General features: G+C 35.3%; 54 protein-coding genes, 3 pseudogenes and 1 riboswitch. Of the genes and pseudogenes, 24 read left to right on the top strand and 33 right to left on the bottom strand.

The annotated features are described in order from the left end of the window. Positions 1-998 precede the first annotated feature (998 nt). From prfH to A9G35_RS08945, 15 genes are all read right to left on the bottom strand, one after another. Positions 999-1628 carry a peptide chain release factor H gene (prfH, locus tag A9G35_RS08875; protein WP_065636542.1) on the bottom strand — a complete coding sequence of 210 codons (630 nt, stop codon included), beginning with the start codon at positions 1626-1628 and terminating at the stop codon, positions 999-1001. Continuing rightward, a complete protein-coding gene (locus A9G35_RS08880) occupies positions 1628-2716 on the bottom strand; it encodes an RNA ligase RtcB family protein (RefSeq protein WP_065636543.1) in 1089 nt (362 codons plus the stop codon). Before A9G35_RS08880 ends, prfH begins: the two co-directional genes overlap by 1 nt. Before the next feature lie 906 nt (positions 2717-3622). After that, positions 3623-4417, bottom strand: a complete 795-nt coding sequence (gene thiD, locus A9G35_RS08885) for a bifunctional hydroxymethylpyrimidine kinase/phosphomethylpyrimidine kinase (protein ID WP_065636544.1) — start codon at positions 4415-4417, stop codon at positions 3623-3625. An 11-nt stretch (positions 4418-4428) separates the two neighbouring features. Next, positions 4429-5070: a thiamine phosphate synthase gene (gene thiE / locus A9G35_RS08890; protein ID WP_065636545.1), complete on the bottom strand. Its 642-nt coding sequence runs from the start codon at positions 5068-5070 to the stop codon at positions 4429-4431. An 8-nt stretch (positions 5071-5078) separates the two neighbouring features. Beyond that, positions 5079-5867, bottom strand: a complete 789-nt coding sequence (gene thiM / locus A9G35_RS08895; RefSeq protein ID WP_065636546.1) for a hydroxyethylthiazole kinase — start codon at positions 5865-5867, stop codon at positions 5079-5081. Between the two features lie 69 nt (positions 5868-5936). After that, positions 5937-6038, bottom strand: a riboswitch (TPP riboswitch). 38 nt (positions 6039-6076) lie between these two features. Beyond that, entirely contained in the window at positions 6077-7438 is a 1362-nt protein-coding gene (trkA, locus tag A9G35_RS08900) for a Trk system potassium transporter TrkA (RefSeq protein ID WP_065636547.1), read from the bottom strand. A gap of 107 nt (positions 7439-7545) precedes the next feature. Next, positions 7546-8541: a tryptophan--tRNA ligase gene (gene trpS, locus A9G35_RS08905; RefSeq protein WP_065636548.1), complete on the bottom strand. Its 996-nt coding sequence runs from the start codon at positions 8539-8541 to the stop codon at positions 7546-7548. A 23-nt stretch (positions 8542-8564) separates the two neighbouring features. After that, positions 8565-9260: a phosphoglycolate phosphatase gene (locus A9G35_RS08910; protein WP_065636549.1), complete on the bottom strand. Its 696-nt coding sequence runs from the start codon at positions 9258-9260 to the stop codon at positions 8565-8567. Beyond that, a complete protein-coding gene (gene rpe, locus A9G35_RS08915) occupies positions 9253-9930 on the bottom strand; it encodes a ribulose-phosphate 3-epimerase (RefSeq protein ID WP_065636550.1) in 678 nt (225 codons plus the stop codon). The genes A9G35_RS08910 and rpe overlap by 8 nt, the downstream gene beginning before the upstream one ends. A 37-nt stretch (positions 9931-9967) precedes the next feature. Beyond that, a complete protein-coding gene (locus tag A9G35_RS08920) occupies positions 9968-10789 on the bottom strand; it encodes a Dam family site-specific DNA-(adenine-N6)-methyltransferase (protein WP_065636551.1) in 822 nt (273 codons plus the stop codon). Between the two features lie 49 nt (positions 10790-10838). Further along, positions 10839-11654: an SPOR domain-containing protein gene (locus A9G35_RS08925; protein WP_065636552.1), complete on the bottom strand. Its 816-nt coding sequence runs from the start codon at positions 11652-11654 to the stop codon at positions 10839-10841. 67 nt (positions 11655-11721) lie between these two features. Then, positions 11722-12243 carry a shikimate kinase AroK gene (gene aroK / locus A9G35_RS08930; protein WP_065636553.1) on the bottom strand — a complete coding sequence of 174 codons (522 nt, stop codon included), beginning with the start codon at positions 12241-12243 and terminating at the stop codon, positions 11722-11724. A 186-nt stretch (positions 12244-12429) separates the two neighbouring features. Beyond that, a complete protein-coding gene (gene gutQ / locus A9G35_RS08935; protein ID WP_065636554.1) occupies positions 12430-13392 on the bottom strand; it encodes an arabinose-5-phosphate isomerase GutQ in 963 nt (320 codons plus the stop codon). A gap of 160 nt (positions 13393-13552) precedes the next feature. After that, positions 13553-14176: a LysE family transporter gene (locus tag A9G35_RS08940; RefSeq protein WP_065636555.1), complete on the bottom strand. Its 624-nt coding sequence runs from the start codon at positions 14174-14176 to the stop codon at positions 13553-13555. A 9-nt stretch (positions 14177-14185) separates the two neighbouring features. Next, complete coding sequence (locus A9G35_RS08945) at positions 14186-15628, bottom strand: LTA synthase family protein (protein ID WP_065636556.1); 1443 nt, start codon at positions 15626-15628, stop codon at positions 14186-14188. Positions 15629-15844: 216 nt separating this feature from the next. On the opposite strand from A9G35_RS08945, the gene A9G35_RS08950 reads away from it, so the two are divergent. The 11 genes from A9G35_RS08950 (at position 15845) to A9G35_RS09000 (ending at position 25308) form a co-directional block, all read left to right on the top strand. Beyond that, positions 15845-16477: a nitroreductase family protein gene (locus tag A9G35_RS08950; protein WP_065636557.1), complete on the top strand. Its 633-nt coding sequence runs from the start codon at positions 15845-15847 to the stop codon at positions 16475-16477. Between the two features lie 16 nt (positions 16478-16493). Continuing rightward, entirely contained in the window at positions 16494-17696 is a 1203-nt protein-coding gene (locus tag A9G35_RS08955) for an FTR1 family iron permease (RefSeq protein ID WP_065636558.1), read from the top strand. Positions 17697-17766: 70 nt separating this feature from the next. After that, positions 17767-18330, top strand: a complete 564-nt coding sequence (locus A9G35_RS08960) for an iron transporter (protein ID WP_065636559.1) — start codon at positions 17767-17769, stop codon at positions 18328-18330. A 99-nt stretch (positions 18331-18429) separates the two neighbouring features. Beyond that, positions 18430-19296 (top strand): hypothetical protein, encoded by an 867-nt coding sequence (locus A9G35_RS08965; RefSeq protein WP_065636560.1) that lies wholly within the window; start codon positions 18430-18432, stop codon positions 19294-19296. Between the two features lie 60 nt (positions 19297-19356). Beyond that, complete coding sequence (locus A9G35_RS08970; RefSeq protein WP_255306018.1) at positions 19357-19680, top strand: Fe-S-containing protein; 324 nt, start codon at positions 19357-19359, stop codon at positions 19678-19680. A gap of 23 nt (positions 19681-19703) precedes the next feature. Beyond that, positions 19704-20990: an ABC transporter permease gene (locus tag A9G35_RS08975; RefSeq protein ID WP_065636562.1), complete on the top strand. Its 1287-nt coding sequence runs from the start codon at positions 19704-19706 to the stop codon at positions 20988-20990. Positions 20991-21006: 16 nt separating this feature from the next. Further along, positions 21007-22149: an ABC transporter permease gene (locus tag A9G35_RS08980; protein ID WP_065636563.1), complete on the top strand. Its 1143-nt coding sequence runs from the start codon at positions 21007-21009 to the stop codon at positions 22147-22149. Between the two features lie 10 nt (positions 22150-22159). Continuing rightward, positions 22160-22819 carry an ABC transporter ATP-binding protein gene (locus A9G35_RS08985; RefSeq protein WP_065636564.1) on the top strand — a complete coding sequence of 220 codons (660 nt, stop codon included), beginning with the start codon at positions 22160-22162 and terminating at the stop codon, positions 22817-22819. A 20-nt stretch (positions 22820-22839) separates the two neighbouring features. Next, positions 22840-23346 carry a DUF4418 family protein gene (locus tag A9G35_RS08990; protein ID WP_065636565.1) on the top strand — a complete coding sequence of 169 codons (507 nt, stop codon included), beginning with the start codon at positions 22840-22842 and terminating at the stop codon, positions 23344-23346. Between the two features lie 85 nt (positions 23347-23431). Continuing rightward, positions 23432-24643: an ABC transporter permease gene (locus A9G35_RS08995; RefSeq protein WP_065636566.1), complete on the top strand. Its 1212-nt coding sequence runs from the start codon at positions 23432-23434 to the stop codon at positions 24641-24643. Next, the gene (locus A9G35_RS09000) at positions 24643-25308 is read left to right on the top strand and encodes an ABC transporter ATP-binding protein (protein WP_065636567.1); all 666 of its coding nucleotides are present in this window, start codon (positions 24643-24645) and stop codon (positions 25306-25308) included. Before A9G35_RS08995 ends, A9G35_RS09000 begins: the two co-directional genes overlap by 1 nt. A 24-nt stretch (positions 25309-25332) precedes the next feature. Here A9G35_RS09000 and A9G35_RS09005 read toward each other — a convergent pair whose 3' ends face one another. The 3 genes from A9G35_RS09005 to A9G35_RS09010 are packed head-to-tail and all read right to left on the bottom strand — an operon-like array spanning position 25333 to position 26321. Next, positions 25333-25914 (bottom strand): Maf family protein, encoded by a 582-nt coding sequence (locus A9G35_RS09005; RefSeq protein ID WP_065561311.1) that lies wholly within the window; start codon positions 25912-25914, stop codon positions 25333-25335. 1 nt (position 25915) lies between these two features. Beyond that, entirely contained in the window at positions 25916-26038 is a 123-nt protein-coding gene (locus tag A9G35_RS13940; RefSeq protein ID WP_255306016.1) for a hypothetical protein, read from the bottom strand. A 4-nt stretch (positions 26039-26042) separates the two neighbouring features. Continuing rightward, a complete protein-coding gene (locus A9G35_RS09010) occupies positions 26043-26321 on the bottom strand; it encodes a GNAT family N-acetyltransferase (RefSeq protein WP_218057248.1) in 279 nt (92 codons plus the stop codon). A gap of 133 nt (positions 26322-26454) precedes the next feature. Between A9G35_RS09010 and A9G35_RS09015 the strand changes: the two genes are divergently transcribed. Next, the gene (locus A9G35_RS09015) at positions 26455-26883 is read left to right on the top strand and encodes a universal stress protein (protein ID WP_065636568.1); all 429 of its coding nucleotides are present in this window, start codon (positions 26455-26457) and stop codon (positions 26881-26883) included. Between the two features lie 205 nt (positions 26884-27088). On the opposite strand, the gene A9G35_RS09020 is transcribed toward A9G35_RS09015, so the two are convergent. From A9G35_RS09020 to A9G35_RS09030, 3 genes are all read right to left on the bottom strand, one after another. Beyond that, on the bottom strand, positions 27089-27640 hold the full coding sequence (locus tag A9G35_RS09020; protein ID WP_065636569.1) for an MltR family transcriptional regulator: 552 nt from the start codon (positions 27638-27640) through the stop codon (positions 27089-27091). 6 nt (positions 27641-27646) lie between these two features. After that, the gene (locus A9G35_RS09025) at positions 27647-28810 is read right to left on the bottom strand and encodes a mannitol-1-phosphate 5-dehydrogenase (RefSeq protein ID WP_065636570.1); all 1164 of its coding nucleotides are present in this window, start codon (positions 28808-28810) and stop codon (positions 27647-27649) included. Between the two features lie 78 nt (positions 28811-28888). Then, the gene (locus tag A9G35_RS09030) at positions 28889-30766 is read right to left on the bottom strand and encodes a PTS mannitol transporter subunit IICBA (RefSeq protein WP_065636571.1); all 1878 of its coding nucleotides are present in this window, start codon (positions 30764-30766) and stop codon (positions 28889-28891) included. Positions 30767-31172: 406 nt separating this feature from the next. On the opposite strand from A9G35_RS09030, the gene rlmKL reads away from it, so the two are divergent. Continuing rightward, positions 31173-33293 (top strand): bifunctional 23S rRNA (guanine(2069)-N(7))-methyltransferase RlmK/23S rRNA (guanine(2445)-N(2))-methyltransferase RlmL, encoded by a 2121-nt coding sequence (rlmKL, locus tag A9G35_RS09035; protein ID WP_065636593.1) that lies wholly within the window; start codon positions 31173-31175, stop codon positions 33291-33293. 163 nt (positions 33294-33456) lie between these two features. Here the strand turns inward: rlmKL and A9G35_RS09040 are convergent. From A9G35_RS09040 to A9G35_RS09060, 4 genes and pseudogenes are all read right to left on the bottom strand, one after another. Next, positions 33457-34538 (bottom strand): annotated as a pseudogene (locus A9G35_RS09040) (IS3 family transposase). 112 nt (positions 34539-34650) lie between these two features. Further along, positions 34651-34929, bottom strand: a complete 279-nt coding sequence (locus tag A9G35_RS09050) for a SidA/IucD/PvdA family monooxygenase (RefSeq protein WP_065636572.1) — start codon at positions 34927-34929, stop codon at positions 34651-34653. Next, positions 34929-35480: pseudogene (locus A9G35_RS09055) on the bottom strand (SidA/IucD/PvdA family monooxygenase). Before A9G35_RS09055 ends, A9G35_RS09050 begins: the two are co-directional and overlap by 1 nt. 3 nt (positions 35481-35483) lie before the next feature. Next, positions 35484-35945 carry a GNAT family N-acetyltransferase gene (locus tag A9G35_RS09060; RefSeq protein WP_065568756.1) on the bottom strand — a complete coding sequence of 154 codons (462 nt, stop codon included), beginning with the start codon at positions 35943-35945 and terminating at the stop codon, positions 35484-35486. Positions 35946-36297: 352 nt separating this feature from the next. Here A9G35_RS09060 and A9G35_RS09065 point away from each other — a divergent pair, with 352 nt between their 5' ends. From A9G35_RS09065 to A9G35_RS09075, 3 genes and pseudogenes are all read left to right on the top strand, one after another. Next, positions 36298-36597 (top strand): transposase, encoded by a 300-nt coding sequence (locus tag A9G35_RS09065; protein ID WP_065585449.1) that lies wholly within the window; start codon positions 36298-36300, stop codon positions 36595-36597. Between the two features lie 68 nt (positions 36598-36665). Continuing rightward, a pseudogene (locus A9G35_RS09070) lies at positions 36666-37439 on the top strand (IS3 family transposase); the annotation flags it as partial. A gap of 24 nt (positions 37440-37463) precedes the next feature. Then, on the top strand, positions 37464-38354 hold the full coding sequence (locus tag A9G35_RS09075; RefSeq protein ID WP_065636574.1) for a hypothetical protein: 891 nt from the start codon (positions 37464-37466) through the stop codon (positions 38352-38354). 618 nt (positions 38355-38972) lie between these two features. On the opposite strand, the gene mobA is transcribed toward A9G35_RS09075, so the two are convergent. Beyond that, positions 38973-39560, bottom strand: coding sequence for a molybdenum cofactor guanylyltransferase MobA (gene mobA, locus A9G35_RS09080; RefSeq protein ID WP_065636575.1), 588 nt, complete (start codon positions 39558-39560; stop codon positions 38973-38975). 145 nt (positions 39561-39705) lie between these two features. Here mobA and A9G35_RS09085 point away from each other — a divergent pair, with 145 nt between their 5' ends. After that, on the top strand, positions 39706-39975 hold the full coding sequence (locus tag A9G35_RS09085; protein ID WP_065636595.1) for a YihD family protein: 270 nt from the start codon (positions 39706-39708) through the stop codon (positions 39973-39975). A 14-nt stretch (positions 39976-39989) separates the two neighbouring features. Next, positions 39990-40715: a DsbA family protein gene (locus A9G35_RS09090; protein ID WP_081300186.1), complete on the top strand. Its 726-nt coding sequence runs from the start codon at positions 39990-39992 to the stop codon at positions 40713-40715. A 111-nt stretch (positions 40716-40826) separates the two neighbouring features. Here the strand turns inward: A9G35_RS09090 and A9G35_RS09095 are convergent, their stop codons facing one another. Both A9G35_RS09095 and A9G35_RS09100 read right to left on the bottom strand, forming a co-directional pair. Then, complete coding sequence (locus tag A9G35_RS09095) at positions 40827-42794, bottom strand: MacB family efflux pump subunit (protein ID WP_065636576.1); 1968 nt, start codon at positions 42792-42794, stop codon at positions 40827-40829. A 1-nt stretch (position 42795) separates the two neighbouring features. Then, positions 42796-43986: an efflux RND transporter periplasmic adaptor subunit gene (locus A9G35_RS09100; protein ID WP_065636577.1), complete on the bottom strand. Its 1191-nt coding sequence runs from the start codon at positions 43984-43986 to the stop codon at positions 42796-42798. Positions 43987-44254: 268 nt separating this feature from the next. Here A9G35_RS09100 and A9G35_RS09105 point away from each other — a divergent pair, with 268 nt between their 5' ends. Beyond that, entirely contained in the window at positions 44255-44509 is a 255-nt protein-coding gene (locus A9G35_RS09105) for a YfhL family 4Fe-4S dicluster ferredoxin (protein WP_065636578.1), read from the top strand. Between the two features lies 1 nt (position 44510). Here A9G35_RS09105 and ispH read toward each other — a convergent pair whose 3' ends face one another. The 5 genes from ispH to folE form a co-directional block, all read right to left on the bottom strand. Continuing rightward, positions 44511-45458 carry a 4-hydroxy-3-methylbut-2-enyl diphosphate reductase gene (ispH, locus tag A9G35_RS09110; protein ID WP_065636579.1) on the bottom strand — a complete coding sequence of 316 codons (948 nt, stop codon included), beginning with the start codon at positions 45456-45458 and terminating at the stop codon, positions 44511-44513. Position 45459: 1 nt separating this feature from the next. After that, complete coding sequence (gene lspA, locus A9G35_RS09115) at positions 45460-45933, bottom strand: signal peptidase II (protein ID WP_065636580.1); 474 nt, start codon at positions 45931-45933, stop codon at positions 45460-45462. Positions 45934-46039: 106 nt separating this feature from the next. Continuing rightward, positions 46040-48847 (bottom strand): isoleucine--tRNA ligase, encoded by a 2808-nt coding sequence (gene ileS, locus A9G35_RS09120; RefSeq protein WP_065636581.1) that lies wholly within the window; start codon positions 48845-48847, stop codon positions 46040-46042. Positions 48848-48884: 37 nt separating this feature from the next. Next, positions 48885-49823 carry a bifunctional riboflavin kinase/FAD synthetase gene (gene ribF / locus A9G35_RS09125; RefSeq protein WP_065636582.1) on the bottom strand — a complete coding sequence of 313 codons (939 nt, stop codon included), beginning with the start codon at positions 49821-49823 and terminating at the stop codon, positions 48885-48887. 122 nt (positions 49824-49945) lie between these two features. After that, a complete protein-coding gene (folE, locus tag A9G35_RS09130) occupies positions 49946-50605 on the bottom strand; it encodes a GTP cyclohydrolase I FolE (RefSeq protein ID WP_065636583.1) in 660 nt (219 codons plus the stop codon). 205 nt (positions 50606-50810) lie between these two features. On the opposite strand from folE, the gene polA reads away from it, so the two are divergent. From polA to A9G35_RS09155, 5 genes are all read left to right on the top strand, one after another. Next, the gene (gene polA, locus A9G35_RS09135; protein WP_218057249.1) at positions 50811-53585 is read left to right on the top strand and encodes a DNA polymerase I; all 2775 of its coding nucleotides are present in this window, start codon (positions 50811-50813) and stop codon (positions 53583-53585) included. Positions 53586-53866: 281 nt separating this feature from the next. Further along, positions 53867-55297: a glutamate--tRNA ligase gene (gene gltX / locus A9G35_RS09140; RefSeq protein ID WP_065636584.1), complete on the top strand. Its 1431-nt coding sequence runs from the start codon at positions 53867-53869 to the stop codon at positions 55295-55297. Positions 55298-55351: 54 nt separating this feature from the next. Continuing rightward, entirely contained in the window at positions 55352-56965 is a 1614-nt protein-coding gene (locus A9G35_RS09145; protein ID WP_065636585.1) for an intermembrane phospholipid transport protein YdbH family protein, read from the top strand. Between the two features lie 11 nt (positions 56966-56976). Further along, a complete protein-coding gene (locus A9G35_RS09150; RefSeq protein ID WP_034911268.1) occupies positions 56977-57162 on the top strand; it encodes a YnbE family lipoprotein in 186 nt (61 codons plus the stop codon). 105 nt (positions 57163-57267) lie between these two features. Beyond that, the gene (locus A9G35_RS09155; protein ID WP_065636586.1) at positions 57268-57612 is read left to right on the top strand and encodes a YdbL family protein; all 345 of its coding nucleotides are present in this window, start codon (positions 57268-57270) and stop codon (positions 57610-57612) included. Positions 57613-57671 lie beyond the last annotated feature (59 nt).

The following is a 57671-nucleotide window of genomic DNA, read 5'->3' on the forward strand; positions in this document are numbered from 1 at the left end:
GAATTTAAAACGGTATAGACTCCTGAATATTTTTTACAAAATAACTGGCAAAATAAACCAATAAATCGCCCCCACTTAATGTGAGGCTGCCGCTTTTTATTGCTTGGCTAGCTTTTTATAACTTAAGTCTGATTTTTTTAGGATTTTTTACATAAACGTAGTACACTCCTGAAAGTTTTTGACAAAAATGGGGGATTTGTCTGTTTTCTTGATAGCGTAAAAAAACTGAAATATTGACCTTACGGTGTTGTTGGCACTTTTTACTTTTTTATTTAAATCAATTTGTTATGAATTTAAAACGGTATAGACTCCTGAATATTTTTTACAAAATAACTGGCAAAATAAACCAATAAATCGCCCCCACTTAATGTGAGGCTGCCGCTTTTTATTGCTTGGCTAGCTTTTTATAACTTAAAGATTAAAAACTAAATTTTAGTGTCAATGCCAGAGCCAAGTCGTTCAGTTCAAAACGCCAAATTAAACGTGGTAACCTGTGTTATGGATTTAAAACGGTATAGACTCCTGAATATTTTTTACAAAATAACCGGTAAAATAAACCAATAATGGCCAAGCTTAATGTGGGGCAGCTGCTTTTTATTGCTTGGCTAGTTTTTTATAACTTAAGTCTGATTTTTTTAGATTTTTTACATAAACGCAGTGCGTTCCTGAAAGTTTTTGACAAAAATGGGGGATTTGTCTGTTTTTTAGATAAAATATTTGTTTAGACAAGCTGTGTGATAGCATCGTATTAATCAAAAATTCACCAAACCGGCCTGTCCACAAACGAATGGGAAAGCCGAAAGAGTGATACGAACTTTGAATTGCGATGTGGCATAATCAGCATATATTTATCGATTCAATAGATAGAAAACAAAAGCTTAAACGCTTTATTAATTTTTATAATATCGTTAAACCACATAAAATGATTTTTGGAAAAACGCCTTATGAGTTTTTAGAGGATTATTTTAATCATGAAGTGTAAACAACCCGACGTTTTCCTAAAAATAATTATTATTTTTTTCATAAAATCCTTCACCATAAAACACCAAACTACTGTTACCTCTTGGTACAGAATAATGAAATTGTTGGCGTTCGGCTTTATGTTGTTGATGTGTATTTGCTTCGTATTGGGCAAGCTTATGGGCTAGTAATAATTTAGCTAACCGCTTATTGGCATGTTGGCTTCGTTCTGTTTGCACTTTAACACTAATACCTGTTGCTATATGGGTTGCTCTTACTGCCGATTCGGTTTTATTGACATGTTGACCACCTGCACCTGATGACTTCGTAGTCGTAAATTCAATGTTACTATCTATTATTTGCAAAGGATTTTCTAGACAAGTAACACCGATAAACCAATTCTTACGTTTATGCGTTTGTCGATACGGACTTTGGCAGATCCATTGTATGGTTCCAAGCCAACGTTGAATTAACGGTTCACTTTGTAAACCGTCAACCGAAATAAGCACAGATCGAAAAGTATTGGGCTTTTCGCCCAATACGCTTTCAACTATTTCGGTAGTTACCGATAATTTACTTGCTTCACTTAAAAATTGAGTTACCGCTTTGGCAACCGCTAAACTGCACTCAGCAGGTCCTCGGGCAGATGAAAAAAAGAGTAATGCCATTAATGACCTCCTTGTGTTTTATAATTTAATATTGGAGTAAGCTGTGCGATCACTTTAACAATATTGACCTGTTGCATCGACTCAATCACACTATCGATTGATTTATAAGCTTGTGGTGCTTCCTCAAAAATTAAGCTACTATCTTCACAAATTACGCGACTACCCAGTTTAGTTCGCTTCAATTCTTGCATAGAATACCGCTTATCTAATTTTCCCTTACAGTCAGCTCGCCGCCATTTACGCCCAGCACCATGAGCCAATGACATTAATAAATTTTCACACTTTATTGGTTGGACTAAATAGCTATAATCCCCGCGTGATCCTGGGACTATCACTAGTTCATCTGTCGCTGAAGAGGCTCCTTTACGGTGTAACCAATAATCTTTTTGGGCTAATGTTACTTTTTCTAGAAAATTATGGCAGACATTTAGCACTTCATTACCTTGAGTATTAAGGTTTGTCATTAATCTTTCAGCAACCACTTGGCGATTTAATTTTGCAAATGCTACGGCATTATCATGTTTAGCTAGATAGTTTAATGCCTCAGGGCTATTATCAGGTAAACCTTGATAGCCAAAACGTGATAACTGGTTTTGTAAAATTTGATGTCCTAATCCTCTTGATCCACTATGCACCAATAAAAATAATTTTTTAGCATTAAGTTGATAATGATTAAATAACTGTTCATCAAAAATTTTACTAACCTTTTGTAATTCAGCAAAATGGTTACCACCGCCGATTGTACCTAGATTATATTTGTGCCGTATATCTGGTTGATCAATATTACCGATCTGCCGTTCTAGTTTATCAATGCTTAATTTAGCTATATTGATTTCTGTTTGCCAAAAACCCATACCACAACCAATATCACTACCAATTAAGGCTGGGTAAATGGTTTCACAACTTAAATAAACAGCTCCAATAGGGTAGCCTTTTCCTGGATGAAGATCTGGCATACCGACGACTTTAATCATATTCGGTAAATTTGCAGTTGACAGTAATTGTTCAATAGCTAACCCTTCGATCCAAGTATTTTTTGATGCTATATATGACGCTTTGTCAGATAGCACTTGTATAGAATTGTCCATATATCAATCCATTTAATAAATATTATTGTTTTTGTTGTACCCTGAAGACGTATAAAGACTATTGTTTTGAAAAAATCACATGTAAGAAAGTGATGTTGAAAATTAAAGCTTACTTAACATCTAACTCTATTTAATAGTGATTAGAACACAATAAATTGATTGTTTGTCTAAAACAGTAGCTACTTTATTTAATATAAAGTTGTCTTTAAACATTGGGTATAATTTTAATTGGCAGGCTAGAATCGGCAGAATAAATTGAAGCAAAAATTTATGAAGAGTAATTACTTAATTATTTTGCGATAAGCCTGCAAAGGTTAGTTAAATAAATCATAATAATTCTCCTTTGCAGTTAATAATGGCGCATATCATAGTTATCTTCTTATAAGAAGTAAATAGCAGAATAAAAAATTTTAGTATTTTTTTGAAATAAAAATGAGTAAATAGCTTCTTCGGTAGGTGTTAATGCATAAAATCTATTTAAAATTATTTTATTCTTTTTAAAGGGGTTGTTTAACAATCTATTTTTAGTTTTTGAAAACAACTAAGATGTAAAATCTCTCTATTTGTTTAAACTTCATGCTCAAGTAAGAGGTTTTTTAGGTAAATTTGTTAAAAATGAACAAGGTGTAAGTGCACTCTAATATGCGATTGTAATGGCTTGTGTTTCAGCCACGGTGTTATTCATTTTTAGTAGTAGTGATCAGGGACCTATTATGTCGTTGCTCAAAACAACATTTAATCTATTAAAAGCTAAATCATTATCTATACTGCAATAGAAAATGGATTAAAGATGTTTGTTTTTTAATCAATAAGAGTTACGCCATAAAGCTATGGCATTAGGCGTTTGATTAAAGTGTAGTAAAACAGATGATTGTTTATAGTGGTAGCAAATCATAATATGGTATTTCACCAGCATTGGTAAAAATGATGCGTTGGTCCAATTCCTTTCCCTATATTTAAATCATCGGCATGGCTAATTGCGCCTTGTAGATAATTTTTTGCTTGGACGATTGCTTCTTCTAAATTATTTTTAGGTAATAATGCTGCAATAGCTGCTGATAATGTGCACCCCGTTCCATGAGTGTTTTTAGTTTGGATACGTGGAAAGGTCATTCTTATTATATTATTGTGTGTGATCAAATAATCAGGGCTTTCTTTGCTTGGTAAGTGTCCACCTTTCATTAATACTGCTTTGCAACCTAGTTTGAGTAATTTTTGCCCTTGGTTTTGCATTTCATCTTCGGTTTTTGCTTCATCACAATCAAGTAATGCAGCAGCTTCTAGTAGATTGGGAGTGATAATGGTGGCTAGTGGTAATAAAAGCTCACGAATGGCCGTTACAGCATCGGATTTTAAAAGAGGGTGTCCACCTTTGGCAACCATTACGGTATCTAATACGATAGCTGGAATTGGGTTTGTTTTAAAAAGATGGTGAACGGTTGTGACTATCTCTTTATTCATCAGCATTCCTATTTTTACGCTATCAATTTTGATATCTTGATAAAGCGTGTTAAATTGGGCTTCAATAAATTCGGGCGATATTGCAAGTACCGCATCAACGCCTTGTGTGCTTTGTGCCGTTAGCGCGGTGATAACTGACATGCCATAAGCACCAAGTGCCGAAAAGGTTTTTAAATCGGCTTGAATACCTGCACCACCGCTAGGGTCTGATCCAGCAATGGTGAGTGCAATTGTTGTCATGATAATCTTTCCTATTTAGCTTGTTTGATTTTGTTAATAAGTGATAATGTTGCTTGTTGAATATCTTTTTTACCACAAATTGCCGAAACGACGGCAACTCCTTCAATACCTGTGTGAATGACGTCAGTGATATTGCTTTCATCAATACCTCCAATAGCAACAGCTGGGCACTGTTTTAATTTTAATAATTCGGTTAATTGCTTAGTACCAAGCGCTTTGGCGGCATCTTTTTTGGTTGCAGTTGGATAGATTGGACCAATTCCTAAATAATCGACTTTTTGCCAAGGCACAGCATTAAGTTGCTGGTGGTTTGAGATTGAAAATCCTAACCATTTTTTATTGCCAATAAGTTGTCGTGTAACATCGGCAGGAAGATCACTTTGCCCTATGTGTACACCATCAGCATCAACAGCAAGTGCGATATCAACATGATCGTTTATAAATAGTGGTACAGGCGTGCCTTTTAGTGTTTCTTTTAATGCTAATGCGGCGTAATACCAATCTTTACCTGAAAATGTTTGTTCTGATCTTAATTGAATTGCCGTTACACCATTAGCAATGGCAATTTTGGTGGTGTTTACCATGCCATTAATTCCTTCGCATAATAAGGGATCAAGAACTAAATAAAGAGTAAGATCGAGTTGTTTTTTCATTTGTTTCCTTATTCGTGCGTTGAGTTAAATGTAGAGAGCTGATCTAATATTGAAACAGCAAAGGTGCCTAGTCCTTGCTGTTTATTGGCAAGCTCGCCTGCCTTTTTCATCATTAAACATGCTGATGCAGTGGCTTGTAATGGATCGGGTGAGTTTGCAATAAAAGCCGCTACCATGGCAGATAATGAACATCCCGTTCCTGTCACTTTTGTTAACGCTACATCACCACCTGTTATGCTATAGGTGGTGTTGCCATCGGTGATGTAATCGACATCACCAGTCATAGCAACAATAGTTTGGTATTGTTGTGCAAGTGCTTTGGCAGTATTTAAAGCCGATTGGGTTGAGTCTTGACTATCTGGTCCTTTGGATGAGGCGTTTTGTCCATTTAACGCGAGTATTTCTGAAGCATTACCGCGTATTACTGTTGGATTAAATGATAACAATTGATGAGCAATATCGGTTCGATAACTAAGCGATGGTCCAACTGCGACAGGGTCAAGTACCCATGGGGTTTGTGTTTGTTGGGCTTTTTTGGCTGCAAGTAGCATGCTGTTAGCTGTGCTGTTGTGGATGGTGCCAATATTAATTAGTAAGCTATCGGCAATGGTAACAAATGATTCAACTTCTTGTTCGGCAATAATCATCGCTGGCGATGCACCAATAGCAAGGAGTACATTAGCCGTAAAGTTTTGGACTACGTCGTTGGTGATACAATGTACTAGTGGGCACTGTTGTTTTATATGGTTGATAAATGTAATTGCTTGCGCAGTTTGGAATGGTTGGGCTATTGGCATATTCTTTCCTTCCTTTTTTATTTATTAATCGGTAAATGCGGGGAAGAATGTGCCAAACTTAAGCTAGGGTTTTTATGGCTGAGACTTCCCTACGCTGGTATTATCCAGATCAGGTACAACGGGTAAGATCTCAGTTTTTTGTTAGAACAAAAAACACCCCGAGTCAAAATTTATTGGTTATTATGAACTGACTATTTATTATTAACAAGCTATTGTAATAATTTTTCTATATCAGTAATTGTTTTTCTATCGGGTAAGAAGATGATCAGGTGATCGTTGTTTTCAATAGTTAGATCAGTATTGACAATAATGATATCTTCACCACGAACCACTGCGCCAATAGTTGCCCCTGAAGGAAGTTTTAGGCTATTAATATTTTTGCCGACAAGTTTTGATGTGTCATTATCGCCATTAGCAACGACTTCGATAATTTCAGACTCGCCCTGCCTTAACGAGACAACTTTAACTACGCCAGTTTGCCTTACATGACTTAATAGTTCTGAAATGGTGGCATGTTGTGGGGAAATGGCAATGTCAATCACACTGTCATTAATCAGTTCAAGATAGGCTTGGCGTTGAATTAATACAATGACTTTTTTAGTGCCCATTCTTTTGGCAAGCATGGATGACATAATATTGGATTCATCATCGCTAGTTACCGCAATAAATAGATCGGTAAGCTCGATTTGCTCTTGTGATAGTAATTCTTGGTCAGATGATTCTCCATGCAATATAGTGGTGTTAATAAGTTGCTCGGCAATTAATTCTGCACGCTCTGCATTTCGTTCAATTAGTTTGACTTGATAGTCATTTTCTAAACGTTTTGCTAAAGCAACAGCGACACCTCCGCCACCGCTGATAATAATTCGTTTATAGGGTTTTTCTAATCGTTGTAATTCGCTAGTAACGGCTTTAATATTGACTGGCGGTGTGATGAAGTAGACCATATCACCCGCTTCTATTAAGGTTGAGGCGAGTGGGCGAATAAAGCGATTTTTACGATAAATGGCAACGACACGAGCTTCAACATGTGGTAAATGTTCTTTGAGTTCGGATAGTTCGTTACCCACTAAAGCACCACCATAATAGGCAGTTACAGCTACTAAGCAGACACGATTATCACAAAAAGAGGCAAATTGCAGTGAACCGGGGTATTGTACTAACTGGCTAATATGGTTGGTGATAAGGTTTTCTGGAGCAATAATATGATCAATGTTAATGCAATCTTTGTTGAAGCAGGGGTAATCTTCGTTATTGTATTCGGGTTCTCTGATACGCGCGACTTTTTGGGGAATGTGAAACATCACATGTCCAATTTGGCAAGCTATCATGTTGATTTCGTCAGAGTTAGTAACCGCAACAAGCATGTCTGCTGATTCGGCACCGGCATCTTTTAAGACTTGCGGATAAGATGGTTTGCCACAAATTATTTGTAAATCAAAGCGTTCTTGCAAAGATTGCAATTTGTCGTGATCTTCATCAACCACTGTAACATCGTTTTGCTTTTCGGTAACGAGATATTCAGCAAGCGCACTACCTGTCTGTCCTGCACCAAGAATAATAATCTTCATAACTAACCTGTATCGTTAAATGGCTTTAATGGTTGCTTGTTTATCTAGTTTATTAAAGCCATTACATACTATTTTATTTTTGTAACAATAGAGTATTGTTTTAGTAATTAAACAAACCCAATTGCGTCATAGACCTTTTTCAATGTTGGTTCGGCTTTTGAGCGTGCTTTTTCGGCACCTTCTTGCATGATTGAAAATAAGTAGCTTTCATCATCACGATACTCATGATATTTAGCTTGCAAGTTGGTTAACATGTCAATAACTTGAGTTGCCACTTCGGTTTTTAAGTGACCATACATTTTGCCTTCAAATTCTTTTTCAAGCTCAGCAATAGGCTTTCCTGTGATACCCGTTAAAATATCAAGCAGGTTTGATACACCAGCTTTATTTTTTATGTCGTAACGAACGACTGGTGGTTCATCAGAATCAGTCATTGCGCGTTTTATTTTCTTTTCAATATCTTTTGGGTTCTCGAGTAACCCTATTACGTTATTGCGATTTTCGTCTGATTTTGACATTTTTTTTGTTGGTTCTTGTAATGACATAACGCGTGCACCAACTTTAGCAATAAACGGTTCAGGAACGGTGAAAACATCCCCATAAAGTGCATTAAAGCGCATAGCAATATCACGCGATAATTCAAGATGTTGCTTTTGATCATCGCCCACAGGTACTAAGTTTGCTTGATAAAGCAAAATGTCTGCTGCCATAAGTACTGGATAGTCAAATAGACCTGCGTTAATGTTTTCGGCATGGCGTGATGATTTATCTTTAAATTGTGTCATACGGCTGAGTTCACCAAAATAGGTGTAACAATTTAATGCCCAACCAAGTTCTGCATGTGCAGGGACGTGTGATTGTACAAAAATAGTGCTCTGTTTGGGGTCAATTCCACAAGCTAAATAAAGGGCAAGTGTATCTAATGTGGCTTTGCGTAATTTGTTGGGATCTTGACGTACTGTGATCGCATGTTGATTGACAATACAATAAACGCAATCATATTCACCTTGCAAAGCCACCCAATTTTTTAATGCACCTAAGTAGTTGCCAAGTGTTAGTTCTCCTGATGGCTGAGCGCCACTAAATACAATCGGTTTACTCATAATTTATTCCTAATCTATGCTAATTATTTTTTTGCATCAGCTTTGGGCTGAGGTAATAATGTTAGTATGTCTTTAAAATCATCCAATAAAAAATCAGGATTGCTCGTAGCGATCGAGATGCCATAATTATAGCCATAGCTTAATGCTACCGTCGGGCAGTTGGCATTTTGCGCTGCTGTGATATCATTTTTAGAATCACCCACAAACAAGAGCTGATCACTAAACAATCCAAATGTTGCCATAACTTGATATAAGGGCGCTGGGTGTGGTTTTAATTTAATCACATCTCCACCACCAAGCACTAATGAAAAGTACTCTTTTATACCTAAAGAAGTCAGTAAAGCTGGTAAAAATTGTGCAGGTTTATTAGTTACTAATGCGAGTGGATAATTATTATCATAGAGTGCTTTTAAGGTCTCTTTAACGTTGGGAAATAATTTAGTTTCTGCATCAATGACTTTATCATAGTGCTGATTAAATAGATCTTTAGCTTTGGCAAAGAGTTCTGTTGATGGATCGACTTCAATTGCTTTAAATACTCTTTCTAGCATGATATCAATACCATTACCTACGAAGTTTTTGATTTGTTCATTGCTAATTGTTGGTAGGTTTAAATCTGCTAGCATTTTTTGTGAGGCCAGTGCAAGCCCTGGGACACTATCGACAAGTGTGCCATCTAAATCAAAAGCTACGGCCTGAATGTCATTTAATTTAGTCATGTTGAACTCCTGCTAATTCTTTACGCATGGCATCAATAACGGTTTTATAATCAGGTTGGTTAAATATAGCTGAACCAGCAACAAACATATCGGCACCAGCTTTAGCTATTTCAGCAATATTTTCTACTTTTACGCCGCCATCAATTTCTAATCGAATATCGCGTCCAGATTCAATAATACGTTTTTTTACTTGTCGTAGTTTTTTTAAGGTTGATGGAATAAATGATTGTCCACCAAAGCCAGGGTTAACGCCCATTAATAAAATAATATCAATTTTATCTATGACATAATCTAAATAGTTTAACGGGGTTGCGGGATTAAATACAATACCAACTGTACAACCATGATCTTTTATTAATTGCAATGAACGATCTAAATGAACAGTGGCTTCAGGGTGGATTGATATATTGCTTGCCCCAGTATTGGCAAAACTAGTTATTAAATCTTCAACTGGTGATACCATTAAATGCACATCAATAGGGGCGCTAACACCATAGTCGCGTAAAGCTTTACAAAACATTGAACCCATGGTTAGGTTGGGAACAAAGTGATTGTCCATTACGTCAAAATGGATAACATCGGCTCCTGCATCAAGCACTTTTTGAGTATCTTCGCCAAGACGCGCAAAATCGGCTGATAATATTGATGGCGCAATAATGTATTTTTTCATAACCTACCTCTAATAACTTTACTTTAACCAAACCTGCTTATGACTTTTTATATAACGCTAAAATCTCGTCAATTTTTTTACGTCCTTCACCAGCACAGCTAATTGAGCGCCTCATTTCTGCCCGATAAAGCTCACTTGCTTTACTGTAAAGGGTCATTGTGTAATCAGTATAATGATTAGACACTAGTACAGGTATATTTTTTTTATATGCTATGGTTTCAGCTAATTTTGATAGTTTTTTGTGTTCTTCAAATCCAAATATATTTGAATAGTAGGCTGTAAAGCCCGCTGATTCATTCGGTGATATATAGGGCGGATCACAATAAATTACTGAATTTTTTTTTGCTTGTTTCATTACTTTATGATAAGGCGCACAAATAAACTGAGCTTTTTGCGCTTTTTCTGCAAAAAAATAGAGTTCTTTTTCAGGGAAATAAATTGTCTTATAACGCCCAAATGGGACATTAAATAGGCCGCTGTTGTTATAACGACATAAACCGTTATAGCAATGACGATTTAAGTAGACAAATAAAAGTGATCTAAAATATTGGTCTTTACTACCATTAAATAAATCGCGCAGTTGGTAAAACGCATCGGGATTATTATTTTGAGTGGAAAATAACAATCGAAGGTCACTAATAAATTGATCAGGGCTTGATTGTAACAATTTAAATAATGAAATTAAATCGTTGTTGATATCCGCTAAAATATAACTTTTGTAGTTAGTATTCAAAAATACAGAACCAGCCCCGACAAAAGGTTCAATTAGTTGTTCGCCTTCTGGTAGATACCGTTTAATTGTGTCCACGAGCTCATATTTCCCTCCAGCCCATTTTAAAAAGGCTCGTTGCTTCTTCAACGGATACTCCTAATTTGTCGTTGATCGGATAAATAAACGATATTTCTTGTTATTTCGTTACTTTTTCTTTGTTAATTGTTGCACCAGATTTAACCCATGGTTTGTCTTTTTTCAGTGCAGTTGGTAAAGACTTAATCGCTTTGTTCGCTTCATCTATTGATGAATAATTACCTTTTATTAAAACAAACCACGAACCAGATTGATGTTTAGACTCATAAATATGGTAATCGGTTATATTATTTTGTTTGATAAATTTTTTTAATCCTTCCAATGATTTAGATGCACTAAGCTGAATGACATAGTGATCATTTTTTATCTTAATGTTTTTTTCTAAACCAACATTTTCATTTTTGCTATTAACCGAGTTATGGTTATTTTTTTTCGTATTGGTCTTACTAGCGACAGCATTATCATTAGATGTTGTAACAGTCTGATGGTTTGCTTTATAACCCTTATTTTGATTATTAGTTAATGAACTTAAGTTACTATTTGTATTACCAAAAGATTCAAGTTGCGTATTAGATTGATTCAAAGTATTGTCTGATGATGTTTCTATTATTGAATTAGTACCTCTAATTTGATTTCCATTAACCTCACTAATGTTTTGTTCATCAGTGATTGTATCATTGATTTCTTCTGCTGACGTTACTCCATTTACCTCTGAAGGGGTTAATGATGTTTCTGTTTTTTTGTGAAAAGAATAAAAGATAATCAAAAAAAGTAATAAAAAAATAATAATTGTTAAACCGAAAATAATTAACTTTTTCCTTGGAAAATCTTGAAGAAAACCGAGCAATTTTAATGAGGGCGTAGAGTCCTTATTAGGTTGTTCTGATATATAACGGTCATCTTTATCTACACGCATACTTACTCCTTAACCTATTAAAAGATTTATTGCTTCATGATTAGTTATTATTTCTAAAATAAGCTATTTAAATTTGTTCTATTTTATCGATAATATAACTTGCAACACCTTTGGCACTTTGTTCATCGGTTTTAATGGTAATATCAGCAATTTCTTCGTAAAGAGGTTCACGTTCACTGGCAAGATCTTCGTAAAGTTCACGGGGTGTGTTACCGCCTTGTAATAAAGGGCGACGTTTATCTTTTTGCGTTCTTGCCATTTGTTTTTCGATAGTTGTTTCAAGGTAGACAACGATTCCCCTAGCGGATAATCGATTGCGTGTCTCTTTAGATAAGACTGAACCCCCACCTGTTGCAAGAACAACACCTTGTTTTTCAGTCAATTCGTTAATGACTTTTTCTTCTCTGGCACGGAACCCTTCTTCCCCTTCTAGGTCAAAAATCCATGCGATATCTGCACCAGTACGTTTTTCAATCTCTTGATCTGAGTCAAAAAAATCCATGCCTAACTGTTGTGCAATTTGTCGGCCTATTGTGCTTTTTCCCGCCCCCATTGGGCCAATTAGAAAGATATTTCGCTTTTCTGCCATTGTAATTTCATCATCTATTAATTTGGGTTAAAAATATACAACACACTAATAACTCATTATAATTTATAAAATTATTTTAGTTATTACTGTGTAACTTTTCTTGGATCTCCGTCTAACGACAAAAATTTAGGTTGGTAATTATCTCAATAGATAGTACCTTTTGGCAATAGGTATTTACCAATAGTTTTAGCTAATACCAGCTTGATGCAAATCATGGATGTTTAAAACACCTACTAATTCATCGTTGTTATTAACAACCGGAGCGGCAGTAATATTATGATCAGTAAATAATTTTAGAGCTTCGACAGCCTTCCAACTTTCAGGAATTCGATGCCCTAGGCTGGTCATAACGTCCATAATGTTATCTTGTAATGTACCATTTTTTAATAATAAGCGACGTAGATCACCATCGGTAAATACACCTGCTATTTTATTATTATCTTGACAGATTGCAACTAAGCCTACACCTGTACGGCTTAATTCTAACATTGTATCAAGAACTGTTGCTGTTTGTGGCACTTTAGGTATTCGATCCCCTGTTCGCATTATATCCCGTACATGGTTGAGTAATTTAGCTCCTAAGCTACCAGCAGGATGGGATCGTGCAAAGTCTTCTTCCTTAAACCCTCGTGCGCGCATTACAGCAATTGCTAGCGCATCGCCCATTAATAATGTGTTGGTTGAACTTGATGTCGGTGCAAGTCCCATTGGGCAGGCTTCTTTTTCAATTGAAATATCAAGAATGGCTTGGGCTGATTTAGCAAGTGGTGAATCCAACCCTCCAGTAATAGCAATAACAGGAACCTGCATTTCGGTAAGAATAGGTAAAATTAAATTAAATTCCTTAGCTCGACCTGAGTATGAAATTAATATGGCTACGTCGTTTTGAGTTATCATTCCTAAGTCGCCATGCAGGGCTTCCGATGGGTGCATAAAAAAAGCTGGGCTACCTGTACTTGCTAACGAAGCGGCAATTTTTTTTCCTATGTGTCCAGATTTTCCAATACCTGAAACAACAACTTTACCTTTGGTACTTAAAATTAGTTGACAAGCATTAATAAAATCTTTGCCAAGCCGATTAGGCAATTTTTTTGCTTCTTGTAACTCTAATTCTAGAAGCTCTCGACCATATTGTAATATTTTATCCATTTTAATTAACCTATCGAATAAAAATAAATAAACGGCAAATATAATCGGTGAATAGGGGGGGATAACGATTATAAAAGCTAAATTGGTATTAGTTTAACAATTAACGGTTGAATATTCAAAAAAGTATCATATCAATATCTACTTGTTAACTTTTAATAATCTAAAAACCTAAAGCAACTTTGATCCCTAGTGTAATTAAAATAATACCCAGTAATTTATCAATGATAAATTGAAGTTTAAAGTAACGACGTTGTACGCTTTGTGTTTGAAAAATAAATACCACAAAAGGCCACCAAAAAATAGCTTCAATCCAAATGATAGATGCGACAATGAGCTTATCAAAGATTGATGACTCTGCATTGAGTACTTGAGTAAAGGTAGCTAAAAAGAATAATGTTGCTTTTGGATTAAGTAAATTACATAAAAAGCCTTGCATAAAGGCTGATTTACCTGAAATTGACTGCAAAATTTGTTGTTCACCAATATAGGTTATATTTGTCTTTTTAGCCATTAGTGCCTTTATGCCAAGCCATATTAAGTAAGTAGCGCCGGCATAGCGTAAAGCGTTATAAAGTAATGGTGTGGTAGCGATAAGCACTGCAACGCCCGCAACACAATAGCTCATATGAACTAAGATGGCTGTAATTACACCTAAACCAGTGAGTAATGCTACTTTTCGGTTATAACTCAAGCTATTTTTTAATACCAAAAAGAAATCAGGCCCTGGTGAAATCATTCCTAAAAAGTTAATTGTAGTGACTAAAATTAATGTATCAAACGTCATTTTGTTGACCTATTTGTATACTTGTGCTGAATTGTTGATTGTTGCAATATTGGCTTTATTTTGCTCAATAAACTGTTTTTTATCAAAATTAGGTTTGGTTAAATAGTCTGTCAAAAATTTGGCATTACTTTCAACTTTTGCACCATTTAGAATTAAACGAGGCAAATCAATTTGATAAATAGTTTGATCAGTTGTTTTTTGTAGATCTTGAGTGTTAGCATTCGTTAATAAGTAAAGTTTGCGCTCTTTTTGTGACAGGCGATTGATCATTGGTGTGCCTGCTCCCATCATTAAATGATCTGGAAAAATATAAAATATAGTATTTTCTAATATCCCTTCATCTTTTAAATGATTGATAAAAATTCCTAAATTATGATCTAAAGATGCGGCAACGAACGACATGTTATCAGATTTAGGCGAAATGATGGGTTTCATTCTTTCATCATCAAAACCATTTGGTGCATGGGTTGAAATCGTTGACACAAATAAGGCAAACGGTTGATTGTTTTGACGCATTTGCGTAATTTGTTTTTTCGCTATATCAAAAATATCTTTATCATATAACCCAAATGGTGCTGATGGATATTGTCCAACGTAGTTTTTTTCAGAAATAACTTGTATACCTAACATATCCACTGTATGCCCAATACCTGCAAACTCAGGTCCGGCTATTACATAACGGGTTTGGTAGCCAGCTTTTTTAAGTACATCTCCCAAGCTAACGAGATTTGTTTCGTTTGCACGCATTAATGGTGATGTTGTGTAACCTCCAATTAAAAAAGGCATGCCAGTCATATAGGTGTACATTGATGCGGTAGTCCAGCTACTACCTGAACTCATTGGCATATTAGCGAAAAAAGTATAGCCTTGACTAAGTTTTTGTAAATTTGGGGTTATTTCTTGAAAATCTAAAAAGCCTTGTTCAAATGATTCTAATGATAGCACAATAATATTTTTCCCCTGATGACTAACAAGCTGATCTTTATTTGTGTAGTTAGTCATGTTGAGTGATTGTAATGCTTGCTCAAACGGCTCACGTGGGGCACTTGTGACTTGATAAATTTCGTACAAACGGCTTAATGGTCCATTGTGATAACTAATTGAGATGATTGCTACAACGGCTAATAACAAACGAACAATTAAATGGCATTTGCGTTTACACCAATTTGCGAGTTTTGATAGCAAAAAAATAAGGGCAAAAAAGACCACAATAACTAAGAGCGCTTGCAATTTAAAAATAAATAACCCTTCTATAATGTCATTGATATTTAAATTGACATAAAACTGATAATCAATAAATCCACCACTAAAGTAGATGGAAGTAAGCTCCATTACGATAAAGATCGTGAATAACGTTATACTTAAAAGTTGCCACTTTTTTTGTTTAAAAAGCGAAGCAAAAACAATAGTGATAATAAAAAGTGGTAAAACAATCAGTGTTGATAAAGGCATAAAATATGTTGCTCAATCTATTCAATAATCAATTTTGCCTAAGTATATACTTAATGCATAAAAAAATAAAAATACTGGCTAATTTGCTTTATAAATTACAGCATAAAATATGTGGTATTAATATTTAAAATGATAACTGTTATTATTTAATATTGATAATTAATGTCATTCGCAATAATATATCTCCATCCCATTTTTATAATGTTAGGAATTGTTATGCCGTGTTTTATACGGAAAATCATTATTATTTTATCTTTATTTTGCTTTTCTTTTTGTTATGCCGATATCACATTACCAACACCGCAAACTAAAGATGGTATGAGTTTATTTGAAAGTTTAAAAAAACGATCTTCAACATCAGGAGGGGGTTTCCCTGCTGGTCAAGTTTCTGATAACGAACTTTCAACCGTACTTTGGGCCGCAAGTGGCTTAAACCGAGGTAAAAATGGTTGGACAGTGCCCATGGCTAATGGCAATTCTCCTTATGTAAGAATTTATGTCGCTAGCGAAAAGGGAACTTTTTTATATGAATGGGAAGGTCATTATCTAAAAGAAATTAATAATAAAGATATTCGTGCTGATATTGGTTTGCAAAATTTTACTAGGCGAGCTGCTTATTCGTTGATTTTTGTGTCAGACGCTAGTGCATTTACTGATATCAATCCAGAACAGATCACTAATTTTAGTTACACAGCTGTTGGTGGAATGAGTCAAAATGCTTATTTAGCAGCAGCAGCCTTAAAATTAAGTGCTCGTTATATTCACTCCATCAAACCCGAAGTCATAAGCCAAGAACTACAATTGCCCGAAGGCAGTAAGCCACTTGGTATGCTCTTATTAGGAAAATAACAGGTAACAACACAATATGAAACGATTTTTGACACTTGTTTTACTTCTTATTGTGAGCTTAATGACTTTTGCTCAATCATCTTATGCTGCGGAAAAAAAATATGAAAGTTGGAATGCCATTGTTGATGAAATGGATGTGATTTTAAATGACGCTTATGATATCTATTTTATGAAAGATGCTGAGCGTGCTAAAGCGCAAGTCAATAATGCCTATTTCGGCTTCTATGAAAAGCATGGAGTAGAGCGAGCGGTAATGTCTTATATTTCAGGGAAACGAGGAACCGATACCGAATATCAATTTAATAAAATCAAACGATTGATGAGCAGTGGAGCGCCTAATAAAGCTGTTCGTGTTGAGATCGATACAATTTTAAAAATGTTGCACGAAGATGCCAATGAATTGGATGGTAAAAAAGAGAGTGGTTGGAGCGTTTTCTTTGCTTCATTTATTATTCTATTTCGGGAAGGATTAGAAGCGATTTTAGTCATTGCGGCAATTTCGGCTTACCTTGTTCGTTCAGGCAATATAGCAATGGTAAAAGTGGTTTATATGAGCTCGCTTGCCGCTGTTTTTGTCAGTGTACTTGCCGCAATAGCGCTACGTTCTGCAATTAAAATCAGCGGCGCTAATCAAGAAATTATTGAAGGCTCGGCAATGTTGCTTGCGACAGTGGTGTTATTTTTTATTAGTAATTGGATGTTTTCCAAAGCCGAAGCTGAAACATGGAAAAATTATGTTCAAGGCAAAGTGCAAACAGCAATTTCGTCAGGAAGCCGCTTTGCATTAGGATTTGCTGCCTTTTTAGCTGTTTTTCGAGAAGGAGCTGAAACAATTTTGTTTTACCAAGCTATGTTAGCTGATACACAAGATCATATGGATAAGGTTTGGTATGGGCTTGCTGTTGGAACAATAGTTTTGGCGGTAATTTTTATGGTGATCCGTTTTGGTTCGCTCAAATTACCTCTTAAGCCATTTTTTATTGGTACTAGTGTATTGATGTACGTTATGGCCATTGCTTTTGCAGGCGGAGGAATGAAAGAGTTACAAGAAGCGGATATTATTTCAGTTACTCCAGTTGATTTTGTTCATTCTGTTGAAATTTTAGGTATTTATCCAACGCTCGAAACATTAATTCCACAAATAATTATGGTGTTAATTGTGGTATTTTCGGTTATGTATTACACATTTGAACGTAGTCATAAAAATTACAAATTATAAAAAATTCATAATATTAAATAATTAGAAATAATTATTAAAAGTCTTTAAAAACAAAGTGAAGGAGTTTTCAATGAAAAAATTAGTCTTATCAGCAGGTATTGCTTCAATACTAGCACTATCTTCATTTGCTCATGCCGCTGCACCAGCGCCAGGTGAACAAAAAGGTTTTGAAGAATTCCCTATTGGTGATGAAGTTACTGTTGGCCCATTACATATTGGGGCTGTTTATTTCCAACCTGTTGATATGGAACCTGCTGGTATGGGTGGTTTACCAGCTTCAAAATCAGACATGCATATTGAAGCAGATATTTCGGCAGCCGAAGGTAATAACTTAGGCTATGGCGTAGGTGATTTTGTTCCTTATTTAACAGTTAAATACAAAATCAAAAAAGAAGGCAGTGATAAAGTTCTTGAAGGTAACTTTATGCCAATGAACGCATCAGATGGTCCTCACTATGGTAATAACATTAAACTTGAAGGTGCTGGTAAATATAAAGTAACTTTTATTATTGAAAACCCTGAAAAACAAGGTTATTTATTACACGTTGATAAAGAAACAGGGGTAGAAGGTCGCTTCTGGACTAAACCGATTGAAGTTTCTTGGGACTTTGATTATATTCCGCGTGCATGGTAACTTTTTTTAGATACTAAATATAATTAATATCATAATTAATAGTCAGTTATGGTGAGCATTATGCTCACCTATAATATTTGCAACAGCTAGGCAATGAATATGCTTCAATACCTTATCAACATTACCGATAATACATTCGTTCCCGCCATGATAATGGCACTACTTAGTGCGACGATTGCCAAATCAATACCTAATTACAGTAAAAAAATTATTTTATTCGGTTTTATTGTGGGATTTATTGCTGCATTGGCCTATGCCGTTTTAAAACGTAATACAGGTTTTGCCGTTCGTGAATATTATGATCTTGGGGTGGTCATACCTTGGGTTATTATTGCTATACCATTGATTATTGCTATTTGCTTACAAAAATCCACTTATAACCGAACAGCTAAATTCTTTTTTACACTACTATTTGCACTCAGTATTGGTTTGATAAGCGCCCAGTGTTTACCTAATTTAATGCTCTATCCATTTGAATTTTCTGTCGGGATGGACTCTATTTTTAATCATGATTACTTGTTTAAATGGGTGGGCTATGGGGTTGCGCTACTAGTAATTTTGTTGACAGGGTTATTTGTTTATCATACTTGTGGCCAATTATCAACGCGATTTGTGTTTGCCATTACTTCACTGTCGATCGTTATTTTTACTCTGCAAAATAGTATTAACATTTTACAAATTTTAATTGTTAGACGCTTTATTTCATCACAACCATGGATGATGAAATTGGTTATTTTCATTCTTGGGCACGTTAACTTTTTTACTTTTATATTTATCGCTATTGTGCTTTGTTTAGCTATTGTTTTATATATCAAATCAAAAACAACCTCGTTAGTCGGTAGTAACCCTGCTCAAATTCGTAAACTTAAAGCCCAATTACGTAGTGATAGACGATGCGCTTTAATGATTATGGCAGGTACAGCGATCACTGCTTATACCGTAACTCGCGCTCGCTATATTTTTTAAAAAAGGGGAGAACTGACACCTGCTGAGCCAGTAACACCGAATACCGATAATTTAATTGTTATTCCCCTTGATAAAGTAAATGATGGCAATTTACACCGTTATGGCTATCAAGCCACGGATGGTACTTTGGTTCGTTTTATTGTTATTAAAAAAAGTGAAAATGCTTATGGCGTTGGGTTTGATGCTTGTGATATTTGTGGTGCAAGTGGTTACTACCAACGTGGAAATCAGGTAGTCTGTATTTTGTGTGATGTAGTAATGAATATTGCAACGATTGGGTTTTCTGGTGGGTGTAATCCTGTGCCACTTAAGTATGAAATTATTGACGGTAATATGGTAATTCGCCCTGCAAATCTTGAAGCAGAAAAAAACCGTTTTAAATAAAGGCGAATTAAAAGGAATAGATTATGTTTTGCAGAATGTTACTGAGTGTATTAGTTCGCCAAAAAAAGAAACTCTTTCTTATTGCTTTAACGGTTGCTTTAGGTGTTTCGCTTGCTACTGCTATGCTAAATGTAATGTTTGACGTAGGTGATAAGGTGAATCAAGAGCTAAAAGCCTATGGTGCTAATCTCAATATCGTTCCTCGTGGTAGTGCTGTCATTAATGAAATGTACCAGCTTGATAACAATGATAGTGGGCAAGCTGTGCAGTATATTAAAGAAGAAGAACTTGTCAAAATTAAGATGATCTTTTGGGCTTATAATATTGTTGATTTTGCCGCTTTCCTAACAACTCAAGCGACATTTCATGATAAGCCAATTACGGTGGTAGGTACTTGGTTTAATAAACACCTTAATATTCCAACAGGTGATCAGGTTGATACGGGCATGTTAGCTATGAAATCATGGTGGACAATTGAAGGAAACACCATGACCGATGATAATTTGCAAGGAGCTATGGTGGGTGAATCTGTAGCCAAACAGTGGAATTTAAAGCTAGGCGATACCATAGATATTATCTCAATGCAAACCCACAAAAAGCTTACACTCACAGTGCACAATATTTTTCATAGCGGAGGTGTAGAAGATACGCAAATTTATGTATCATTGCCAGTTGCTCAAAATATTGCAGATAAATCAGGACTGGTTGAACGTGTTGAGGTGAGTGCATTAACCACCCCAGAAAATGAATTAGCGCGCAAAGCGGCGCAAGATCCTAATAGTTTATCTAGAACTGAGTGGGATACATGGTATTGCACAGCTTATATCAGCTCAATCGCTTATCAACTTGAAGAATTAATGCCTGATGTTAGAGTTAAAGCCATTATGCAAGTGGCTGAATCTGAAGGTTCGATTTTACAAAAAACACAATTACTAATGTTATTACTCACCATTTTGTCATTGATTTGTTCGGCGCTAGCGATTTCCAATTTAGTGACAGCTAACGTTATCGAGCGTAGTACCGAAATTGGTTTATTAAAAGCATTAGGTGCAACAAATATGGCAGTATCTTTGCTCATTTTTACTGAATTATTCCTTATTGCTTTTTTAGGTGGGGTTTTGGGATATTTTATCGGCATTGGTTTTGCTCAAATTATTGGTTATACAGTATTTGGGGCATTTGTTGAACCCAAAATATTGATTATTCCATTAACCATAATAATGGTCTTTTTAATTACGCTCTTGGGTAGTTTACCTGCACTTCGGATGATGATGTTTTTACGCCCAACTGATGTATTACATGGTCGATAAGGTGAAAGGAAGTTTCATGATCAATAAAAATAGGCGCTTTATAATTAAAACCGTGTTAAGTTCACTTATCCGTCGTCGGTCTCGTATTACCATTGCTTTGCTTGGCGTTGCTATTGGTGCAACAGTGCTTCTTGGTATGATCACACTTTGTTATGATATCCCAAGGCAAATGGGACAAGAGTTCCGTTCCTATGGTGCTAATCTTCTATTGTTACCTGCTAATAACCAGCCAACGGTAGCAATGACGGATGTTAATAACGCAGTGAGTTTTTTACCGAAAGATAAATTACTCGGCGTAACCCCGTTTCGTTATGCGTCAATTCGCAGTAATCAGCATCCTTATACTATTGTGGGCACTGACTTTAAACAAGTAACAAAAACTAGCCCTTATTGGCACATTGAAGGCGCATTGCCACAAAACCCACATGAAATAATGATTGGTATTGATATTGCTAATTTTGCTAACTTAAGCGTTGGTGGTACTATGCCAATTTCAGGTAAATCTAAGCAAAATTCACGTTTTGATGAGGATCTAAAAATAACTGGCATTGTTAAAACAGGACGAGCCGAAGATGGTTTTATTTTTATTGATTTACATGATTTACAACAACTATTAGAAGAAAATGAACAAGCCGAAGTGGTTGAAGTAAGCATTACGGCGACTGAAGCTGAGTTAAAGCAGTATATTGAAAATATCAAGCAACAATCCACTACAATAACACCGCATTTGATCAAATGGGTGACAAAATCTGAAACATCGGTACTTGGCAAATTGTCCTCATTACTTTATTTGGTCACTTTTGTGGTATTAGTACTAACGATGATTTGCGTGGCCACAACAATGATGACAGTGGTAATGGAGCGTCGTAAAGAAATTGGGCTTAAAAAGGCAATTGGAGCTAATAACCAAAGTATCGCCAAAGAATTTTTAGCTGAAGGGATCGTTTTAGGTATCCTTGGTGGCATTATTGGTGCAATTTGCGGGCTTATTTTTGCACAAATCATTAGTACCAATGTGTTTGGCCGTTCAATTATTATTGAGTTTTATCTGATTCCAACCACAGTTATTATCTCAGTGATAGTTACGGTAATTGCGTGTTTAATTCCAGTAAAACGAGCACTACAAGTCGAACCTGCGTTAGTTTTACGTGGCGAATAGGATATAAAGTATGAATATACTCGAAGTAAATAATGTGTCTAAAATTTATGGTTCACTACATGCACTGTCTGAAGTAAATTTAACAGTTGAAGAAGGTAAATGGTTATCAATTATGGGGCCATCTGGTAGCGGTAAAACAACTTTGATGAATATCATTGGTTGTATGGATAAACCTTCTCTTGGTTCGGTTATTTTAGACGGGCAAGATATTACTCAGCTTTCTTTGTCAGAATTAACTGAAATACGTCGAGACAAAATAGGTCTAATCTTTCAACAATTTCATTTAGTATCGTATTTAACCGCACTCGAAAATGTCATGCTTGCTCAGTATTATCATAGTATGGTCGACGAAAAAGAAGCCATGCAAGCGCTTGAACGTGTTGGGCTTGCAGCTCGTGCTAAACACTTACCAAGGCAGTTATCAGGTGGCGAGCAACAACGTGTTTGTATTGCTAGAGCATTGATTAATTATCCAAAATTAATTTTAGCCGATGAACCAACGGGTAATTTAGATGAAAGCAATGAAGCGATGGTCATGGACTTACTACATCAACTGCACGAAGAAGGCAGTACAATCATTGTGGTTACTCACTCACTAGAAGTGTCAAAACATGCACAAACCACCGTAGTACTAGAGCACGGCAAAGTCGCTCGTGTAATTAACAACTAACCAACAAAAGGTTGTCGTATATGAAAAACCGTCTTATTTCATCAAGTACCCTTATTATTATTGGCGTATTAATTATCTTATTTCCATTATATATATTGCCAGTTTGTCCACCGCCAGAGTCTGTTGTAACACCTGTTGACACTATGAGCCATAGTATGAGTAATGCAATGAACGGTGTTAGTGGTGAGCTTGCACATAGTGGACATATGCACGCTAGTACAGGAAAAATTATGAAATGTTTTTGGACAGCAAGGGCTGAAATTGGCATTGGTTGTTTAGTAATAGCCGTCGGAGCATTACTGCTGATTAGTCGTACGGCTTTTGTGAGAATAGGGTTAAGTATGGCGACAGCTTGCATATCGTTGTTAGCCGCTGCAATTCCAACGATCCTAATTGGCGTTTGTTCTAACGAAATGATGCGGTGCAATATGGGCTCTAAGCCTGCCTTAGTATTATTATCGGGTTTATTATTTATTGCCTCAGCAGTTAATATTTATTATTTAAATAAAAAAACAAAAAATCGATAGCCTTTGTTAGCAAACAAATACCATATTTATCTTTACCTGATATAGGTAAAGATAATATTCAAATCCAACAAGCAGGAAAGTCAATATGCACGAAAAACCGATTACCATGGCAAATTTAGCATGGCGAAATATTCAGCGGCGACCGTTTAGAAGTTGCTGTTTGATTGTCATCATTACGCTTTTTTCGGCGACGTTGTTTGGTGGAAGCATACTGATGAAAAATCTCAGCCTTGGTATTTCAGGCATGGCTAACAGGTTAGGTGCAGATATTCTTATTGTGCCTAATGGTTACGAAAAAAATATGGAGGTTGCCTTATTGCGTGGTGAACCGAGTACTTTTTATTTAAAAGTAGATTTGATTGATAAAATAAAAGGTATCAAAGGTATTGAGGCCATTTCACCTCAGCTATTTATTGCTTCATTAAATGCAGGATGTTGTTCGTCTAAAGTCCAATTAATTGGTTTTGAACAGCATACTGATTTTATAATTAAGCCTTGGTTACAATCACAACTTTCAGAGCCATTGACTGATAATCAAGTCGTTGTTGGTTCTAAAATTAGTTCTAATGTGGGGGATGAAATCTTATTTTTTAATCATCCTTTTAAAATTATTGCTAAAATGGATAGCACAGGGATGGGATTTGATACCTCTGTCTTTATGACTATGTCGGCAGCCCAATCATTAATGAAAAATGCAAAATTAATTGAAGGGGATGTTGACCATTTTGTTGATTATGCCTCGTCGATTTTCATTAAGGTCAATTCAGATTATCAACCTAAAGATATTGTTAATCAAATTATGCCCAGATACGCCATTGACTATAATATTGATTTTATTATGACCAAAGGTATGTTAAGTAATATATCAAAATGGTTAACTAGCTTTTCAACTATTGTATATAGCCTATCGGCTATTTTTTGGGTTTTAGCTATTATTGTGATTTTTGTGATATTTTCTTCAAGCTTAAATGAACGCAAGCGTGAAATTAGCTTATTACGAATATTAGGCGCTTCACGGCGTGATTTAGTCAAAATGTTGCTTCGTGAATCTTTAATTATTAGTGCATTAGGTGGAATTAGTGGCATTGTTATCGCCTCGGTATTACTTTATGCATTTAGCTTATTGATCTGCCAATCTATTGGTTTGCCGTGTGTAAATATCTCACTATTTGATGCATTATTATATGCAATTGTTGTTTTTATTCTTACGCTAATTATAGGACCTTTATCAAGTTCCTATAGTGCCTTATCAATGACTAAATTTGATACTTATAGCACCCTTAGAGAGGGCGAATAATGTTACTGAATGTTAAAAATCTACGCAAAGATTACACCAGAGGACAGCAAACCTTTTCTGCTGTGAATAATGTTAGTTTTTCAATGACAAAAGATGACTTTATTTGCATTATGGGAAAATCAGGCAGTGGTAAAACCACTTTACTAAATATGATTGCTGGTTTACTTACGCCAACACAAGGAAAAATCACTATTAATAATACAAATTTGTTTGAGCTTAATGATCAGCAAGTATCCGCCTTTCGCAATCAGCATATTGGTTATATTCCTCAAGGTAGCAGTTTACTGCCTAATTTAACCGCAATTGATAATATTCGACTGCCTTTTTATTTAACCAAGCGAGCAAATCAAAATTCCCTAAATGAAGCCAAAAGTCTGCTTGAAAAAGCTAAAATAAGCCATTTACAAGATGCATATCCAGCCCATATGTCAGGTGGTGAAATGCGCCGTATTGCGATATTGCGAGCACTGATTTGTAAACCACAAATCATTATTGCTGATGAGCCAACCAGTGATCTTGATGAAGAAAGCGCAACCGAAATTATGCAACTACTGTCTGAAATTCATCAACAAGGTACAGCATTATTAATTGTCACTCATGATCATGATGTTGCTTGTTATAGCCAAAAAATCATGAAAATGTCAGCAGGGCGATTTATTGATTAATGAGTTTATTTATTAACTGAATTGTTATATTAAAAGTGGATTACAACCCATTTCGATCATAATTTTATTGAGTTTTAATAATGGCAACCCAACTAATGAATTAATATCATCACCTTCAAGTTTATCAAACAGGGTGATGCCCAGTTCATCACATTTAAAACTACCAGCACATTGTAGTGGCTTCTCTTTGCTAATGTAGGCATCAATTTCTGAATCAGTTAAATGCCGAAAAGTCACCTTAAATGGTTCGCAAATAGTGGTTTGTTGTTGTGTTTTGGTATTAATTACTGTCATACCAGTATAAAAATAGAAAGCTTTACCGCTGCTTTGTCGAAGCTGTTTACGGGCATTATCAATTGTATGCGGTTTGCAAACAATATTACCGTCTAACACACCAACTTGATCAGAGCCAATAATTAAACTATCAGCAAACTGCGTCGCTAATGATTGGGCTTTAAGTTTAGCTAGCCGAACCACCAATTGCTGAGCTGATTCGCCGACTAGTGGTGTTTCATCGCATACAGGCGGTACACACTCAAAAGGGATAGCTAATTTTTCAAGCACTTTTTTACGGGATACAGATGTTGATGCTAATATGATTCTCATTTTAATTATCTCTTAAAATCCAAGCTGAAGGATGCGCATTAAAACCGATATGACCATAATAATCAACTGCTTGTGGCGCTGCTAGCAGAGTAATTGAACATGATTTGTCAGTATTGTTTTTCACTTCTTTAAATTAATTGCTTTCCGATGCCTTGTCGTTGATAATTTTCATCCACCGCGAGATCTGCCAAATAGGTGATATAAACAAAATCCGTTAAACAACGCGCGATGCCAATCAATTTATCATCATGCCAAGCAGTTACCACCAAATTCGCATTATCTAACATAGCTTGAAAGCGTACGGTATCGGTAAGTGGACGACGTTTGCCTAATGAACAATGACGATAAAGGGTGGTGGCTTGTTCTAGTGTCGGTTTGACATCAGAACGATAAATAATGCAATTCATGTTGATCTCCATCATAAAACGAATAAAAATAATTAAGGATTACATTTAAAATTAGTATCATACTAGCTAGGTAAAACCTGTTTTAGTTTCGCTGAATATATAATCTAATCTATAACAAAGCAAGGAGGGAGTTATGTACAAAAAAATTTTAGTTCCTATCGATGTGCTTGAAGATGAATTAACTAAAAAAGTCATTCCACATGTAGAGTGCTTAGCCAGATTGTCTAATGCTGAAGTCATCTTTTTTCATGCCTTGCCTGTTTCATCGGCTATTATCAATGCTTACTCTTTTGGATTTGATGAATTTAAAGATCATGCAACAGTACAAACAGAACAATATCTTCATCAATTAATGGATTCGATTAATTTACCGCATGAACATTTATCGTTTTCTATCGCATTTGGTCATCCAAGAGATGAGATCCTTGCATTAGCTGACGAAATCAAACCAGACTTAATAATTTTAGGCTCACGTCGTCCTAATATTTCAACGCATCTTTTAGGCTCTAATGCTTCAGGGGTTGTGCGTGGAGCTAAAACGGCGGTGCTTGTGGTTCGGTAAATTTAGTATTATCTATTGGTACATAGCTAAAAAAGTAAATATAAAACAAGCAACTTTTAGAGAAGTTGTTCAAATTCATTTAAAAAGCTGTTTGTGGATCATAATGATAAAATTACCAATATTTAAGATGACTAAAATATATCAAAATTGTTCATAAAAGGTATTGATTTTATTTTATTTTTATTTAAAAGGTAGAAGGTAAAACTTATGGAAAGTAATCTAGTTTTTGTTTATTACTGATGCGTAACGTTAGATCTGTAATAGCAATAATTAATGCTGAACGGATCATTTGTTGATAACGGTTTTGGTACATTGATGATTTTAAACCATCTACAATTCCTGCTTTTTTTTCACATTCTTGTTGTGGATTCCAATTGGGTGGTAGAACCATATCATGCAATAGACTAATTGGGCCTAAAATTTCATCATCAAGGAAAGTATATTTTTTTTCATCATTATCTAATTCATCTAAAACAGCCATAAGCAGTTCTATATCTTCAAATTCTTCACGAGTAATGATACCTAGAGCATATAATAGTTTTAGGCACACTGAGATATCATTGAGAGGTCCATTTTTACCCACCAATGAGGGAATAACAAATTTTATGGCGTGAGGCTCTTTTCGGAAGACTTTAAGAATCAATTTGTTGACATTATCATTAATCAATTTAATGGCAACTTTTAGCAAGCTGTGAATATCAGCTTGCTGGTTAAGTTTTTCTAATATTATATCTTCTTGTAATATCGATTCTGGCATTGAGAATTAGACAAATTGATGATCTTGCATTGCAGTATAAATTTCTTCAACCTTCATAACAATAGAATTATTAACGTCAATACCAGAGATTTCACAAAAAGCTTGTTTAACGCCTTTTTCAGTAATGAGTTTTTCTAGTTTAACTGCTTGCTCATCATCATTATTACGATAGTTAAGCGCAGCAGCAACTCCAATTAGTAAGTTAGTATTTTTAACTTGATATTCAAAGGTGCCAAGTAATGGTTTTATTAAACGATCGTCTGGGCCTAATTTACGAATTGGCTGACGACCAACACGTGCAGTATCATCCTGTAAATAAGGATTTTCAAAGCGGGATAATATTTTTTCAATATATGCCATGTGTTTTTGCTCATCAAAATTGTAACGTTTGATAAGTACTAACCCGCTCTCTTCCATGGCTCCGCGTACAATTAAACGAATACGTTCGTCTAAAATTGCATTACGTATTGTGCCAATACCATTATAAAATCCTAAATAAGCAGTTATTGCGTGACCAGTATTAAGTGTAAATAACTTACGTTCCACAAAAGCCATTAAATTATCAACGGGTTGCATGCCTTTAATAATTGGAATAATACCTACAAATTGTGTTTCATCAACAATCCATTCCGAGAAAGTCTCAACAGTCACTTCTAGTATATCGCCTGTTTTTGATGTTGCAGGTGGTACAATACGATCCACCGCAGAATCGACAAAACCGATATGGGTGTTTGTCCATTGCTGAAGTTCTTCTGGTAGCGCTTTAAAGATTTCTTGTTTAAATTGGCTGGTACCTCGTACCATGTTTTCACAAGCAATAATATTAAGTGGCTTACTGTTACCTCGATTATGTCTTGCAATAATTCCTTGGGCAATCGTTGGAGCAATACGCGCTAAAATTTGTGGACCAACGGCAGTGGTGAGTAAATCAACGCTGGCAATATAATCGATCACTTCATTAGAGGTGCTATTAATTCCATCAACATTTTTAACTATCTCAGTGGTAGATTGCTCGCCAACAACATTTACCTGATATTCATGACGAGTGGCGATGGCATCAATAATTTCCTGATTGACATCAGCAAATGTAACTTGTACACCAGCATCGGATAGTAATTTGCCGATAAAACCTCGTCCAATGTTACCTGCGCCAAAGTGTAGTGCTTGCATAATAATAATCCTTAACTTTATAATTTAATTTGAAATATTTTACTCTATTTCCCGTGTAAAGCGGGAAATAGAAATAGGTTAACTTAGTATTGCTAAAACTTCTTCAATATTATTTGTCGTTGCTAATTTTGCAATAATAGTTTCATCATCTAATGCATTAGTCAGTTTTGCTATGACATCAAGATGTTCATTATTGTGAGCAGCAATACCAATCACAATTTTTGCTTTATCATCTTCTTCATCACCAAATTGAACCCCAGCAGGGTATTGGCAAAATACGATACCAGTTTTAATAACATCGTCTTTTGATTCAATAGTGCCATGTGGAACGGCTATTGATTCTCCTAAATAAGTTGATGTTAATTTTTCACGCTCTAGCATTGCTTCAATGTAAGTTGGTGTGACATAACCATTATCAACCAATTTTTGCCCTGCAAAACGAATTGCTTCTTCTTTATTTTTAGCGGTTAACCCTAAAAAGATATTTTGTTGTGATAATTTAAATAGAGGAATATTATCAGTCGATTGATTGCTTATAGGCACTGTTTCACTTGCTTCATTATTTGCTTGAGAGCTTAAAAGATCCGCCACGAGTTGGCTATATAATTGACTATCTAAAAAGTTAGTTAATGAAATATGATGTGCATTTGGTGCGTGTTGTTTTGCTCGATCGGTTAAGTCTTTATGTGTAATAACAATGTCAACATCATCAGGCAGATTATTAATTGCTACATTAGTGACAAAAATATCCAAATCTGCATCTTGAACTTTTTTGCGTAATACTCCTGCGCCCATAGCACTTGATCCCATTCCTGCATCACAAGCTACTATGATTTTTTTCACTTTAGCAAGATCAAGTGTACCATTTGCAATTCCTTTTGATTCATTTTTCATTGCAGAAATATTCGATTTTGCATCTTCAAGGCTTTTATCTGCTTCTTTGGTGGTTTTTAATAAAATAGCGGAAACGATAAAAGTAACCATTGTTGCTGCAATGACAGAAATAATTACGCCAAACATTGATGATTTTGGAGTGACCGCAAGAACGGCGATGATTGATCCTGGCGATGCTGGTGAACTTAATCCAGCACCAAATAGTGTTAAAGTAAATACGCCAGTCATTCCACCTAAAATTACTGCAATAATAAGGCGAGGGTTCATTAATACATACGGGAAATAAATTTCATGAATTCCCCCAAAGAAATGAATGATTGCTGCGCCACTGGCTGAACTTTTTGCGGAACCTTTACCAAGCAACATATAAGCAAGTAATAAACCTAATCCAGGACCAGGATTTGCTTCGATTAAAAAGAAAATAGATTGAGAATGCTCTGCTGCTTGTTGAATACCTAATGGTGAAAATATACCGTGGTTAATTGCATTATTTAAGAAAAGAATCTTGGCAGGTTCAATAATAATTGAAGTTAAAGGTAGTAAGTTATGCTCAACTAGGAAATTAACAGCAAGAGTTAATTTACTTGATGCAACAACGACAGAAGGTCCAATTGCAAAAAAAGAAAGCAACGCAAGTAGCATGCCAATAATACCAGCTGAAAAATTATTGACTAACATTTCAAAGCCACTTTTGACTTTTCCGTCTATGGTTTTATCAAATTGTTTTATTACCCAGCCACCAAGAGGTCCGACTATCATAGCACCTAAGAACATCGGAATATCTGCACCAACAATGACCCCCATTGTCGTAATTGCACCGACAACGGCGCCTCGTTCACCGTGAACTAATTTACCGCCAGTATAACCAATCAACAGTGGTAATAAGTAAGTGATCATCGGGCTAACTAACTTGGCAATGGTTTCGTTTGGGTACCAGCCCGTTGGAATAAAAATAGCGGTAATAAATCCCCAAGCAATAAATGCGCCGATATTTGGCATGACCATATTACTTAAAAATCGTCCAAAATTTTGAACTTTTAATTTGATGTTTGAACTTGTCATAATATAAAACTTTCCTTATTGATTGATATAATCATGCTGTTATTGTAGAAGGATTTAGTTATTCAATTCATTAAAAAAAATTGATAATTGTGATGAGTATCACATTGTTAAAGTGGGTCTATTTTTTATTTTTGTGATTAAGATCACTCTTCTGGAAGGTGGTAAGAGAAAAATATACTAAAACGTATAGTTTCCTGAAACTTTTTTACAAGATTGAATTTTATTATTAGTGATTACTGCTTATATATTATTTAGCAAATTGTAACTATCTCCTAAAACAGTACAACAAACTTTCTGATTATTAATAAACTAACCCAATATTCATCTAACTAATATCAGCCTTTATTTCCCACTATTGCAATTAGTCGGTATAATGCCAGCAATTTTATTGTTAAGTGAGTTATGCATGAAAACGCTATTTGCCAGCACGTCTCGTGGGCTTGAAGAGTTATTAAAAAAAGAGTTAGAACAAATTGGTGCAATTAATTGTAAAATTGCGCAAGGTGGTGTTTATTTTGATGCCGATGAAAGAACGCTATATCAATCATTATTATGGTCGCGTTTGGCATCTCGCATTTTACTACCTATTGCCGAGTTCGATATCTATAGCGATTTGGATATGTACTCTTGTGTGTTTAATATTAAATGGCCAGATATTTTTGCTGTTGATAACTCTTTCGTGATTAATTTTGTTGGCGTAAACGAATTTATCCGTAATAGTCAATATGGTGCGCTAAAGATCAAAGATGCGATTGTTGATCACTTTTTGCGTCATACTAATGAACGTCCTAATGTAGCAAAACAAGATCCCGATATTCGACTTCATGCTTATTTAAATAAAAACCGTGTCACACTATCTTTAGATCTAAGTGGTAATAGTTTACATGAGCGTGGTTATCGAGAGCAAACAGGAAAAGCCCCACTAAAAGAAAGCGTAGCAGCAGCTATTATTATGCGTTCTGGTTGGAAAATAACTGAGCCATTGCTCGATCCGATGTGTGGTTCAGGTACATTACTAATTGAAGCGGCAATGATCGCATCACAAATCCCTCCTGGTTTACATCGTAAACAGTGGGGATTTTTTGCTTGGAAAGGCTTTAACCCGACATTGTGGAACGAATTGCTTTTCACCGCAAAACATAACGTATCTAAAACAAACACTGCATTTATCGGTTATGATAATAATGCGACGGTACTTGAACGAGCTAAACAAAATGCTCTTCAAGCAGGTGTGGGGGATTTAATTACATTTTCGATGCAAGATGTGACACAACTGACCAATCCATTGCCAACTGAAACGGTAGGCATGATCATCAGTAATCCACCTTATGGAGAACGCTTAGAAAGTGAACCTGCGCTTATTGCTTTGCATACGGCACTTGGTCGACAAATCAAACAAAATTTTGGTGGATGGCGTTTATCATTATTTAGCGGTGCGCCGCAATTGTTAGATTGCTTACAAATGAGAGCAGAAAGACAATTCAAAGCAAAAAATGGCCCTCTCGACTGTATACAAAAAAATTATGTCATTGCTAAGCGTAATGCTGAAGAAGCAATCACAAATTCTACTATGCCTGCGGCTGATTTTGCTAACCGATTACGCAAAAATAAACAAAAGTTAGAAAAATGGGCTGCTCAAGAACAACTGGAATGTTATCGGCTTTATGATGCAGATTTGCCTGAATACAATGTCGCTATCGATCGTTATAAAGATAAAATAGTGATGCAAGAATACGCAGCGCCGAAAAACATCGATCCACAAAAAACTCGCCAACGGCTTTTTGATACTATAAATGCCACCATGTCAGTGCTTGAGCTTACCGCCGATCAGTTAGTATTAAAAACAAGAGAAAAGCAAAAAGGCAAACAGCAATACCAAAAACTAGGACAAAAACAGGACTATTTTTTAGTCCATGAATACCCGATTAATCAGCGCAAAACCGCATTTTGGGTTAATGTGACCGATTATTTAGATACAGGATTGTTTTTAGATCATCGCTTAGCACGAAAAATGATTGGTGAAATGAGTGCAGGAAAAAACTTTCTAAACCTATTTGCCTATACAGGTAGTGCAACGGTTTATGCTGGACTTGGCGGAGCAAAATCAACCACCACGGTTGATATGTCTCGCACCTATTTAGAATGGGCAGATCGTAATTTAAAACAAAATGGTTTAACAGGTAAAAAACATCGATTAATTCAGGCGGATTGTTTACTCTATTTATCTCAAGCTGATGAGCAATTCGATTTAATTTTTATCGATCCGCCAACATTTTCAAACTCAAAACGCATGAACGATACCTTTGATGTTCAGCGTGATCATCTAAAATTGATGTCCGATTTAAAACGCTTGTTACGCCCTAATGGAACAATTATCTTTTCGAATAATAAGCGTGGTTTTAAAATGGATAGTATCGGTATGCAAAACCTAGGGCTAACCTATCAAGAAATTACCAATAAAACGCTATCGCTTGATTTTAAGCGCAATAAACAAATTCACTGCTGTTTTATTGTAAAACATCAATAAACATAAAACCGCCATAAGGCGGTTAATTTATTAAAATTATGACAAAATAAAACATTCAACAAAATTAAAAACTTTACTGAGCATTTTTAATCAAAATTAAACCATTTCAGCTAGGTTTGATTTTGCAAATACCCCATTTTTAGCACAAAACTCACATAGAAAATTAAGCTGCCTGTTTTAATGTTTTATACTCGATCGGCGTCATATTATTTAGTGCTTCATGAGGCCATTCGGTGTTATAAATCGTTAACCATTCTTCGGTTATTCTCCTTGCTTGCGCTAGGTTGTTAAAAAGATATAAATCTAACACTTCAGTTCGATAAGTCCGATTAAATCGTTCAATGTAACCATTTTGATAAGGGCTACCGGGTTTGATGTAATCTATAGTTATACCATGTGTTTTTGCCCAATTAGTAAACGTGTTTCCGGTGAATTCTGGTCCATTATCGACTCGTATTTTTAATGGATACCAATTATATTCGGCCAGTTTATCTAAGTAACGGGTAATCCTTCCTGCTGGTAAGCTTATTGCAATATCAATCCCTAACGCCTCACGATTAAAGTCATCGATGACATTGAATGTCCTAAAGCGACGTTAATTACGGCTACTGTCACTCATAAAATCCATTGACCAACATTCACCTTGTTTATTAGGAGCCAATAGCTTTTCTGGAGTTCGTGGGGGGATACGTTTTTTACGTTTTACTCTGAGATTAAGCTTCAATTCACAATACACCCGATACACCCGTTTATGATTCCATTTATAGCCGAGCTTTCTGATACGATTAAAGCATTTAGGAAAGCCCCAGCGCAAATGCCGGTCAGTGATAGCATTCAACACCGAAACAATCACCGAATCATCCGGTAACTTAGGTTGATAATAGTAAGCACAACGGCTTAAGCCAACAATGGCACAACTCATAGCAATAGTAACCGAATGATTTTGTTGTCGTTGCTGTGCCCACGTTTTACGTGCTTTTGTGGGCACTACAGCTTTTTTATGATTTCTTCCTGAAGCTGGGATTTTAAGCTCAGTTCGGCAAACATCTGTTTAAGCTTACGGTTTTCAGCCTCAAACTCCTTTAAGCGTTTGATATCCGAAGTTTCCATTCCGCCGTATTTTTCCCGCCATTTATAGAAAGTTGAATTACCCATGCCATATTTACGGCAGATTTCCTTGACAGGAATACCTGCTTCAGCTTCTTTTAAAATAGCGACGATTTGATGTTCAGTCATTTTTTTCATAATTAAATCCCCTTTTACTTTTATCATAGAGAATCTTCTACTTTTTTGCTGTACTATTTTAGGGGATAGTTACATTATCAATGCAGAATCTACAACTGAGTAATTTGTATTTTTAAAATCTAGTAACACTTTTTTTTAAGTTTTTCATCATAAGCAAAAAATTTTTTGCTGAATGGCTACTGAAAATCTCGTTAGAAAATTCAGTTTCATCTGCTGGTCGTAGTGAATAGTTTCTTAAACATAACTCTATATTTGCATTTGGATAATGATCTGATAAATGATTAGTTATCTCTGCTGCACTTTGTCCAGATCCTATAACTAAGAATTTATAATCTGAATTTTTATCATTAAATTCATGTTCCAAATTATTTAAAAAATCATTGGAATGCATTATTTTTTTATTTTTTTATTTTTTTCATCTAAGAAAATTCCCACGGGTATATTTTTAGTTATGCCTGTTGCTAATGAAATATTTTTTGCATACAATTTGCTGATTGTTTTATTATTATCTTCAATGCAAATTTCTAAATGATCAATTAAATGACCATCATAAATGGGATTAATACTTACAACTTTATGACCATATAAAACATAATCATTAAAGTGATTTGCTGCCCATTTTAAATAGTCGTTATACTCCAGTCTACTAGGGAAAAAGTTTCTTAAATTTGCAAAGCCTTCTAAACGATCTGATGAAAATAGATAATTCAAGAATGTATACTTGCTAGTAGGATTCCTTAATGTTGCTAAATATTTAAAAAAAGATATTTACATATCCGCTTCCGGAAGTAACATTTCAGGATGCCAGCCAAACTCGCTTTTACTTTCAATAAATTTAATTTGTAAGCCATCTTTGTTTAACATACCAGCGTCATCCATAGCAACCGCCACTGAAAGATTTGCCGGTCCAAATCCAACTCCAACAGAATCATAAATTTTCATATATCATTCCTTATGTAGTTTTAAAAAATAGTATATAAATTGATCATCAATTTTATAATTTAATTTTTCATACAGAGCTCTAGCTTTGTGGTTTTCGATTGATGTGCATAATGAAATTCCATTATATGTAGAATTATTAGCAAAGCTTCTTACTTTTTCCATTAATTGGGTTGCAATACCGTACCTTCTGTAGCTTTTTATAATATATAAGTCATTCAAAATTATAGTTGGTGATATGGATAAAGAAGAATATGAAAAATATAGCTGTACGAAACCACATGCTATTTTATTGTCGTAGGCAAGAAAAATTATTGAATCATTGTTGATCAATCTTTCTTTAATGAATTTTTTTGATTCAGAATTACAATCCTCAATACCATAAAACTCTCGATATTCAGAAAAAAGTAATGATATATCATCAAGCTCGTTTAATGTTCCTTGTATTATATTAAATGGAATATTCATATGTTTATAATCCCTCATAATGCCATTTAGATAACAATCATCATAATATTAAACGGGTTATATATTTTATTCAATGTTTTATTTTTAATAACATAGATTAATATTTTAAGGTTGTACTCTTCATATTTCTTCAGAATGGATCTTAATTCTAACAAAAAATTAAACAGGACGGTGAAATTACGGGCTCTTTTGATTTGGCACTTGCTCTTGATATTACTGATTTAAATACCCAAAAAGTGAAACCTGAGCTTATGAAAATACATATGTAACTATCCCCTGGATCGGCTACACTAATTCATACAACTTTTTTAAGGGGTAAGGTAAACTTATCACAACTAAAAAAGGAACAAATATGAATAAGATTAAACGCAAAAGACGAACATTCACAGATGATTTTAAACACCAAATGGTCAGTCTTTATCAACATGGTAAATCACGTAGTGAAATCGTTGCAGAATATGATTTGACGCCATCAGCATTGGACCGTTGGATAACGCAATCAAGCCAAAGTGGCTCATTTAAAACAAAAGATAATCGCAGTCCACAAGAACAAGAGCTAATCGCGTTGCGTAAAGAGCTTAAACAGCTGCGTATGGAAAACGATATTCTAAAGCAAGCAGCACTGATAATAGGGCGAAAATCGCTATCCTAAAAGCAAATCGACATCGTTATAGCATAACAAAGCTATGTCAATATTTATGATTATCAAGACATTATGCTTATTATCAGTGTAAATTGAATAGACAAAAATCAGTAGGGCTTTATGCCAATAAAATCGTGACGCTATTTAATCAGAGCTATCAGTCTTATGGTACAAGACGAATTCGTTTTGATTTACAAAAAGAGAATATTTGGGTGTCACGCCGTTACATTGCTCGGGTGATGAAAGCCTTATTGCTGGTATCAAAATACACCGTTAAACGCTATCAATCTCACAATACGGAAGTGAATGAAACCGCCACAGAAAATCACCTGCAACGACAATTTGATGTAGGTGATAAAAAACAAATTGTTGTTGCGGATTTAACCTATATTCAAGTTAAGCAACGTTGGAACTATTTATGTGTTTTAGTGAACTTATCCGATAGGCAAATTGTCGGTTACCATGTTGGTCAACATAAAACAGCAGAGCTTGTTATGTCGGCATTAAGCCAAATTAAACTACCATTATCGAAATTAGATTTATTTCATTCAGACCGAGGTAAAGAGTTTGATAATCGGTTATTAGCGGATTGTTTTAAGACATTTAATATCACGCATTCATTAAGCAAGAAAGGATGTCCTTATGATAATGCGGTAGCGGAAGCGGAAGCGACATTTAAAACAATTAAAACGGAATTTGTAAAAGGCCAACGTTTTAACTCAACGGCTGAGTTACAACGCGCTTTTTCGGCTTATGCTTATTGGTATAATCATAAACGATTACATTCTTCGTTAGGCTACTTGCCTCCCGTTGAATTTAAAAAACACTTACCCCTTAATTTTTTTGTTTGAAAATGTGTTGCCATTCCAGATTGGATGCCCGCTGATTTCGATGGTCCTCTTGACATATGGAGTCACGATAAGGGGTATTTAGTCCAGTCAATCGATCCTAAATCATATAACCTTAACTTTCCAACCACGGGGATGAATGGTTTGTATTTTGATTTATTGATAGAGGGGGTTGATGCGAGTAAATTGATTTGGGAGCCGGTCACGCATGAGGGCATAACCGCCACAATGAAGTATGTACGAGCAGACGATTCTTGGCTACATCTTCAACCTGAATATAGGAAGAAGGTAACACGTGTTAAGTTAACAGGTCCTCAGGCAATAAATCAATTTGACAGTGCCAATCCTAGTCGAATTCGTATACCGAAATTACCACAGACTTTTGAATTAGTAGGTAGAGATAATCGAGGTAATGAAGTTGTAAAATATGGATTTGTTCTGCAAAAATGGTTTGTTGTTCGCGATTCAAATTATAGGATACGTCGTATTAACCAACAAATTTGGTGTGATAAATTAGGCTATCAACTTCCTCAGGGAAAAGATTTGACTAATGCAATTTGTTTTAATGCACATGGTTTTGATATAACATGGTGTCGTGATTTTGTCGGAGCAACACCACCATCAAGTGCTAATAATTACCAACGTCGAATAGGAGGAGGTTTGTTTTCAGAGTGGGTTACCTTATCTAATTACGCTATTGTAGAGAGATATATTGATTACGACTGTCACCCAACAAGAGATTTTAATCATCAAGGTTATCCCTACCAAGGTGCTCGCTACCATGTTTGTCAGCGGTGGGGTAACATAGGAGGTGCCAATGACGAATACGACGAGCAGGTTTTCGGAGCAACTGTTTTTTCAGGAGTTGTTAGCGGAATATATGGGAGAATCAATCATGGATTTTGCGTCACCCCTTAGTTTTTAGTTATTAATCTTTAAGTTATATAAGACAGCCAAGTAATAAAAAACAGCAGCCCCACATCAAGTGGGGCTGTTTATTTGTCTATTTTACTGGTTATTTTTGTAAAAAATATTCAGGAGTGTATACCGTTTGGGCATTTAAAAACCGGAAAGCGTGATAGGTACTTTAATTGAAATAGCGTGTCATCAATCGATATTAAATCATTTAACTATTTAAATTATATAAATAATTCAAAAAACACAGGTGCATTTATGATGGATTATTTTAATCATAACGAGGACAATTCGCTGTTTTTTACAACTTAAAAAGTGGGCTGTTTATTGGTTTATTTTGCTAGTTATTTTGTAAAAAATATTCAGGAGTCTATACCGTTTGGGGATTTAAAAATCAAAAAGTGTGATAGGTACTGAGCAAAGCGAATTCCCTTTGCAATCCCACGCTTTGGCTAATAGAATGTGGCCTATGGCACTACTCGTATCATCCTGATACTCGCCTCTACGAGGCCATCTTCGCTGTGCTCAGGTGTTCAAATTTGTTCCAGACAAATTTGTCAGACGCGCCACAAACTCGCCAAACTTCCGTAAAATACGTAAATATCTTTAAAAAACAAATCATTATTCATCTTCTTTGTGGTTAAACATATTAAGCTCCTGTTGTGTGTTGATATTGCTAAAACAAACTGCTTTATCACTAAAATCAACTGATTTAGCGCTGATTTGTTCTAAAAACAGCATTAGTTTGCGTCCGCCTTGCTCTAAATAAGCTTGTAGTTGTGGCATATTTTTTTTATGAATAAGTAAGATAGTTGGATGATGGTGTTGTCCATCATATGGATAAATAGCGCTGTTATTTGCTGTATAAACAGCTAAACGGTCAATTAAATCATCCGGCAAAAAGGGCGTGTCACAACTGACAAATAAGTTCCAATCAGTTTTGCTGCGTAATAAACCACTATAAATACCGGATAATGGTCCACAAAACCCTGCTATGTCATCACTAAATACAAGATAACCTGTTTTTTGATATTGTTGGATATGACGATTGCAATTAATCATAATTGCGTCAACGTGCGGTTTGATGCGCTCAATGACATGTTGATAAAGTGGCTTTTGATGTAATAATAACAGTCCTTTGTCGTTGCCATGCATGCGGGTGCTTTTACCGCCGGCTAGAATAATTGCTGTAATAGAGGAGTTTTCCATAAATTATTTCTCTTTTACGTTGCGAAAAAACAAAATAACATTACTATATAGCAAAGTTATTGCAAGTCGTAGCGTATCATTTTTTAATGATTGCTTATTTGTCATTATCTTCAAAGGGTTTGAAGATCTATTAAAGGTAACAATTATGAAATGTCATCGTATTGATGAAGTAATGGAATTATTACAATCAGCTTGGGAAGGTGATTCTGACCTGAATTTATTACAATTTTTAGCTAAATTGTCTCAAGAAGCAGGGTTTGACGGCGAGCTAAAAGACTTGAGTGATGATATTTTAATTTATCATTTAAAAATGCGAGGCGCTGATAAGAATGAAGCTATTCCAGGGCTAAAAAAAGATTATGAAGAAGATTTTAAATCTGCATTATTAAAAGCGCGTGGAATTATAAAAGAATAAGGAGAACCATTAATATGAAAAAAACACTTATTGCAATGAGTGTCTTACTTTCTTCTGTAAGTTGTTTTGCAGATGAAGGAAAAACAACAACCAAAGCTGAAGCATCACAAGCAGCTACTGCAAATACACAAGCTCCGATTGAATTAGATAAACAATATATCGTGTTGCCAACTAATCCCTCACCTGATAAAGAAGTTATTGAGTTCTTTTCGTTTAATTGTCCTAGCTGTTTTAGATTTGAAGTTCAAAATCAAGGACCACAAGCTATTGGTAAGGCTCTACCAAAAGGTGTCAAATTTAAGCGCTACCATTTAGAGAGCTTTGGGCCATTAGCGAAAGAGCTTGCGCAAGCATGGGCAGTGGCGAATGTGCTTGGTATTGAAGATAAAGCTTCTGGTGCACTTTATAATGCCATTCAGAAAGATAAAATAATAAAAAAGGCTGATGATATCAAAGCTGTTTTTGAAAAATTAGGTGTTAGCGGTGAAGATTTTGATAAAACAAAAGAGGGTTTTTTAGTTAAAGCCTTTATGGTACAGCAAGCTGAAGCAATTAAAGAGATGAAACCAGAATCTATTCCTACTGTTATTGTTAATCGTAAATTTTATATTGTGCCAAATGGGCTTGATATGGCTAGTGAAGAGGCGTTTATTAATGATTATGCACGAGTGACTGCATTTGTAGCAGGTTTAGATCCTAACGCAAAAATCGTTAAAAAAACGGATTCTGATAAAAAATAGTGCGATTAGCGATAATCAGAATAAGTTAATTGTTTCGTTTTGATATTTAAATCCCTTTGTTCAATATAATGATGCAAAGGGATTTTTTTATTATCGTTAGGATTTTGTTGGTTATTCTCGTTCTAACGCATAAATGGGATCAAGTCTAGCTGCGCGTCTGGCAGGGAAATAGCCAAAAATAATACCGATTATGCTTGAGAAGCTAAATGCTGCAATAATTGATATTGCTGAAAAACTCATCGCAAATGATGTAACAACGGTATTAAAAATAAACCCGATGGCAAACGAAAGTAAAATACCTATTGTGCCACCGATTAAACACACTAATACCGCTTCAATCAAGAATTGTTGTAATATGTCGCTTGAGCGTGCGCCAACAGCCATGCGTACGCCAATTTCGCGCGTTCTTTCGGTGACTGATACTAGCATAATGTTCATTACACCAATCCCCCCAACAATAAGTGAAATTAGCGCAATAGCCGAAACCAATAATGTCATGACCCAAGCTGATGAGTTAATTGTTTCTCGTATATTGTCTGAGTTAAAGATGAAGAAATCTTTTGTACCATGGCGTTTAAGCATAATTTGATTAATTGCTTGTTCGGCAATGGTTAAATCGATATTATCTTTTACTCGTACTGTGATGCTTTTTAACGAGGTTTGCCCCACCATGCGATTAATTACGGTGGTATAAGGTAACCAAATATTTAGGCTTTCATTGCTGCCAAACCCTTGTTGTTGCTTTGTTGCAACACCAATAATCCTTACAGGCAGTTGTCCAACCATTAAAATTTTTCCAATAGGGTTTTGATTTGCAAATAGTCGTTTAACGGTATTTTCATCAATTACCGCATCTTGTGCTGAAGTAATAATGCCTGTTTCATCAAAAGATTTTCCTTGCGAAATGGTATAACCACGTACCGCAAAAAATTGCTCGCCAACCCCATTGACTGTGCCTGTTACCGCTAGGTTGCCAATGCGAAAATAAACACTGGTTGCAAGATTCGGTGTAGTGCTGTGTACAAAACTTTGTTGCGCTAGAAAGTCGGCATCTGATGAGCGTAATGTGGTAATTTTGTCAGCATTACGATCGCCAAAGCCCGAACCTGCATAGATTTCTAGCGTGCTAGTTCCTAATGAATTGATGTTAGATAGGATTTTTTGTTTGGTGCCTTGTCCTAATGCAACAACTGACACGACCGATGCAATACCAATAATAATTCCTAACATTGTTAAGATCGTTCGTAATCGCTGTGAAAGCATCGATAACATCGCCATTTTAAACGCATCACGAAAACGGTAGTATTTTGCTAACAAGTTATCTTGAGTTTTTGTTGTTTTGATTTGTTTTGCTTGGCGATTAGCATCTTGCTCAGTTTGGTAATTAGGATTAATTGAATCAGAAATAATTTTTCCATCACTAATTTCAACAATTCGCTCAGCACTTTTAGCAATATTTGAATCATGCGTGACAATAATAATTGTGTGACCTTGCTGATGTAATTCTCGTAATATTGCCATGACTTCTAAACCACTTTTGTGATCGAGCGCGCCTGTTGGCTCATCAGCTAAGATGATTTGTCCGCCATTAATTAAAGCACGGCCAATGCTAACTCGTTGCTGTTGTCCTCCTGATAATTGGTTCGGTTTATTATGAATTTTATCAGCAAGTCCTAAACGACCTAGTATTTCGCTTGCTCTTTTTTGTCGTTGTTCATTAGTGACACCCGCATAAATGGCAGGGATTTCAACGTTTCCTTGTGCAGTTAGTGCGTTTAATAAATGATAACGTTGAAAGATAAAGCCAAAGTGTTCACGTCGTAATTCGGCCTGTTCATCGGGCGACAGTTCACTGGTTGTGCGTCCGTTAATTGCGTAAGTTCCCGATGTTGGTTTATCTAAGCAACCTAGGATGTTCATCAAAGTGGATTTTCCTGATCCTGATGTCCCAATAATTGCCACCATTTCGCCGGCATTAATTGTCAGGTTGATGTTTTTAAGAACTTGTATGGTTGAGTCACCAGCTGGAAACTCTCGAACAATATTCTCAAGTTTGATAAGAGGTATATTATTTGTCATATTAGAATCGAATCCTTGGTGCTCTTATGTTATTACCGATTAAAGCACCATTAGCGCTACTAACGACAATAGTATCACCTTCTTTTACTCCTGATTTTATTTCAACATTGACATTATTATCGATACCTAGAGTGACTTCGTGCTCTTCAATTTCTTTAGATTGATTTAATAGATAAATAATCGCTTTATTATTGCCTAATTTTTTTTGAATAGCTTGAGAGGGAATAGTTAGTACATTTTTTGCTTCAGATAAAACGATATAAACTTGTGCTGTCATTGAAATTCTTAACACATGATCTGGATTGTCTACATCAAATAGTCCATTGTAATAAATCGCACTTTTGGTTGTTGATGAGCTTGATATAGAGTTTGTCTCTGTGTTGATTGACTCAGGAGCGGGTTCTATTGCTCGTAGCGTTAACCCCTCAAAACGCCTATTAGGTTGGCCTAAAATAGTAAAATAAACCGGCATGCCTTTTTTAACGTCAACAACATCTGCTTCAGAAATCTGTGCTTCAATGGTCATTTTGTCGAGCTGTGCGACTTTGACAATCGTTGGGGCACTTTGAACAGAGTTAACCGTTTGTCCTTGATTTACGGGTATAGCAACAATGACACCATCAATCGGTGAACGAATTTTGGTATACCCTAAGTTAACTTTTGCCGTATCTACAGCAACTTGTGCTTTCACAATGTCGGCATCAAGTGCTGCTATATCGGCTTTGATTGCATCAAGTTCTGCTTTTGCTGCATCTAGGTCGGATTGAGCACCAGCCCCTTTATTGACTAGTTTTCGTTGACGGTCGTAAGTTAATTGATAATTAATCAATCTGGCTTTTTTGGCTTCACGTTGTGCTTCTAAACTATTGAGAGAAGCTTCTGATTGTTTTAAATCATTGCTTTGTTTTAGATCATCAATTTCGGCAATCATATCACCTTGTTTTACTTCGTCGCCCAACTCAACATACAGTTTTTTGATTTGACCAGAAACCTGAGCACCAACACTCACTTGTTTAAAAGCGTTAATTGTACCATCAGCAAGTACCGTTTTTTCAATATTACTTTTAGTTACAGGCGCTGTAATATAATTTACTGCAGGCGTTGAACTAGATGTGATTAAGTATGCAATATAAATAATTGCCAAAATAATGGTAGCTATAACTAGATATTTAATTTTTATCAATTTTAACAATGTTTTCACCTTTTTATGTTCTTATTGTTATTTTAACATTCTATCGTAATAAACTAAATGTTATTGATAATTATTATTAACAAACTGTAATGGTTATGAAAATCTAACTCACATAAGTTATCACTTTTATGCCAAAAAGCCAGTTTACTCAAAATTTTTACGAATAATTGTGTTGCTTAACAAGCAATAATAGGATCCTAGTTCGGATTTATTGTCGATTGCGCTATAATGTCATAAATTTTTTGTAGTTGATAAAGATAATAAGATAATGGCGTTAAAAATAACCAATAAATGTATTAATTGTGATATGTGTGAACCAGAGTGCCCAAATCAGGCTATTTCAATGGGGTTTGACACTTATGAGATCGATCCCAATAAATGTACCGAATGTGTGGGTTATTATGATCATTCGACTTGTCAGCGTGTTTGCCCAATTCAAAATGCAATTATAGCTGATCCCGAGCATATTGAAACACCAGATCAGCTACTGGCAAAATTTGAATTACTTAAAAGTTCTTCTTAGCTTAGTTTGCTTTAACTTCAATTCGTAATTCTTTTGGAATTTCAAAGGTAATGTTTTCTAAAATACCGTCTGTTTCGATTAACGAGGTGCAACCCAAATTTTTTAAATGTTCGATCACTTCTTGTACTAAAATATCCGGAGCAGAAGCACCTGCTGTAACGCCTATTGTTCTGGCGTTAGTTAACCAATTATGATCAATGTCTGAAGCAAAATCAATCAAGTATGCTTGTTTGCTGTTGCGCCTTGCTAGTTCAGCTAATCGATTAGAATTTGATGAGTTTTTAGATCCTACCACTAATACCACATCGGCTTGTGCTGATAATTGTTTTACCGCTTGCTGACGATTAGTTGTGGCGTAACAGATGTCATTTTTGCGAGGGCTACGAATATGGGGAAATCGTGCTTTTAAAGCGTCAATAATTTCGGCTGTATCATCTACTGATAACGTGGTTTGAGTAGTAAAACAGAGGTGATTTTCGTTTTTTATTTGTAGTTTTTGTACATCATCAATCGATTCAACTAAATAGATACCTCCTTCAGGGTTGTTATATTGTCCCATAGTGCCATCAACTTCGATATGCCCTGCATGGCCAATTAAAATGACTTCTTCACCACGATAACTTGAGCGAGCGACTTCCATATGTACCTTGGTAACTAACGGGCAAGTTGCATCAAAAACACGCAACTGACGTTGCTTTGCTTCTTCTCGAACTGCTTTTGATACACCGTGAGCAGAAAAGATTAAAATAGTATTGTCAGGGACTTCACTTATATCTTCAATAAAAATTGCCCCTAATTCTTTTAATCGATTGACAACGTAGCGATTATGAACAACTTCATGACGTACATAAACGGGCGCACCAAAAAGTTCTAATGCGCGTTCAACAATGGTAATAGCACGATCAACACCCGCACAAAAACCACGAGGATTGGCCAAAAAAATCTGCATACTATGCCGCTACCTTCTTCGGTTTTTTATAACTACATAAAATAAATAATCCAATACCTACACAAATGGCACAGTCAGCGATATTAAAGGTTGGATAATGCCAATCACCAAAATTAACATCAAGGAAATCAATAACAAATCCATGGTAAAGACGGTCAAATAAATTTCCTAATGCACCACCAAGAATTAGTGATAAAGAAAAGTTCTCTAATTTTTGTTGGCGAGTACTGCGGTATAACATATGCACAATTACTGCACAGATAACCAAGGCAAGAATGGCAAGCATTGTACGTTGACCTTCAAAAATACTAAAAGCTGCGCCAATATTACGCACATAAGTAATTGAGAAGAAAGGTAAAAGGTTTACTGATTCAAATAGAAAGAAGTTATTTATAATCCAAAACTTACTTGCAATATCTATAATAAATACAACCATTGCTAATAGTAACCAGTAAAGTCCATGATCTTTTTTCATATAAGTTCGTGCTCATTATTATATTTCCGCCGACAAATTGCCGGCGGAAAATGGGGATATTTTTTATAGCGCTAAATCTTAGCGCTATTATCTGTTTTGATTTTTATTATGCAAAATGTCTAACTTCACCATTACCGTGAATGTTTTGTTCACAACGTTTACATAAATGCGTTGTTGGTTCATTGTCTGTTGTATAATGCCAACAACGAGGACATTTATCACCTTGCGCTTTAGCTAATTCAATTTTAAGACCCTGAATATCACTTTGCACGGCATTTGCAGGTGCTGTTTGTAATGGTTTTACACTCGCTTGCGAGGTGAGTAAAACAAAACGTAATTCGTTTTCTAACTTAGTTAAGGCGTTAGCAATCGCTTCATCAGCATAAAGCGTAACTGCTGCTTCAAGCGCTCCACCAATTACTTTATCGTTACGACCTTGTTCTAGGACTTTATTTACTTCACTACGAATCGCCAAAATTTGCGCCCAATATTCACTATTTAATGCTTCGCTATCTGATAATGTAAATAGTGAGTTATACCACTCGTCTTCAAACACAAATTCTGATTTTTGTAAGCTAGGTAGATATTGCCAAATTTCATCGGCAGTAAATGATAAAATAGGTGCAATCCAACGAACTAATGCCTGTGCAATATGGTATAACGCAGTTTGGCAACTGTGGCGTGCGATACTATCGCTTTTTGCTGTGTATTGACGATCTTTAATGATATCTAAATAGAATGATCCCATTTCGATTGAGCAAAATTGCATAATACGTTGTACGACTTTATGGAAATCATAATTTTCATAAGCTTGAACAATTTGCTCTTGTGCTTCTTTTGCCATACTAACCGCCCAGCGATCAAGGACAACCATATCTTCTGGTTTTACCATATCTTTAGCTGGATCAAAGCCATTTAAATTCGCTAATAAAAAGCGTGCAGTATTACGAATACGGCGATAACTATCGGCAGCTCGTTTGATGATTTCATCAGAATAGTTCATTTCGCCAGAATAATCTGTTGAAGCAATCCATAAACGTAAAATATCGGCACCAAGTTTATTCATTACATCTTGTGGAGTAACGATATTACCAAGCGATTTTGACATTTTACGGCCTTGTCCATCGACAACAAAACCGTGAGTTAACACTTGTTTGTAAGGTGCTTTGTTATCTATTGCTGTTGATAACATTAATGAAGACATAAACCAACCACGATGTTGATCTGATCCTTCTAAGTACATGTCAGCTTCGTGTCCTTCAAATTCAGGTCGAGCACGAACCACTGACGAAAATGTCGATCCTGAATCAAACCAAACGTCTAGCGTGTCAGGCACTTTGCGATAATTTTCTGCATCCGAACCAAGTAGCTCTTTGATATCGGCATCCCACCATGCTTGAATTCCTTTTTGTTCGACTAATTTGGCAACTTTTTCAACCAGTTCTAGCGTATTTGGGTGCAGTTCTTCGGTCTCTTTGTGGACAAATAATGTCATTGGAACGCCCCATGTACGTTGTCGAGAAATACACCAATCAGGGCGATTTGCTACCATGGTTTCAATACGCGCTTGTCCCCAATCAGGAATCCAACGAACTTGCTTAATCTCTTTTAATGATTGCGCCCTTAAACCTTGTTTATCCATGCTGATAAACCATTGTGGTGTTGCACGGTAAATCACCGGTGTTTTATGTCGCCAACAGCATGGGTAACTGTGTTCAATATTTTCAAAATGTAATAATGCATTGTGTTCTTTTAATATTTCAACTACCACTTTATTGGCTTTGAATACAAATAGACCATCTAACCCTGCGCCAGTTCCCGGTAAGTAGCAACCATTACCACCAACAGGATTTGCCACTTCTAGATCATATTTTTGACCTACCATAAAGTCTTCTGTACCATGGCCTGGTGCGGTGTGCACTGCGCCAGTACCCGCATCAATTGTGACGTGATCGCCAAGTACAATAGGTTCATCAAAATCAAGGAATGGGTGTTTGAAGCGTAATAATTCAAGTGCATCACCTTGGCAACTACCTAAGATTTTCCAATCACTGATATTTGCGCGTTTCATCACAGCTTCAACTAAATCAGCAGCTAAAATTAAGCACTCTTTATCATTGATTTGAACTAATTGATATTCAAATTCAGCATTTAAAGCAATCCCTCGGCTAGCAGGTAATGTCCAAGGGGTTGTTGTCCAAATAACGGCATAAATAGTTAAGTTTGTTGTGATGCCAAATTTGTTTGCTACGGCTTGATTATCAACCGCTTTAAATTTTACATCAATGGCTGGCGATGATTTGTCATAATATTCTACTTCGGCTTCGGCTAATGATGACATACAATCGGTACACCAATAGACAGGTTTAGCTCCTTTAACTAAGTGACCATTTTTAATTACTTTACCTAAAGCACGAATAATATTGGCTTCGGTATCGTAATTCATTGTAAGGTAAGGGTTTTGCCAATCACCAAGCACACCCATGCGAATAAAATCAGCTTTTTGTAGTTCAACTTGTGAAGCTGCGTAATCGCGGCAAATTTGACGAAATTCAGCAGATGTTACTTTTACACCTGGTTTACCAACTTGCTCTTCCACTTTTTGCTCAATAGGTAGGCCATGACAATCCCATCCTGGAATATACGGGGAATCATAGCCACTTAAGCTTTTTGATTTGATAATAATATCTTTGATTATTTTATTAACTGCATGACCTATATGAAGTTTTCCGTTTGCATAAGGAGGACCATCATGCAAAATAAAAGCTTTTTTGCCTTTTTTTACTTGTCGGATCTTTTGATAAAGTTCTTTATCGTACCAGTTTTGCAACATAGCTGGTTCACGTTTAGCAAGATCACCTCGCATCGGGAATCCAGTTTCCGGTAAATTCAATGTGTTTTTATAGTCTGTCATGCTGATTTATTCCAGTTAATTTTGTTGATACTACTTTTTAATTAGTTAATTGTGCACTGATCTTTTTCGCAGTGCAAACGTCTCGTGCAATTTGTTGTTTCAAATCGGCTAATGAATCAAATTTTTTCTCGTCACGCAATTTTTGTACAAAATTCACGTCTAAATATTGTCCATAAATATCGCCTGAAAAGTCAAATAGATTCACTTCTAAAATTGCTGTTTTTCCATGAATCGTTGGTCTTATACCTATGTTGGCAATACCATGATAATGCTGATTATTACAGATATTTTTAACTTTAACAAAATAGACACCTTGTAATGCCGGTTTTTTGCGATGTAAATGGATGTTAGCAGTTGGAAATCCCAACTGTCTTGCTAAAGCATTACCATGTATTACTCGTCCCTGAATTGTATAATTTCGTCCTAAAAGGCAATGCGCTAATTTAAAGTCGTTATTTAATAGAGCTTGACGTACAGCGGTGCTGCTAATTCGTAAGTTATTCCAAACATATGTCGGCATACTTTCAACGGAAAAGCGGTTATTGTGCGCGTATTGCTGTAGTAAATTAATATCTCCTTGCCGTTTAAATCCAAATCGAAAATCGTCGCCAATAACAATATATTTAGCTTGCAATTTGTTAATTAACCAATCTTGGATAAAACTATCAGCAGGCATATTGGCAAAAGTTTGGGTAAACGGAATTACAATAATGTAGTCGATACCTAACTTTTCAATAAAAATGACTTTTTCTTGAAATGACGTTAGTCGTGATGGTGCATTATTAGGGGTAAAAAACTCTAATGGTTGCGGTTCAAATAGCATTACCACCGTTGGTAAATTTAAGTTTTTACCTTGCTTAATTAGATGGTTAATCAGTTGTTGATGCCCTAAATGCACACCATCAAAATTCCCTAATGTTAAAACACATTGAGAAAACTGATTTTTAAAATTTGCTATACCGCGGATAATCTTCATGAAAACAATGTTATTTATACTAAATAGCCAAGAATTATACCAATCTTTCTTGAAGATGCACGTAATATAAAACAGCTTTTTTCGTTGAATATTTTGTTTTTGTGATAGCTAATATCAAATAATTAATAATGGTTTAAAGCGCGTAAAAACTCTTGCCTTGTGCTTGGGTTCGTTTTAAATCCACCGCCCAAGGCTGTTGTTGTTGTCATACTGCTTGAGTCTTTAATGCCTCTTGCTTTTACGCAATAATGAGTTGCATCAATTGAAACGGCAACATTAACGGTTCCAAGTAAAGTTTGTAGAGCAACTAAAATTTGCTGAGTTAACCTTTCTTGTACTTGCGGTCGTTGTGAAAAGAATTCTACAATACGATTGATTTTAGATAACCCAATCACTTTATCTTTGGGAATATAAGAAACCGTTGCTTTGCCATCGATAGTGATAAAATGATGCTCACAAACACTGGTTAAAGTAATGTCGCGAACGGTTATCATTTCGTCTACTTGCATTTTATTTTCGATTAATGTGATTTTTGGAAAATTTTCATAATAAAGACCAGAAAATATTTCATCAACATACATTTTTGATACTCGATGAGGAGTTTCAGCTAAGCTGTCATCAGTTAAGTCAAGTTCCATGAGTTTCATAATTTCACGAAAATGCGCTTCAATTTTGCTTTTACGCTCACAATTATCCATGGCTAAACGGCAGGATGGCGTTTCAAGGTTTTTAGCAGCGAGTGCTTCTTTAACTTTTTGCGCAGCAAGACTTAATTCTGTCATTATCAAATACTCGGACGAAAATTGATGAAATATTATATAACAGTTATAAGGCAATATACAGTTTTTTGCTTGTGGTTTTATATTGAAACAGATAGTAGCTAGTAACCTGAAACTTCTTTACACTATAATTATTAGTGATGATAAGAATATTATGGCTAATTAAGGTATACTGTTCACTATCGTGTTGAATAATGATTGAGTAACTATGATGTCAAACAAAACGCCGATTATCTTAATTGATGGATCTTCTTATCTTTACCGTGCTTTTTTTGCATGCCCGCCGTTAACTAATGCCAAAGGCGAACCCACAGGGGCTATTTTTGGTGTGATTAATATGATTCGTAGCCTGCTTAACCAATACAATCCTACGCATATTGCTGTGGTTTTTGATGCTAAAGGTGGTTCTTTCCGTAACGAGATTTATCCTGAGTATAAAGCAACTCGTGAAGCGATGCCTGAAAATCTTCGCCCTCAAATTGAACCCATTCATACTATTTTAAAAGCTATGGGGTTACCTCTACTTTGCATTGAAGGCGTTGAGGCTGATGATGTAATTGGTACATTAGCAAGACAAGCAGAAAAAGAGAATTTAGAAGTATTAATTAGCACTGGTGATAAAGATATGGCGCAGCTGGTGAGTAATAAAATTACACTTATTAATACCATGAATAATACGATACTTGATTCAAAAGGGGTCATAGATAAATTTGGTGTTCCACCAGAAAAGATTATTGATTATTTAGCTTTAAGAGGCGATTCATCCGATAACATACCCGGTGTACCTGGTGTTGGTGAAAAAACTGCTCAGAGTTTATTAGCTGAGTTTGATAGCATAAAAGATATTTATAATCGATTGGATGATATTGAAAAATTATCGATCCGAGGCGCGAAATCATTAAAACAAAAATTAATTGACAATCAAAAAGAAGCCGAACTTTCTTATTTACTGGCAACGATAAAAACTGATGTTAAATTAGATTTTACTAATGAACAACTGATGGTGAGTAATATTGATATTAATGCACTTGCTCAATTATTTGATAATTATGGATTTCATCGTTGGCAAAAAGAGTTAATAGCTGGCAATTTTTTAAAACAGTTATCTCCTGTTGAAATTAAAGATGATATGCCTTTTGATACCCAAAGTGATAGATCATCACTAGAAAATAAAAAAACCGATTATCAATGTATTTTAACTCATGAACAACTAGATAATTGGGTTGATAAATTAAAAAATAGTCAACAATTTGCTTTTGATACTGAAACAAACAGCGTTGATCATGTTCATGCAAAATTAGTGGGAATTTCATTTTGTATTAAATCTTATCAAGCTGCTTATATACCGCTTTCTCATCACTATTTAGGGGTTCCTAAACAATTATCGATTTATGAAGTTTTAACAAAACTAAAACCGGTGCTTGAAGATCCTGCAATAAAAAAAATAGCCCAAAATGCTAAATTTGATTACAGTGTGCTAGCCAATTATGGCATAACCGTGCAAGGTATTGCGTTTGATACAATGCTAGAATCTTATGTATTAAACAGTACAGAACGCCACGATATGGATAGCATGGCTAAACGCTATTTAAATCATAAAACGATTACTTATGATGAGTTGACTAAAATTGATAAAAAGCAGTTTTCTATTGATGAAATCGAGGTAGAAAAAACCACACAATATGCAGCTGAAGATGCCGATATTACTTTTCAATTGCATAATAAATTATGGTCAACACTTGAAAAAAATGAAAAATTAACCAAACTATTTTCTGATATAGAAATGCCATTAGCACTTGTGCTTGCTGAAATGGAAAGGACTGGCGTACTTGTTGATGCTAAATTGCTTAATGAATACTCTCAAGAAATTAGCCAACAATTACAAGAAACCGAAGTGCAATTGCAATTATTTGCTGGCGAAAAATTTAACCCCGCATCACCTAAACAGATTCAAACGATTTTGTTTGATAAGCATCAATTGCCCGTATTAAAAAAGACACCAAAAGGCGATCCTTCAACTAGCGAAGAAGTATTAAGTGAGCTTTCTCGCGAATATGAATTGCCAAGAATGATTTTGTTTCATCGTGGTCTGGCTAAACTTAAAAATACTTATACTGATAAATTGCCCTTAATGATTAGCCCTAAAGATCAAAGGATTCATACCAATTATAACCAGATTGGAACTATAACGGGTCGATTGTCATCAAATGACCCTAATTTACAAAATATTCCAGTGCGAAATGAAGAAGGGCGACGAATTCGCCAAGCTTTTATTGCACCAAAGGGATATAAAATTATTTCGGCAGACTACTCGCAAATTGAATTACGTATCATGGCGCATCTATCACAAGATAAAAGTTTACTTGATGCTTTTTCTCATGACAAAGACATTCACCGTGTTACGGCTAGTGAAATTTTAGGTAAAACTGAATCTGAAGTGACTTCTGAAGAGCGAAGACGTGCAAAAGCGGTTAACTTCGGATTAATTTATGGTATGAGCGCCTTTGGTTTATCCAAACAAATTAATATTGCGCGTAAAGAAGCCCAGTTTTATATCGATCGTTATTTTGAGCGCTACCCAGGTGTTCAAGCGTATATGGACCAAATTCGCCAACAAGCTGCTGAACAAGGTTATGTTGAAACCCTATCTGGTCGACGTTTATATCTTCCTAAAATAAAATCAGGAAGTGGTATTGAACGACGCGGTGCTGAGCGTGCTGCTATTAATGCCCCAATGCAAGGTACAGCGGCTGATATTATTAAAACAGCAATGATTAAGGTAAGCGAATGGATAAAAAGCTTACCTGTAGGTAATGTTAGAATGGTTATGCAAGTACACGATGAGTTAGTATTTGAAGTAAAAGAAGAATTAGTTGAGCAATATAAAGCTCAGATAAAATCGATCATGGAAAATTGTTACCAACTATCTATACCATTAAAAGTGGATGTAGGTTTCGGTAATAATTGGGATGAAGCACATTAATCATACTAAATTCGTACTAAATAATTCAGCCTTATCTGTCTAGTTAAGGCTGATATTATACTTAAACGTATACTTTCCTGAAACTTTTTAACAAGTTAAATTAACCTGTTAACTATAATGGAACTATTGCCGAAACCTTTCGGCGTGTTAGAATAAGCAACTAAATTGAATTGATACAAACATATTATTCTGCTTGTTAATATATGGCAGAATCAAAGGAAATGGTGCTGGTATTCGTTTTGTTGTTAAAGCTCTATTTTCGTTATTATTAGGATTATTTCATGAAAATCAAAACCCGTTTTGCACCTAGCCCAACAGGCTATTTACATGTAGGTGGTGCTCGTACAGCACTTTATTCTTGGCTCTATACTCGCCATGCAAAAGGTGCATTTGTATTACGCATTGAAGATACCGATCTTGAGCGCTCAACGCCTGAAGCGATTGAAGCAATAATGGAAGGTATGAATTGGTTAAAATTATCATGGGACGAAGGTCCTTATTATCAAACTAAACGCTTTGATCGTTATAATCAAGTCATCGATGAAATGTTAGCCAAAGGAACAGCTTATCGTTGCTACTGTTCTAAAGAACGTCTTGAAAAATTGCGTGAAGAGCAGATGGCAAAAGGTGAAAAAGCGCGTTACGATGGGCATTGCCGTTGTGCTTCAGTACAACAAGAGCATACTCATGATGAGCCACATGTTGTTCGTTTTGCTAACCCTACTGATGGTACTGTTATTTTTAATGATTTAATCCGTGGTCCAATTGAGATTGCTAATAAAGAGCTTGATGATCTTATTATTCGCCGCACTGATGGTTCACCAACTTATAATTTCTGTGTCGTTGTTGATGATTGGGATATGGAAATTACCCATGTTATTCGTGGTGAAGATCACATCAACAACACACCACGCCAGATCAATATCCTAGAAGCATTAGGAGCGCCAATTCCTAAATATGGTCATGTATCAATGATTTTAGGGGATGATGGACAAAAATTATCTAAACGTCACGGAGCGGTTAGTGTCATGCAATATCGTGATGATGGTTATTTGCCCGAAGCATTACTTAACTATTTAGTGCGTCTTGGTTGGTCACACGGTGATCAAGAGATATTCTCTGTTCCGGAAATGATTAGTTATTTTTCATTAGATGCGGTTAGTAAATCAGCCAGTGCCTTTAATACTGAAAAATTACTTTGGTTAAATCACCATTATATCAACCATCTTGATGCGGATTATGTTGCTCAACATTTAATTTGGCATATGAACCAACAAGGATATGATTTATCAAAAGGCTCTGATCTTATCACTATTATTAAGTTATTTGGTGAACGTTGTAAAACGCTTAAAGAGATGGCTGAATCATGTGCTTATTGCTATCGAGATTTTGAAGATTATGATGCCGATGCAGCTAAAAAACATTTGCGCCCAGTCGCCAAACAGCCATTAGAAACAATTAAAGCAAAAATTGAAGCTATTGCTGACTTTGATTGGCAAATTGATAAAATTCATCATGCGATTGAAGCAACTGCAACCGAGCTTAATGTTGGTATGGGTAAAGTTGGCATGCCATTACGCGTTGCTGTAACAGGTATCGGGCAATCGCCATCGGTTGATGCAACTGTTTTTGCGGTAGGCAAAAAACGAGCGCTTGCTAGAATTGATAAGGCTTTGGCATATATTAATCAACGTGAGCAATCTCAAAATTAATATATTTATTGCAGGGAAATCCCTGCAACCTTTTTTGTCAAAGTGAGAACTTCTATGGTTCGCTTAAAAAAACGCTATTGGATCTTACTCAGTATCTTATTTTTCCTCATACTGTTTTGCTTGTTTGGGTGGCATTATTGGCAGACTTTCAAGCAGAAAAATGGGATTATTGTCGATTGGCATGGTGCTAGCGTTGGCTTTAAAGGTCTTACTTTTGACGAACTTACTGTCAGTAAACCATCCCAAGTTTCTATAACTGCTAAAAATTTATCAATTTCATTATCGCAGTTAACTGCAAATAATTTAGATATTTATTGGCAACCCAATGAATCTGAAATAGCTTTAGAAACTATTGAAAACACGGTTGATACAACGACTGAAACGCTTAATCAATCTGATCCCGATCTCTCTTTGATTTCAACTATTATTTATTGGTTACCTAAAACGATTCATATAGATACACTGCGACTTTATGAACAAAATAAAGCGAGATTAGATTTAAAAGTTGATATAAGTAAACAGCAAGAAGCAATACAACTTAATTTATCAACCCATACCCAAGAAATAACACAATTGTCTGCCACTTTGTTGTTTAATCAACAGGCTTTGCGGATTGACATACAAAACGGCCTTTTTAAAACATCCCTAAATCAATTTGGTTTACAAAATAGTAATTTAGTCTTACCGTTTACTGGTTGGCTATCTAGTCATCAATTGGAATTAATAACTTCGGATAAAGCATCAATTAGTTTAGAAAAAGCAAATCTTTCTGATGATTTAATCCTTGGTTCTTCCAACGGGGATTTCAATATTCAACTTAAATCAAACATTCCATTTGATAGTAACCAACTATCTGCTATAGCAACATTAACCATTAATAAACTCAATGGTATTTATAAAACTAGTGAAATCAAATCGGTTACAGGCGATATCAATATTATTATTAAAGATAACCAATTTACTATTTCAACACCAGTATTAAATATTCAAGAAGTAAATATGGGGATCGCTTTTGAAAAGATTAAATTAGTTGGAAGCTATTTAGCCTCGTTTAAAGCACCAAACAAAGGAACGGTTACATGGAAAAAAGCTCAAGCTAATATCTTCTCTGGTTTGGTTTTTATTGAAGAAAATAAATTGAATTTAGCTAAATTACCCCAACAATTTAATTTAAGGTTAAAACAGATACAACTAAAAGATATTTTTAAGCAATATCCTTCTGAAGGGCTTGCTGGTGATGGTGTAATTGATGGTGTTTTACCTATTACGTTATCAGAGATAAAGAAAAAGGGTGAAACAGCTTTAAAATTTGTCATTAAAAATGGCAAGTTAGTTACGATCAACGAGGGTTATTTACAATTTGAAAATTCTGCCCTCAAAAGCTATGGGCAAAATAACCCCAATATGAAAATACTCACTGATATTATTAAAAATTTTCATTATACTAAGTTACAAGGCGCAGTTGATTACGCTAATGACATTGCCAAATTAAAATTGAATATTCAAGGCAGTAATTTGGATGTCGAAAATGGCAAAGCGGTTAATTTAAATATCAACCTAGAAGAAAATATGACTAAGTTGCTTATGAGTTTACAGTTATCCGATCAAATTAGTGAGCCAATCCGTAAACGTATTGAAGCTTATTTAAAAAATAAATCTTCAAAATAAGAGGTTATTTTATGGTACGAAATGTTATTGCAATTATAATATTAGCAGGTGTATTAACGGGATGTTCACCGACTGTCAAAGTTCAAGCACCGAGTGAACCAATTAATATCAATTTAAATGTTAAGATAGACCATGAAATTAATATTAAGGTTGATAAAGCTTTAGATAATATAATCAATAAATCTGGATTATATTAATTAATAAGTTTTATTTTTATCTGTCTTTTTGATTATAAGTATTAATAAAAATCTATACTCACATTCAAATAAATAAAATACGATGTATTTATTAAGGAGTTTGTTATGAATATCTGTAAGAAAGCAACCTTGGCATTATTTTCAGTTGTGTTATCTTTTTCTGCGTTTGCATTAAATTTAGATCAAGCAATAGATTCATTAAGCCAAGCCAAAGCTCAAGGGATAGTTGGTGAACAGGCTGATGGTTATTTAGGTGTAGTGAAAAACGAAGGTAACGCTTCTGAAATTGCGCAATTAATTAATCAGGCTCGTAAAGAACAATACCAAAAAGTATCAGCTGAAAGTAATGTCCCTTTAAGTGAAGTAGAAAAAAAGGCCGGTAGTAAAGCGCAAGAAAAGACCCCAGCAGGTCAATATATAAAGCGACAAGGCCAATGGTTAAAAAAATAATTGCTACTTTTTTCAGTAGTAAGAAAAGTATAATCACATTATGCTTTAATTGTGTATAA

The organism is Gilliamella sp. Choc5-1 (assembly GCF_001690595.1).
GTDB classification, from domain to species: Bacteria; Pseudomonadota; Gammaproteobacteria; order Enterobacterales; family Orbaceae; genus Gilliamella; species Gilliamella apicola_M.

What these genes read in the sequence shown, in the direction of transcription:
- rlmKL (WP_065636593.1), top strand. Translation starts at nt 31,173, where the DNA reads ATGAAAACGCTATTTGCCAGCACGTCTCGTGGGCTTGAAGAGTTATTA.
- A9G35_RS09050 (WP_065636572.1), bottom strand. Translation starts at nt 34,929, where the DNA reads ATGCATTCCAATGATTTTTTAAATAATTTGGAACATGAATTTAATGAT.
- A9G35_RS09085 (WP_065636595.1), top strand. Translation starts at nt 39,706, where the DNA reads ATGAAATGTCATCGTATTGATGAAGTAATGGAATTATTACAATCAGCT.
- A9G35_RS09015 (WP_065636568.1), top strand. Translation starts at nt 26,455, where the DNA reads ATGTACAAAAAAATTTTAGTTCCTATCGATGTGCTTGAAGATGAATTA.
- folE (WP_065636583.1), bottom strand. Translation starts at nt 50,605, where the DNA reads ATGACAGAATTAAGTCTTGCTGCGCAAAAAGTTAAAGAAGCACTCGCT.
- rpe (WP_065636550.1), bottom strand. Translation starts at nt 9,930, where the DNA reads ATGAAAAAATACATTATTGCGCCATCAATATTATCAGCCGATTTTGCG.
- A9G35_RS09000 (WP_065636567.1), top strand. Translation starts at nt 24,643, where the DNA reads ATGTTACTGAATGTTAAAAATCTACGCAAAGATTACACCAGAGGACAG.
- gutQ (WP_065636554.1), bottom strand. Translation starts at nt 13,392, where the DNA reads ATGGATAAAATATTACAATATGGTCGAGAGCTTCTAGAATTAGAGTTA.
- prfH (WP_065636542.1), bottom strand. Translation starts at nt 1,628, where the DNA reads ATGGCATTACTCTTTTTTTCATCTGCCCGAGGACCTGCTGAGTGCAGT.
- A9G35_RS09025 (WP_065636570.1), bottom strand. Translation starts at nt 28,810, where the DNA reads ATGCAAGCACTACACTTTGGCGCAGGTAACATTGGACGAGGTTTTATC.
- mobA (WP_065636575.1), bottom strand. Translation starts at nt 39,560, where the DNA reads ATGGAAAACTCCTCTATTACAGCAATTATTCTAGCCGGCGGTAAAAGC.
- ribF (WP_065636582.1), bottom strand. Translation starts at nt 49,823, where the DNA reads ATGAAGATTATCCGCGGTATAGCAAATTTTAAAAATCAGTTTTCTCAA.
- A9G35_RS09075 (WP_065636574.1), top strand. Translation starts at nt 37,464, where the DNA reads ATGCCCGCTGATTTCGATGGTCCTCTTGACATATGGAGTCACGATAAG.
- thiD (WP_065636544.1), bottom strand. Translation starts at nt 4,417, where the DNA reads ATGACAACAATTGCACTCACCATTGCTGGATCAGACCCTAGCGGTGGT.
- A9G35_RS09150 (WP_034911268.1), top strand. Translation starts at nt 56,977, where the DNA reads ATGGTACGAAATGTTATTGCAATTATAATATTAGCAGGTGTATTAACG.
- thiE (WP_065636545.1), bottom strand. Translation starts at nt 5,070, where the DNA reads ATGAAAAAACAACTCGATCTTACTCTTTATTTAGTTCTTGATCCCTTA.
- lspA (WP_065636580.1), bottom strand. Translation starts at nt 45,933, where the DNA reads ATGAAAAAAGATCATGGACTTTACTGGTTACTATTAGCAATGGTTGTA.
- A9G35_RS09065 (WP_065585449.1), top strand. Translation starts at nt 36,298, where the DNA reads ATGAATAAGATTAAACGCAAAAGACGAACATTCACAGATGATTTTAAA.
- trkA (WP_065636547.1), bottom strand. Translation starts at nt 7,438, where the DNA reads ATGAAGATTATTATTCTTGGTGCAGGACAGACAGGTAGTGCGCTTGCT.
- A9G35_RS09105 (WP_065636578.1), top strand. Translation starts at nt 44,255, where the DNA reads ATGGCGTTAAAAATAACCAATAAATGTATTAATTGTGATATGTGTGAA.
- A9G35_RS08950 (WP_065636557.1), top strand. Translation starts at nt 15,845, where the DNA reads ATGCCGTGTTTTATACGGAAAATCATTATTATTTTATCTTTATTTTGC.
- aroK (WP_065636553.1), bottom strand. Translation starts at nt 12,243, where the DNA reads ATGGCAGAAAAGCGAAATATCTTTCTAATTGGCCCAATGGGGGCGGGA.
- A9G35_RS08960 (WP_065636559.1), top strand. Translation starts at nt 17,767, where the DNA reads ATGAAAAAATTAGTCTTATCAGCAGGTATTGCTTCAATACTAGCACTA.
- A9G35_RS08965 (WP_065636560.1), top strand. Translation starts at nt 18,430, where the DNA reads ATGCTTCAATACCTTATCAACATTACCGATAATACATTCGTTCCCGCC.
- A9G35_RS08955 (WP_065636558.1), top strand. Translation starts at nt 16,494, where the DNA reads ATGAAACGATTTTTGACACTTGTTTTACTTCTTATTGTGAGCTTAATG.
- A9G35_RS08995 (WP_065636566.1), top strand. Translation starts at nt 23,432, where the DNA reads ATGCACGAAAAACCGATTACCATGGCAAATTTAGCATGGCGAAATATT.
- A9G35_RS09095 (WP_065636576.1), bottom strand. Translation starts at nt 42,794, where the DNA reads ATGACAAATAATATACCTCTTATCAAACTTGAGAATATTGTTCGAGAG.
- A9G35_RS09145 (WP_065636585.1), top strand. Translation starts at nt 55,352, where the DNA reads ATGGTTCGCTTAAAAAAACGCTATTGGATCTTACTCAGTATCTTATTT.
- A9G35_RS09005 (WP_065561311.1), bottom strand. Translation starts at nt 25,914, where the DNA reads ATGAGAATCATATTAGCATCAACATCTGTATCCCGTAAAAAAGTGCTT.
- A9G35_RS08945 (WP_065636556.1), bottom strand. Translation starts at nt 15,628, where the DNA reads ATGCCTTTATCAACACTGATTGTTTTACCACTTTTTATTATCACTATT.
- A9G35_RS08985 (WP_065636564.1), top strand. Translation starts at nt 22,160, where the DNA reads ATGAATATACTCGAAGTAAATAATGTGTCTAAAATTTATGGTTCACTA.
- A9G35_RS08925 (WP_065636552.1), bottom strand. Translation starts at nt 11,654, where the DNA reads ATGCGTGTAGATAAAGATGACCGTTATATATCAGAACAACCTAATAAG.
- A9G35_RS08980 (WP_065636563.1), top strand. Translation starts at nt 21,007, where the DNA reads ATGATCAATAAAAATAGGCGCTTTATAATTAAAACCGTGTTAAGTTCA.
- A9G35_RS08990 (WP_065636565.1), top strand. Translation starts at nt 22,840, where the DNA reads ATGAAAAACCGTCTTATTTCATCAAGTACCCTTATTATTATTGGCGTA.
- A9G35_RS08940 (WP_065636555.1), bottom strand. Translation starts at nt 14,176, where the DNA reads ATGACGTTTGATACATTAATTTTAGTCACTACAATTAACTTTTTAGGA.
- A9G35_RS09030 (WP_065636571.1), bottom strand. Translation starts at nt 30,766, where the DNA reads ATGACAAGTTCAAACATCAAATTAAAAGTTCAAAATTTTGGACGATTT.
- A9G35_RS09090 (WP_081300186.1), top strand. Translation starts at nt 39,990, where the DNA reads ATGAAAAAAACACTTATTGCAATGAGTGTCTTACTTTCTTCTGTAAGT.
- trpS (WP_065636548.1), bottom strand. Translation starts at nt 8,541, where the DNA reads ATGAGTAAACCGATTGTATTTAGTGGCGCTCAGCCATCAGGAGAACTA.
- A9G35_RS08975 (WP_065636562.1), top strand. Translation starts at nt 19,704, where the DNA reads ATGTTTTGCAGAATGTTACTGAGTGTATTAGTTCGCCAAAAAAAGAAA.
- A9G35_RS08910 (WP_065636549.1), bottom strand. Translation starts at nt 9,260, where the DNA reads ATGACTAAATTAAATGACATTCAGGCCGTAGCTTTTGATTTAGATGGC.
- ispH (WP_065636579.1), bottom strand. Translation starts at nt 45,458, where the DNA reads ATGCAGATTTTTTTGGCCAATCCTCGTGGTTTTTGTGCGGGTGTTGAT.
- gltX (WP_065636584.1), top strand. Translation starts at nt 53,867, where the DNA reads ATGAAAATCAAAACCCGTTTTGCACCTAGCCCAACAGGCTATTTACAT.
- A9G35_RS09010 (WP_218057248.1), bottom strand. Translation starts at nt 26,321, where the DNA reads ATGAATTGCATTATTTATCGTTCTGATGTCAAACCGACACTAGAACAA.
- polA (WP_218057249.1), top strand. Translation starts at nt 50,811, where the DNA reads ATGATGTCAAACAAAACGCCGATTATCTTAATTGATGGATCTTCTTAT.
- A9G35_RS09155 (WP_065636586.1), top strand. Translation starts at nt 57,268, where the DNA reads ATGAATATCTGTAAGAAAGCAACCTTGGCATTATTTTCAGTTGTGTTA.
- thiM (WP_065636546.1), bottom strand. Translation starts at nt 5,867, where the DNA reads ATGCCAATAGCCCAACCATTCCAAACTGCGCAAGCAATTACATTTATC.
- A9G35_RS08880 (WP_065636543.1), bottom strand. Translation starts at nt 2,716, where the DNA reads ATGGACAATTCTATACAAGTGCTATCTGACAAAGCGTCATATATAGCA.
- ileS (WP_065636581.1), bottom strand. Translation starts at nt 48,847, where the DNA reads ATGACAGACTATAAAAACACATTGAATTTACCGGAAACTGGATTCCCG.
- A9G35_RS09060 (WP_065568756.1), bottom strand. Translation starts at nt 35,945, where the DNA reads ATGAATATTCCATTTAATATAATACAAGGAACATTAAACGAGCTTGAT.
- A9G35_RS09020 (WP_065636569.1), bottom strand. Translation starts at nt 27,640, where the DNA reads ATGCCAGAATCGATATTACAAGAAGATATAATATTAGAAAAACTTAAC.